Source organism: Micropruina sp. (assembly GCF_047606365.1).
Classification (GTDB): Bacteria; Actinomycetota; Actinomycetes; order Propionibacteriales; family Propionibacteriaceae; genus Micropruina.
Window position 1 is genome coordinate 1 of sequence record NZ_JASGEN010000001.1, and the last position, 44,912, is coordinate 44,912.

Sequence of the window (44,912 nt, forward strand, 5' to 3'; positions counted from 1 at the left end):
CTGGCCGAGCTGATGGAGACGCCGCTGGTGGTCCGCGAGCCCGGATCGGGCACCCGGATCGCGCTGGAGCGCGCCCTCGGCGGACGGCCCACCGCCACGCCCGCGCTGGAGCTGGCCAGCAACGCCGCGGTCCGGGTGGCGGTCATCGCCGGAGCGGCTCCAGCGGTGCTCAGCGAGCACGCGGTGCAGGCCGCGGTGAGCGCCGGCGAACTGCGGGCGGTGATGGTGGACGGCCTGGTCGTCGAGCGTCCGCTGCGGGCGGTCTGGCCGGTGGAACCTCCGTTGTCGGCGCTCGGGCAGCGACTGGTGCAACTCGCGATCGAGTTGGAGCGGGCCCGGAGGACTCCGGCGTCCGGGCCGGCTCTCGACCCTGGCTGGGGAATCTAGAGCGTCCGGAACTGTTCGGCGATCGCCTGCAGCTCGTCGTAGTGCCGACGCCAGCCCTCGGCGTCCAGGTCGGACAGGTTGTCGACGCGCGGCGACAGCCCGGCAGCCCCGTCGATGTATTCGCGAATGATGTCGGCCTGGCCGACGTGCCGCTGGGTCTCGGCGATCACGTGCACCAGTACCTGGTGCAGCGTCACGTCGCCACGTTCGCCCCACCACGGGACGCGACCCGGCGCATCCAGGTCGAGGGCCGCCACTGTCGCCGCGGTGTGCCGGCTGGCGCTGTGATACAGCTCGACGAACTGCTCGCGGGTCTCGTCGGCCGTCGCGTACAGGTCGGCGTTGGCCGGCTGATCCTCGTCGAACCAAGGCAGCGGAATGCCGCACGGCCGTCCCATCACCTCACCGAGATAGCCCAACTCGACGCTGGCCAGGTGTTTCACCAGCCCCAGCAGGTTGGTTCCGGTCGGTGTCATCGGACGCCGCACGTCGTACTCGCTCAGCCCATCCAGCTTCCAGAGCATCGCCTCGCGGCCGCGCTCGAGATAGCTCAACAGCACTTCCTTGGGTTGCATGGGAGCACCTCCTGGTCCCCAGGCTGCCACGTGCCGCCGACAAACTCTCACCGCGCAGGCTTAGAGGTTCCCACCGAGCATGGGTGACCAAAGGAACCGTCCCCGGTGACCGGGAGAACCGTCCCCGGTGACCAAAGGAACCGTCCCCTTGGTCACCGGAAGCCGAAATCGTGTCGTACTGCATTGCAAAACGTTGCCCTGCATCTGTTGTCGAGGGCACCGCGGCTGTCCGTACTCTTTGCGCCATCCGGGACGCCTTGCGCCCCGTCCCCAGTTCAAGGAGGAACACATGAAGATTCTCCGGCTCGCCACAGCCGCGATTGCCGTCTCCGCACTAGGCCTGACCGCCTGTGCGCCGCCGACCGCCGGAGGCGGCGGTCCGACCGCGGACAACACCAGCGGCACCTTGCGCGTCTGGCTGTTCTCGGAGGTCAACCAGGACCCGAAGACCGAGGTCGTCAACGAGGCGATCAAGGAGTTCGAGGCGGCCCACAGCGGCAGCAAGGTCGACGTCCAGTACATCCCGGTGGAGAGCCGGGCCGAGCGGTTCAAGGCAGCGTTCAACGACCCGTCCAGCGCCCCGGACGTTGCCGAGTTCGGCAACACCGACCTGGCCAACTACGTGGCCGCCGGCGGTCTGGGCGACGTCACCGATGTGATCCAGGGCTGGGACGAGGGCAAGGATCTCGACGCCAAGATCCTCGCCACCACCGAGGTGGGCGGTAAGAAGTACGGCATCCCGTGGTTCGTCGGCGTCCGTGCCCTCTACTACCGCACCGACCTGCTCAAGGACGCCGGGCTGAGCGTTCCGACCACCCTGGACGAGGTGGAGAAGGCGGCCCGCACGCTGCGCGAGAAGAACTCCGGCACGCTCGGCATCGCCGTGGGCGGCAAGTCGCAGTTCTCGGCGATGCCCTACCTGTGGGCCTACGGCGGCGAGATCGCCACCGAGAGCGGCGGCAAGTTCACCTCGGCGCTCACCACAGAGGCCTCCCGCAAGGGCGTCACCGCGTACACCAACCTGCTGAAGGCCGACATCTGCCCGCCGCAGACCTGTGCCGAGATGACCGGCGGTGCAGCCGTCACCGCCTTCAACGCCGGTGAGGCCGCGATGACCATCGGTGGCGACTTCAACTACAAGTCGGTGGCCGAGAGCAAGGTCAAGGACAAGTTCGGCGTGGTCGCCCTGCCCGGCACCAAGGCGGGCGAGATCGCCCCGGCATTCGCCGGCGGCAACAACCTGGGCATCTTCAGCAAGACCCAGAACCGGACGCTGTCGGCCGACTTCGTGAAGATCCTGGCCAGCAAGAAGTACCAGGAGAAGATGTTCAAGGCGATGGGCAACCTGCCGACCTTCGGCGACGTCCAGCAGCAGGTGGCGAAGGACAACGCCTACCTGAAGCCGTTCGTCGACACCCTCGCGGCCGGCACCAAGTTCGTCCCGGTCACCGAGCACTGGGCCACCATCGACGCACAGGGCATCTTCACCGGCATGTACCAGAAGGTCGCCTCCGGGCAGGCCACCGTCGAGGTCGCAACCACCGACGCCGCCACGGCGATGGACAAGGTGTTCGGTTCCTGATGACCACCGCAACCCCCACCCTTCCGGTCCAGCAGGGCAAGCGCCCTGCTGGACGGTCGGGGCTGCGTTCCCGTCCGATCGAACCCTGGGTGTATCTGACTCCGGCGTTCCTGGTCATGCTCGGGCTGCTCGGCTACCCGATCTACCAGCTGATCAACATCTCCATGTACGACTACCGGCAGGCCCAGGTGAGCGGCAACGCGCCGCTGGAGTTCCTCGGCCTGGGCAACTACCAGCAGCTGTTCAACGACCCGCAGTTCTGGTCGGTGCTGGCCAACACCGTGGTGTTCGCCGGCGTGCTGGTGGTGGTGACCATCCTGGTCGGCGGTTGTCTGGCGGTGCTGGCAACCAACCTGCGGCCCTGGGTGCGCAACGTCCTGTTCGTGGTGTCGATGGGCGCCTGGGCGACGCCGGCGGTGACCGGTAGCGCCGTCTGGCTGTTCCTGTTCGAGCCGACCGTGGGCCTGGTCAACAAGACCCTGGTCGGCATGGGCCTCAGCCAGTTCGCCGGCTACTCGTGGACCTACGACAAGCTGAGCGCGTTCGGGCTGGTCGCCAGCGAGGTGGTCTGGTGTTCATTCCCATTCGTGATGGTCACCATCTACGCCGGCATCCAGGCGATCCCGACCGAGGTGATCGAGGCGGCCCGGCTCGACGGGGCCACCATGCCGCAGATCGCCCGGCTGATCATGCTGCCGATCCTGCGTCCGATCATGATGATCGTGGTCATCCAGTCGATCATCTGGGACTTCAAGCTGTTCGCCCAGATCTACATCATGACCAACGGCGGCGGCGTCGCGAACCAGAACCAGGTCCTCAACGTGTACGCCTATCAGCAGGCGTTCGCGGCCAGCCTGTACGGGTTGGGCGCCGCCATCGGCGTGATCATGACCATCCTTCTGCTGCTGATCACCCTGATCTACCTGCGGACGATCCGACGCGGAGGGGAGGAACTATGAGCCTCATCGAATCGACCGCTGTGGTGGGTGAGCGCAAGCGGGTCAAGTGGCTGGCCGACACGGTCGGCCTGGTGATCGCCCTGATCGTCGCCTTCCCGCTGTACTGGATGCTGCTGTCGGCGCTGAAGCCGAAGGCCGCGATCGATGCCGGCGATTCCACGCCGTTCACCACCAGCCCGTCGGTGAGTTCGTTCCTGCGGGTGCTCGAGGTGAACGACTTCGCCCGCTACTTCATGAACTCGCTGATCGTCGCCCTGGCCGTGGTGCTGGTCTCAACCATCCTGGCGTTCCTCGCCGCGGTGGCGCTGACCCGCTACCAGTTCAAGCTGCGCACCACCCTGCTGATCACCATCCTGGTGGCGCAGATGGTGCCGATCGAGGCGCTGACCATTCCGATGTTCTTCATGATGCGGCAGGCCGGTCAGGTGATCCCGGCCATCGGCCTGAACCATCTGGGTTCCCTGGTCGTGGTGCATGTCGGTTTCGCGATCCCGTTCGCGGTCTGGATGCTGCGCGGCTTCGTCGCGGCGGTGCCGGTGGAATTGGAGGAGGCGGCCCGGCTGGACGGGGCGTCCGGCTTCACCTTCGTGAGGACCATCCTGTTCCCGCTGGTGGCACCGGGCGTGGTGGCCTGCTCGGTGTTCTCGTTCATCTCCACCTGGAACGACTTCCTGTTCGCCAAGACGTTCATCATCTCGGCACAGGAGAACCAGACGCTGCCGTTGGCGATCCTGACCTTCTTCAAGCCCGACGAGAACGACTGGGGCGCGATCATGGCAGGATCGGTGATCATGACGATCCCCGTGCTGATCTTCTTCATCGCCGTGCAGCGCAAGCTGGTGTCGGGCCTGGCAGGTGCCGTCAAGGGATGAACCACCTGCTCGTACCCGCACCTCTGGAAACGAGTGAACACGGCGGCCCCGGCACCTTGCCCGGGGCCGCCACCTCACTCTGCTACGACCCGCAACTGGCCGGCGCCGCCCGGCTGCTGCGGCAGACCCTGGGCGCGGCCACCGGCTGGGAGCTGCCGACCGCGTCCGGCGACGACGCCGACATCGTGCTGCGCTACGTCGCCGATGTCGCGGACGGGCCGGCCACCGTCCAGCACAACGAGGGTTACCGGCTGGACACCACGTCCGGACGGGTGCAGATCGAGGCGCCCGGCGAACCCGGTGCCTACTACGCCGTCCAGACCCTGCTGCAGCTGCTCGGCGAGCCCGCCTTCCGGCGTGCGCCGGCGTCCGAGCCGAGTTGGACGCTGCCTGCGGTCACCATCACCGACGCGCCGCGCTGTGGCTATCGCGGGGTGATGCTGGACGTGGCCCGGCACTTCATTCCGAAGAACGACCTGCTGGTGATGATCGAGGCGCTGGCGGCGCACAAGCTGAACGTGTTGCACCTGCACCTGACCGACGACCAGGGCTGGCGGATCGAGATCCGCCGCTACCCCGGGCTGACCCGGCGAGGAGCCTGGCGCTCCCGCAGCGCCCGCGGCGATTGGCGGGCCGGGCACTACGACGAGACCCCGCACGGCGGCTTCTACACCCAGGGCGATCTGCGCGAGATCGTGGCCTTCGCCGCCCAGCGGCACGTCACGATCATTCCCGAGATCGACGTGCCGGGCCATAGCCAGTCCGCGATCGCCGCCTACCCCTGGCTGGCGGGGTTGCCCGACGACGCAGCCCCCGACGTCTGGGACCGCTGGGGCGTCAATGACCTGGTCATCGACCCGTCGCCGGAAACCATCGACTTCTACCGCAACGTGCTGGACGAGGTGCTTCAGCTGTTCCCGGCGCCGTGGGTCGGGCTCGGCGGCGACGAGGTGCCGCTGACCCAGTGGGAGGCCAGCCCGGCCGCCCGGCAGCGGGCCGCCGACCTGGGTCTGCCCGACGTGGGCGGGCTGCACTTCTGGTTCCTGGACGCGCTGGCCGACCACCTGCGGGCGCACGGACGGCGTCCGGCGTTCTGGGACGAGGCGGCCGAGGGCGACCTCGATCGCGGCGCACTGATCCACTGCTGGCGGGAGTACTCGCGCGGGCTGGAAGCACTCGCCAAGGGGTTCGACGTGGTGATGTGCCCCGAGCGGCACCTCTACTTCGACTACGCCCAGTCGGATTCGCCCGACGAGCCGATCCCGGTGGGCCGGGTCACCACACTGGAGTCGGTGTACGACTTCGACCCGATCCCCAGTGGACTGGACGACGCCCTGCCGGGCCGGTTGCTGGGTGCCCAGGGCAATCTGTGGACCGAGCACCTGGACAGTCCGCGACGGGTCCAGTACGCGGCCTTTCCAAGGCTGTGCGCATTGGCCGAGAACCTCTGGTCGCCGGCCGAGACCCGCGACTACGCCGATTTCGCCCGCCGCCTGGAGACCGCGCACTTCGCCCGGCTGTCGGCGATGGGGCTGGAGTACCGACCGCTGTCCGGTCCGCTGCCCTGGCAGAAACGCCCCGGGGTGGCCGGCACGCTGCACCTGGTCGAGGGGCCGGCCGGCCTGGTCGCGAGCGACCTGCCATGACTGAGCGGCCGACGAAGACCCGCTCCGGCGTGGCCGAACGCTCACCGGCCGAGCGCAATTCGTCGGCATCGCTGCGCAAGGCACTGCTGTTGCTGCGTGCCGTGGCCCGGCACGGGCTGAACGGGCCATGGCTGACCCTGGCCGAGCTCAGCGAGCTGACCGGGGTGAACAAGAGCACCGTGCTGCGCCTGGTGACCCCGTTGCTGGAGGAGAACCTGCTGGAACGGGACGCCGAATCCGGCCGGTTCCGGCTCGGCTACGGCTGCCTGCACCTCGGTCAGGCATACCTGCGGGAGATCGACCTGCGCACGGTGGCCCGTCCGGAGTTGCGGCAGCTGACCCGGACCACCCAGTTCACCTGTCACCTGGTGGTGCTCAGCGGCACCAACGTGGTCTACGTCGACAAGGTGGAGAACGAGTCGACGGTGCGGATGGCGTCCCGGATCGGCGCGAGCGTACCGGCCTACTGCACGGCGGTCGGCAAGGCGATCCTGGCGCACTCGGCCGAAGAGGTGGTCGCGGCGGTGCTCGCCGAGCCGCTGCTGCCGGTCACCGAACGGACGATCACCGCCCCCGACGACCTGCGCCGCGAACTGCAGGCGATCCGGCGCCGCGGGTACTCGATCGACGATCGCGAGAACGAGCCGGAGGTGCGTTGTGTCGCGGCACCGATCTTCGGCGTCGACGAGCGGGTGGTGGGCGCGATGAGTGTGTCGGCGCTGGCCTCGCGAATGACGCCGGCCAAGGTCCGCGAGATCGGGCCGATGGCGGCCCAGGCCGCACAGCGGGTGTCAGTCCGGATGGGCTCGCTGGCCGGCGTCGGCTCGCCCGAGCCCGACGGCGTGGCCGAGTAGCCGGCACCCGCGCGCGGACGGCGGGTGGCTCGCTGGGCGGTGTCTCGCGGACGCGGCCAGTCGCTGCGGGCACGTCCGCCACTAGCCACAATGGCGGGAGACCGCGCCGGCCGGTCGACCCCTGACAAGACCTGACGAGTGAGGCATTCGATGCAGAAGACGATCGCGATCATCGGCGGCGGTCACAACGCCCTCACCGCGGCGGCCTACCTGGCCCGCGCGGGCGCGTCCGTGACCCTGCTGGAGCGGCTGGACCACGTCGGCGGCGCGGCCCTGTCGGCACCCGCGTTCCCCGGCGTCGACGCCCGGCTGTCCCGCTACGCCTACCTGGTCAGCCTGATGCCGAAGCAGGTGATCGACGACCTGGGCATTCCGTTGCGACTGGCCCGGCGGCGCTACTCGTCCTACACCCCGGTGCCCGGCACCGACCGCGGCCTGTTGATCGACAACGGTGACCTGGCGGCCACCCGCGCTTCGTTCGCGTCGATCGGCGCGGCCGCCGACGTCGACGGTTTCGCGTCCGTCTATGACCGGACGGGGGTCGCAGCGCGTGCCCTGTTCCCCACCCTGACCGACCCGCTGCCCACTCAGGCGCAGGCGAAAGAGCTTGTCGGAGCGGACTGGTCGGCGTTGATCGAGCGGCCGATCGCTGAGCTGATCGAGAGCTCGGTCGCCGACGACCTGGTCCGCGGCGTGATCGCCACCGACGGCCTGATCGGCACCTACGCGTCGATGAACGACGCCTCGCTGGAACAGAACCGCTGCTTCCTCTATCACGTGATCGGCGGCGGCACCGGCGACTGGGACGTCCCGATCGGCGGCATGGGCGTGGTCAGCACCAGTCTGGAGGGGACGGCCCGCGCTGCCGGCGCCAGGATCATCACCGGCGCCGAGGTGACCGCCCTGACTCCGGACGGCGAGGTCACCTGGCGTGAGGGCGACGACGAGCATCGCCTGACGGCGGATCTGGTGCTCTGCGGCGCCGCGCCGTCCGTGCTGTCACGGCTGCTCGGCGAGACTTCCGAGCGGGTCGAGGGAGCGCAGGTGAAGGTCAACATGCTGCTCACCCGGCTGCCCCGGCTCCGTCAGGAGCTGCCGTCGGAGGCGGCGTTCGGCGGCACCTTCCACATCAACGAGTCGATGACCCAGCTCGAGGCGGCATTCTCCGCCGCCGGGGCCGGGCGCATTCCCGATCCGCTGCCGGCCGAGATCTACTGCCATTCGCTGGCCGACCCGAGCATTCTCGGCCCCGAACTGCAGGCCAAGGGCTGGCAGACCCTGACCCTGTTCGGCCTGCACCTACCCGACCGGCTGGTCGATCAGTACGGCAACGACGAGCTACGCGGGTTGCTGCGGACCGCCGTGCTGAGCACCCTGGAATCGGTGCTGGCCGAACCGGTCGAGCCGCTGCTGGCCCACGACGGCAACGGCGAGCTGTGCCTTGAAGTGAAGACCACCCGCGACATCGAGGACGCCCTGGCGATGCCCGGCGGCAACATCTTCCACGGCGGGCTGTCCTGGCCCTGGGCCGACGCTGATGACCCGCTGGACACCCCCGCCCGGCGCTGGGGTGTGGACTCGGGTCACGACGGCATCCTGCTCTGCGGCGCCGGCGCCCGCCGCGGCGGCGGGGTCAGCGGTGTCGGCGGCCACAACGCCGCCAGGGCCGCGATCGAGATGCTCGGGCTGTAGCGGCCCGCCCTGTCGAACCGTCCTGCTCGTCATCCCGGGCTCCGACCCGGGATCTCAAGACCCGGGTCTCGACAAGCTCGACCAACGGCGGCCGTCCTCGGAATGCCTCAACGTCCACCGAACTCGCGGACCTGCTTCACCACGAAGCGTCCGTCGGCGAGCACCTTGATCTCCAGATCGAGCGAGCGTGGCTTGGTGTTGTCCGACGTCACCTGGGAGCAGGGGCCCGGGTAGTAGCCGGGTTTGGCTCGGCAGTAGGCGCGTTCGATCGTCCGCACCAGGTCGACCAGCGCGGTGAGTTGGTCGCTGGCCAGCACCGGCGTCGTCCGCGCCGGCCCGGACGCCGTGGGCTTGGCGAAGCGGGTCACGGTGAAGCTGATCGGCTCGGTGTCGGCGAGGAAGGCGGCGATGGTCAGCTCGCTGTGGGTGTCCGGGTCGGGGTTGGTGACCAGGTTGTTGCCCTGCTGGATCGACAGCGAGTAGCCGTAGACCGCGTCGGTGTTGAGCACCCGGGTGACCACGACGGCGTTGGCCACCACGTCGGCCTCGCTGTCGTAGGCGGGCACCAGCGCCAGCCCCATCGCGACGCTGCGCTGATCGATCCGGGCGAACGAGCGCTCCTCGACGGCCCGCTTGTTCCACAGGCTGGCGTAGACGCCCTTGAGTGCGCAGCCGAGCGCCCGCGGGTCGACCTTCCGCTTGCTCTCGCCTCCGTCGTCTTGTTCCTCTTTCACGATGCAGACCTGGCCGGGGAGGTCCTTGACCTTGGTCTTCACCGAGTAGCTGTCGTGTAGCCCGGCGCCGTCGAAGCCCGGAATGTCCTCGGCGTTGGCCGACGACCGCACCTTCAGCTTCTTCACCCCGAGGCCGTCCACCCGGGCCCGAATCGTCTCCAGCTGTCGTGGCGGAAACTCGGCGGCCAGGAACGCGTCCTGCACGGCGGCGACCAGGTCACGCAGTTCGCGCGGAGCGAGGTCGCCGGCAGCCTCCCGGCCGATCAGAACGTCGAGGGCCTCCCGCAACCCCACATTCGGCGGATGGGCGACCAGGTCGGCGTACCACTGGAACGGCACGCCGAAGCCCTGCGGGGTGAGGTCGTAGCCGAGCCGGGCACTCGGCGTCCCGGCCTGATCGGCGCGTCCGAGCACCTGGCGATGGGCGAGGAACCCCAGGTTGGCTGCTTTGGACCCGTAGCGGGGTGCGGCGGCCAGCGTGCCGGCGGCGCTCCCCTGCCCGATCTCGTCGTAGCTGCGCAGGTCGGTTTCCGGCTCCCAGCCGATCTGCACCACCGGACGATCCAGCCGCTCGGCCAGCTTGGCGGCGACAACCTCGGCGGTGGTCGGCTCGATCGCGAAGTCATCGCCACGGACGACGTAGTGCACCGGGGTGTCGGCGAACGGAGCGAGCCGTGGATGCTGCGGACCGGCGTCGCGGAGCACCGCGTTGGGTGTGTTGCGCTCCTTCGACTTCAGGTTGACGTGCGAGTTGGTGTCCTGGACGGCCCGGGTCAGCACCCCGGCGACCACCGACAGGTCCAGCGGCAACTGGTCGAGCACCACGATGTCGGTGGGCCGCAGCTCGTCCGGGTCGGCGGGGAAGATCCGCAGCCAGCCCCACGCCTCGGCCTGGTTGAGCGGAATGTAGGTGACCGAGCCGAGGATGTCGTCCAGGGTGAGCACCTCGATGCCGGCGCCCGCCAGATCGGACGCCACTCGCGCCGTGGTCTGCTGGGTGCCGGTCTGGACGAAGGCCAGCGCCATGCCGGGCAGGTCGATCTGCCCGGCGATCTCGAGGACGGCGTCGCGCAGGTCCTCCTCGGCGATGACGTCCTGCGGATAGAACTGAATGCCGAGCACGGCTGGCCGGCCGGTCAAGCTGTAGCTGTGCAGGACACCGGCGACGTAGCGCTTCGGGCCTGGAGTGAAATAGGTGAGCCGGTTGAACTCGTCCAGGCCTTCGGGGATCTGGAAGATTTCACGTCCGAACAGGTAGTGGTACTTGGCGGCGTCCGGGGTGCTGCCGTTGCGGGTGAAGTTGCCGTTCACGAAGGCGACGTGTGGAGCATCCGGCTCCCGCCGGTCGACGAAGACCTTCGCCAGGCGTCCGTTCGCGACGAGATCGGCAGCCGGTTGCGAGATGGCCTGGAAGAGTTCCGGTGAGTCGATCCGGGGTAGCGACAACCCCAGCGCCGCGGGCTCGGCAGCGGGCTCCACCGGCGGACCGGCCAACCGGTGCAGTCGTGCCGGCGGCGGCACGACGATCTCGGGTGGCGTAGTCAGGCGAGGCAGGAATCCGTACACGACGCGCTCCTTCGGGGTGTGCAGGTCACCCTAGTCAGCGACTATCGACATCGAGTCGGCACTATTCCGAGCGCGCCCACTTCGGGATCTCGCCGTAGCGCTGCGGTCTGATCAGCCGGCCGGCGGCCGAGTCGGCGATCAACTCGGCAAGCCGCTTCTGCCGGGTGACTTCGGTCTTCGCCTGCATCACCCAGCCGACGCAGACCCGTCGGTAGGACGCCGTCGCCCGCTCGTAGAAGAACGCCACCGCCGCCGGATCGGCTCGCAGGGCCGCCTCGTAGTCATCGGGCAGGGCGAGTTCACCGCCGCGTTCGTAGCTGTAAGGGGCCTGATCGGGACGCCGGCGGTCGAACGCCGCGACGCCCGGTGGCCGCATCTTCCCGGCCGCCGTCAACTCGCCGACCAGGGCGATGTTCACCTGGCTCCAGTTGCTGCCCGGTTTGCGCGGCGTCCAGCGCTGCCGGACGGTGTCCTCGTCCAGCCGATGCATCGAGGAGTCGATCCAGCCCCAGCACAACGCGACCGGGACGGCATCCGGCCAGGTCAGCCCACGATCGGCGGCGTGCTTCTTGAACAGCCCCATCCACAACTCAGTCTCGCGGTCGTGGTTCTCGGCCAGCCAGGCGTCGAAGGCGTCCGGGCCGGAGAAGAACCGGGCCGGACGATCGTCGGTTCCACCGATCCAGGTCGCCATCCCGACATCATGACAGCCGCCTCCGACAAACTTCCGGTACGAGGGGACGGTTCTTTTCGTCCCAATTGGTGACCGTGGGAACCGTCCCCGGTGACCGTCGGAACCGTCCCCGGTGACCGTGGGAACCGTCCCCGGTGACCGTGGGGACGGTTCTTTTGGTCACCCGAGCAGGGTCTCGACAAGCTCGACCAGCGGAGGCCGGGCCGCGACTCAGTTTCGGGTGAGCGCACCGACCAGCCGGGACAGCACGCTCTCGAAGCGTGCCTCGGGGTCGGCGAACATCAGCCGTCCGGCCTGCGCCATCAACGGATGGTCCTCGGCACCGAGCCGGGCGTCGCGTTCGGCAAGGTCGTAGCTGTGCGGATCGGCCTCCCGGGCCTGCCGGACGCCCTGCTCCTCCGCCGTCCAGCCGATAGTGAAGTGCATCACGATCTGCCAGGTGTCCAGGACGTCCTCGAGGCTCCGGCCGGCCTCCACCAGCGCCGCCAGCGGTCGTTCCTGCACCTGGATCAGGCTGACGTCGGTGAGCCGCCGGCCGGCGAACACCGTGGCCCCGTCGCGGTGCGCGAGCATGGTCGAACGCAATGACCGAGCGGCTTCGGTGAGCCCTCGCCCGATGTCCTGATCGGGCTCCTGGAACAGCGGGACGGTCGCCGTGCGCCACATGCTGGTGCCCATCTCGTCGAGCAGATCCGCCTTGTCCGAGACGTGCCAGTACAGCGCCGCCGCCTGGACGCCGAGCCGCCCCGCCACCCGGCGCATGGTGAGTCCGTCGAGGCCGTGCTCATCGAGTACCTCGAACGCCGCCGCCACGATCTGCTCGCGGGTCAATCCGCGTCCGACACCGCCCGCCTTGATCATTGAACAATGTTAAGCGATACTGGCGAGGTAAGCATTTAACATCGTTCAATGGAGGTTGCAATGCGTGCAGCAGTCGTCACCGCTCCCGGTGAGGCCCCGGTCGCCGGCACGTTCGCCGAACCCGAGCTCGCTCCCGGCGCCGAACTCGTCGAGATCGTCGCGGCCGGCATCCATCCGGTAGTCCGCAGCCTGGTCTCCGGACGCCACTACGGCTCGACCGACAGTTGGCCGAAGATCCCCGGGGTGGACGCGGTCGCCCGGCGTTCCGACGGCACCCTGTGCTACACCGGCTTCACCACCGATCCCTACGGCACCTTCGCCGAGCGGGCCGCCGTCCGGCTCACCCTGCCGGTGCCCGACCAGGCCGACCCGGTGGCCCTGGCCGCCGGAATGAACCCAGGAATGTCGTCCTGGCTACCGCTCACCAGCTACCTCACGAACCCCGAGCAGGCGTCCGTGCTGGTGCTGGGCGCCACCGGTAGCGCCGGCCGGCTCGCCGTTCAGAACTGCCGGGCGCTGGGCGTCACGCGGGTACTGGCCGCCGGCCGCAATCCGGACGCCCTGGCGCGGACAGCCGCACTCGGTAACTGCGCCACCGTCTCGCTGGACGCCGACGCGCTCGGCGATGCGGTCGCCGAGTACCAGCCCGATCTGGTGTTGGACTTCCTCTGGGGTCCGGTCGCCGAGGTGGCGCTGACCGCGCTGGGCACCCGCGGACTCGCTAACGTCGCCCACCCGGTGACCTACGTCGAGATCGGCGCAGCAGCCGGTGCCACTGCGTCGGTACCTGCAGCGGTGCTGCGCAGCCGGTCGGTGACCCTGCGCGGCAGCGGGGCCGGTTCGGTCACCCACGACGTGCTGGCCACGGCCGCGGCGAGCTACGCCGAGCTGATCGCCTCGGGCGCCGTCCAGGTCGACGCCGTCGGCTATCCGTTGGACGACATCGCCACTGCCTGGGCGGACACCCGCACCGACCACCGCGCCGTCATCGTGTTCTGAGTCACCTCGTCATCCCGGGCTCCGCCCCGGGATCTCGGGACCGGGCAGTCAAGCCGGTGCCGAGATCCCGGCGTCCGCCGGGATGACGAGAAGGCCGGGATGACGAGAAGCCAACGGCGGAAGACGCCATGATGGTCCGATGATTCGCGCCGTCGTCTTCGATTTGGGGCAGGTGCTCGCCTCACCGCCCGACATCCACTCCCATCCGGCCGGCCTGCTCGGGGTCACCACCGACGACTTCGCCGCCGGCTACTGGGAGGGGCGCCGCGACTACGACGAGGGCGCACCGGACGAGGCCTACTGGGGACCGTTCCTGACCCGGCTCGGATTGCCGGCCTCCACCGACAACGTGGAACTGCTGGCCACCACCGACGCCACGATCTGGACCCGGATCCGGCCCTCGGCCGAGCAGTTGATCGCCGACACCAAGGCGTCCGGACGGCTCACCGGCCTGCTCTCCAACGCACCTCGGGTGCTCGGCGACGCGATCGAGGCGGCACCCTGGCGCCGGCACTTCGACCGGGTCTATGTGTCGGCGTTGATCGGGGTAGCCAAGCCGCGGCGGGAGATCTACGACCATGCCGCCGCCGACCTGGGGGTGGCGGCGTCCGAGATCGCCTTTGTCGACGACCGCCCCGAGAACGTCGAAGGCGCACTGGAGGCCGGATGGCGCGCGCACCTGTGGGTCGACGACGCCGACACCCGGAACTGGCTGATCGACTGCGGCGTGCTCTAACCCCCTCGTTGGTCGAGCTTGTCGAGACCAGAACTTAGGCTTCCGACAAGCTCGACTGGCGGCGGCAGCTACCCCGTCACTTACGGCTCTGCGACGGGAGCGGGGTCGGTGCCGGAACCGACGCGGTCGGCGACCTGCTGGGGGTCGGCCCGTCGACCGCTTCCTTCGGCGGCACGCACAGCGTCGCGGCACGACCGTGGCCGCTGATGAAGATCAGCGGTCGCTGGAGCACGGCGTGGCAGGCCTCGAAGGTCAGCTTGTGGCTACCTGTGGCGGTGAAGATGCCGTTTCCCTGGCAGCCCGCGTAGCGCACCACGACGTCCGACCCGAGCGACGGGACGGAGCCGTCCTGCAGCCGGACCAGGACGGCGGTGTCGCCGACCACCTCGCAGGACGTATCGTCCGGACCGCTGCCCTTGGGTGCCTTCGCGAGCGCTGCCCTCACCTGCCGGGCGTTGTAGTCCAGATCGTCGTCGTTGTCCGCCAGCGCCTTCGAAGCCACCAGTTGCCCGGGCGTGCTCGCGAGGTCGTACTGGCACAGCGTGACCGGCACCGACGCCTTGCCCGCCACCGACGAGTTCACCACCTTGGGATCCAGGGCGCTCCGGGCGGGGCAGCCGTTCGGATCGATCGCGCCAATGGGCCGGACGGACGCGATGATCTGGTCGGCCACCGTGGCGTAGGCATCGGTGTGCACGACCTCGACCACATAGCCGTCCACCTCTTCACTGGTGGTCGCCGTCCAGCCCTGTGGCAGGTCCCAGCCGCGATCGGTGGCGGTCACCTGACGCACTGTCACGAAGGTTTGCAGATCTTTCGCGGGCAGGTTCCGCGGACAGCCGACGGCCCTGACCGGCAACAGCTCGGGGGCAAGCGCCACGAATGGCTCGGAAGGCCGCTGGGGTCGCCCTGCGCACCAGGCCGTCCCCAGGGCGAAGTCGTAACCCCAGCGGTCCGGCACCTGGTAGCTGAGCACCCGGTACGACTCCCAGCGCCACCCGGGCCTGGATGCCAGTGCCGACGCCGTCGGCTCCGCATCGCTGGGTGTGCTCTCGGGCGCGGCGGCCGGCACGGCCGAACTCGGCGAGCTGCCCGAGAACCGGCTGATCGCCAGCGGGATCGCCACGGCCGCGACCAGCACGACCGCGGCCGCCACCGGTAGCCAGCGCGGCAATCCACTCCGGGAGGCCACGGTCTTGGGAAGTTCCAAGGGCTGGAAGTCGGGCTCGTCGGCGTGCTGCTGCAGCGCGTCCCGGAAGGCCCGCTCAGCCCGGTCGCCCCGATCCTCGTCGGGCGTGTTGCGCTCAGTCATCGGTGTCGTCCTCGATCAGTTGGGTGCGCAGCCGGGTCAGGGCCCGGTGCACGTGGGAGCGGGCGGTTGCCTCGGCACAGCCGAGGATCGACGCGATCTCGGCGTACTCCAGGTCGTCGTAGAAGCGCAGCGCGACCGCGGCCCGTTGCAGCGGCGGCAGGCTTTCGCACAGCTGCCAGGCGAGTTCGGCGTCCGTGACGTCGCCGGCATGGTCGGGGGTGACGGCATGCAGTTCGTCGCTCACCTGCTCACGGCCGGTGCGGCGCCAGCGGCTGATGCTCGCGTTGACGATGCTGCGCTTGACGTAGGCGTCCACGTCGCCGGCGCCGCTCACCCGCGTCCATCGTGGATACAGGCCGAGCAGCGCGTCCTGCACCAGGTCGCGTGCGTCCTCGGCGTTGCGGGTGATCAGGTAGGCGAAGCGCTGCAGCGCCACCGACCGGGTGGCGACGTAGTCCTCGAACCGACTCACGGTCACCGGCGCCTCCTGTACAAGCGTCATACCCTGCACACACGCGGCAACGGGGCGCCGCGTTGCAGCACCGGGCATGATCGTTGTCATTCAATCCCACCGCGGGCTACCGAGAGGGGCACCATGCTGCTGACCGAGGACATCCTGCTGCTCGGCACCGACGACACCAGCGGCCGCAAACTGGCCCGCTACACCGACCTGCTGGTGGCCGGCGGACTGCTCAGCGACCTGGCGCTCGCCGGCAACGTCCGCACCACCGAACCGGGTGAGTCGGTGCGGAAGAACCGTGTCGTCGCCGTCCCGGACGCCGCCTGGCCGGCCGATTCCCTGCTCGCCGAGGCACTCACCGTGATCAGCGGCAAACCGAACTGGTACCTGTCCACGCTGGTCGAACGGCTGAGCCGCAAACTGGTCGATCACAAGGCTGTCGACGCGGTCTACGAACGTCTCGCCCAGGCCGAACTGGTCAGCCGGACGCCGCATCGCGTGCTCGGTTTGGTGCCGACCACCCGCTGGGTGAGCGTAGACGGACGCTACGAGGCAACCCTGTACGAACAGCTCGACGCGGTGTTCCTGTTCGGCGCGACACCCGACGCGCACGTGGCGTCCCTGGCCGCGCTGCTGACCGGCTCGGGCCTGGTCACGTCCGTGATCGACCGGGGTCGGGGCGTCGACAAGCGGGCGGTGAAGCGCCGCGGCAAGGAGTTGCTCAAGCAATACTGGCCGGCCCAGGCGATGGAACGCGCCTTCCAGGGCCGGGACGCCGCAGCCGCCGGCTGATCTCGATCGCTCGCCGACCGGTTTCGGTTCGAGGGGGGTTCGACGTGCGGTTAATCAACAGGATCCGCGGCGACGGCCAAGTCTCTCGATCCGTCCCAGTCGGCGAGATGGACGGCCTGGCTACCCAGGCCGCCCACGTCGTTGGTCAGACCGGACGCCAGCCGGTCGTTCCCACATCAGTTGTGAGCGGCAACCTCTTCGTCGGCCGCGTACACCTCGGCCTTGGTCTTCTTGTAGGTGAACCACACCAGAAGGCCGACCACCGGTATGAGTGCCAGTGCGATCCATTGCCCGCTGAAGATCTGGACCAGCCAGAACCGGAGCGGGTTACCACCGTCCAGGAAGCCGGACACCTGGCTCGCGCCGCTCAAGTCGAATTTGACCGCGGTGGCCATATTCGTGATGACCGGCGCGATGGCGGTGGCGATCAACAGGTTGCCGATGAGGATCGGGATACTAATCAGCAGGGCGCGGAACACATTCGCCCGGCAGGCCAGCACGATCATGGAGGCGAAGACGGCCAGGTTGGCCAGGTCGCCCAGTGGCAGCACACCGTTGCCGGGGACGATGAACGCCAGCACCAGCGAGATCGGCACCAGCAGCAGGCCGGTTGCGATGACCGCGGACTCGCCGACCGCGACGGCGATGTCGAGGCCGATGTAGAGATCAGGGCGATCCGGGAAGCGCTTGGACAGCCAGCCCTTGACCGAACTCGACAGCGGCAGCAGGCCCTCCATCAGGATGGCGACCATCTTGGGCAAGATGAACATGACGGCACCCAGGTTGATACCCAGGGTGAGCACCCCTTGGACGTCGTAGCCCGCCGCGATGCCGAGCAGCACTCCGAGAATCGTGCCAATCATCATCGGTTCACCGAACACACCGAGCCTGCGCTGGATCGTTTCCGGCTTGATCGTGATGTTCCTCAGGCCGGGAATCCGATCGATCACCCAGTTGAAGAACAACCCGACGGGGAAGAAGACCGCCGACGACAGGGTGGGCAGCGAGATTCCCTCCAACCCGAAGGTCTTGGACACCATCGGCGCCGACCAGTCGGCGATCTTCAGAATGATGACGGCCACCACTGCGGCACCGAGCAGCCCCAGGAAGAAATTCCCGGTCGCGTAGTAGACCAGGGTTCCGGCCAGTGCGAAGTGCCAGTAGTTCCAGATGTCCACATCGAGCGTCTTCGTCCACCGCAGTGAGATCAGGCCGATGTTGATCACCAGGGTCAACGGGATCACGAAGGGCGCGATCGGCCCGCCCCAGGTGATCGCTGCCAGTGGCGGCCAGCCGAGATCGACGATGGAGAGATCAACGCCGATGCGGTCAACCATCGCCTTCGCGGCCCCCGCAATGTTCTCGGTGAGGATCGAGAAGATCGCGTAGACGCCGACGAAACCGATGCCGACGAGCAGCGCCGATTTCAGCGCTTGAGCCGGCGGCGTCCTGAAGATGAGGCCGACCAGAAAGAGCATGATCGGCAGCATGACAGTCGGCCCGAACCCGAGGAAATACTGGACCGCGTCGTAAAGAGATTGCGTGAAGTCTCCCATTTCTGATCAGCCCTGCATGATTTCCTTGATCTTGGCGAGGAGAGCTTCCTCGCCAACCCCGGTGATCAGCGGGAGACCGCGCAGCGTCGGCACACCCAACTCGTAGGGAATCTTGGTGGTGGCGATCACCAGGTCGGCGCCCTGGGCACGGCTCTGCACCGCAGCGACGTTGGTCTGCTCGGCATCGCATTCGATGCCGTTCTCCTTGAGGAAGCGCGTCACTCGCTCTGCCACCTCGGTGGAGGTGGCGACACCCGTTGCACAAACGAACAGGATCTTCTTCTTGTTGGCCATATCTGTTTCCTTTACTTGTTCTGCGAGTTCTTGCTGAACTCGTCGACGATGGCGGCGTGAATGCTGGGCGCGGACGAATTACTGAGGCCGCCGAGGAATTCCGCGTCCTGAATGAGGCGAATGAGCGAACCCAGCACGTTCATGTGCCCGGTGCCCGGCGCGATGGCCAGCAGGAAGATCACCGATACTGGGGTGACCTCGTCGTCACCGGCCCCCATCACGCCAAAGTCGACGGGACGGCTCAGGACGCCGACCGCCATGGCGCTGGCGTGCACGTGCTCGGGGTCGGTGTGTGGGATGGCGACACCCACCGGCTCGGTGGGCAGGCCCGTTGGGAACGTCGCCTCGCGGGCCATGATGTGTGTCAGGAAGTCGGGGGCCACCAGTTCCGCCTCGATAAGGCGTTGGCTGAGCGGACGGATCGCCTCCATGGAGGTCGCCGCATCAATTGCGATGATCACCTGGCCGGGTTCGAAGATCAGGCTCTGCCCGCCGATCGTGATCATGAGGCCAGCCCCGTCGCGAACCGGCGGGCCTTCGCCCCGGCCTCCGGATTCGCGGCTTCGAGTGCACCGATCCGGCCGCACAATCGTGCTCTGACTACGCCCATGTTTCCTTCTCTCTTTCGATGTCTCGGGCTCCCAACTCCGTCAGGAGTTGGAGGGTCTGCTGATGGGCGTGCCGGTCCGACGGCGCGTCGAGCCCGATGGCCACGAGCCGGCGCAGGACGCTCTCGATCCGGCCCTCGCCGAGGGCAGCGACGCTCGGCGCGATCAGGAAGACCAGCAGGCACACCTCGGCATCGCCCCATTCCGTCGGGTCGCATCGCGTGGCCAGCACCCCGGATGAGCGCGCGGCGTCCCCGACGAGGTGCGGCAGCGCGGTTCCCCGCCCCACGTATGTGGAACCGTCGGCTTCGCGTTCTCGGATGAGGTCGGCGGCCGCCGGGACATCGGTGATCATGCCGACCTCAGCCAGGGCGGTCAGGGAGCGCCCCACCGGGTCACCCGAGCCACGGGTGTCGAAGGTCCACAACTGCTCGCTCATGACGGCACCCAGCCAACCTTCGCCGCGTTGGCGATCAGGATGTCGACATCGAGCGGCGTAAGGAGCGAGTTCACCACGGCCGTCGGGATCGGCAGGCCGTCGAGCGGAATGGTGGAGATCACCAAGTCGATATCCGAGGCCGAGTTGATCCGCGCGACCACGCGCTCCAGGTCGCGGACCCCGACGAGTTCGACGATGTGCCAGTCGGGGAACCTGCGCTCGATCCGGCTGCGCAGGAACAGGGCCGTCCCGCGGCCGGTCGAGCACACCACGACGACCCGGAGCTGCCACCGGGCGCGATCGAGGGCCTGCTGGAAGTAGAGCACCAGGTACGCCGCCTCCGACTCGCTCGAGCGGTTGAGCCCGCGGTCGGCCTCGAGCCCGCCCAGGCTGGCGACCACCAGAGCCAGCAGGTCGGGGAACTGGTGGCGGACGTCGTCCAAGATCGGATTGCGGATCTGGACGCCGTGCGCCGTCCGGAACAGCATGGGCTTGACGTGCAGCACCAGCTTGTCCAGGAGCTTCCGGTCGTCCGTCAACGGGAGCCCCAGGGCCGTCGATACTCTGCCGATCAACTCCGCGGTGAACTGCAGTGCGTCGTCGGCCGGCACGTCCCCCTCGAGGTCCGCGCCCACGGCTTCATCGGGCCTGGAGTCAGATCCCTGGAGGAACGCGTAGACGTGGCTGGCCTCCCAGTGCGGAATCGCCAGGTCGAGTGCGGACTCAAGGTGGCGGAGCAGGTCGACGGCAGCGGCGGCGAGCGCCCGATCGTGCATGGACGCACGCCTCGCCCGCTCGTCCAGCAATGAATCCGCAGGCTCACCATTGTTGCTGGCCTGCCGTATTCGCTCGACCACGATCAGCAGATGGGTGACCAGGTTGATGTAGTAGGGATTCTCGAGATGGAGCGAATAATCCTCCTCGACCGCGCCGACCGCTTCCGCAATTCGATCGAGATCCGATTCGCCGAAGATTCCCTGGCTGCGCAGGAATTCCAATTCGCTGCCCACCTCGTCCGGCATCGCGTCGTCGCGCACGATGAGCGGCACCATGACATCGGCGATGGCGTCGCGAATATCGCTCTCGACCCCGACCAGCCTGGTTCCCTTGCTGTCGGCAGTCAGCGCCAGGCGCTTCTCGGCCGCCAATCGGGCGACGTGGGTCAGGTCTTTCTGGATTGAGGACGTCCCCACGTGGAACGCTTCGGAGAACTCCAGCACGGAGCGTGGCTGGGGAGCGGAGACCAGCAGCATCAGCAGGATCGAACGGCGACGGGCCTCGAGGGAGAGCCCACGACTCCCCTTGCCCTTCGCGATCCGCTCGGCCTCTGCAGTGAAGGCCGCATAGTCGATCCTGATTCCCTTGCCGGGGGCGTTGACCACCACGGGAGCAACGGCGTTGATCGCCGCAATATCGCGATAAATGGTGCGCACGGAAACGCCGAGTCGAGTCGCGAGTTCGCCTGCCGTCACATAATCGCGAGCTGACAGCAGGTGATTCAGCGTGCTCTTTTGGCGCCCGTTCACATCCACGTGATGAAAACCCCCTACTCAATCGAGGCTAGTGATCTCCCAGAGATGAGTGAATGCCAAGTTGTGTCCACAACTACTGACACATTGCGGCTTTCCGATGCCCACGACGCCGCCGCGAAGAGCGGTCATAAAAGGGTTCGTCGGCGCACTCGTTCCTCGGGCGCTCGAACCGCTCCCGTTGTGGCCCGGCGGTGAGCCCGCCAGCGCCTACCAGTCCAGGGCCTGTATCCGCCGCATGGTTCGACGGGCGTCCTCGTACCACTCATCAATGCGGCGACGACGATCTCCGTCGGGCGTCACCGTCCAGGGTTCGCTGGTCTCCCACTCGCTATGCTCGCCCGAGACCAGCGCCTGCGCACCGCGGGAGACCACTTCGGGGAAAGTGGAGACGCTGAGCTCGACATCAAGGACGTCCGCCTTGAGTTGGAGCCAGAGTGCGTTCCGGCTGGCCGGGCCGATCACCTTCACGCCACTCACCGGTAGGCCGAACAGGTCGAGCACCTTGCGGAACTGGATGGCCTGACCGAGGAAGCAGCCAAATACCACGTCCTCGACGCCAGTGTCGGTCGACAGCCCGGCAATCAGGCCACGCGCATCATGGGACTTCTCCGGCGGTGGGCTGCCCCGGAACTGTGGGACCACCACGGGCACAGCGGACGGGTCGATGTCGCCGGCCAGGTATCGCCGGGCAAGGTCATCGGTGAGCGCAGCCAGCGCGTCCGCAGACATGCCGAGCATGCGCTGGAGGCCCTCGAACGCGGCCCCGCCGGTCGGGATCGAGGCGAACAGGGTGAAGTCGTCGCCCCCGCATCCCCTGCCGTTGGCGAGCTTGGTCTGTGCGGTCGCCTCGCCCAACGACGGACGCTCGACCAGTAGCAGCAGACCCTCGGTCGTTCCGGTCGAGTTCAGCAGCTCACCGTGCTGCAGGTCAGCACCCACCCCGCCCACGATGTGGTCGTGCCCGACGACATGCACCTCAACGGTCGCAGGCAGTCCCAGTGCTGCTGCTTGGTGGGCCGCGATCGGACGCCCGTCGGCAGCCGGGTGCAGATCGGGAAAAAGGCTGGTGTCAATGCCCACCAATCCACAGACCTCCGCCGACCAGGCCAATTCGATCAGGTCGAGGGCCATCGTCCGGCTGGCCAGCGAGTGCTCGGCCCAGCGCTCACCGGTCAGCGTGGCGGCCAGGTACTCCGATATGTTGAGCCAACAGGCATCTCCCCCGCTACGCCCGGCGGCCTCAACCGCCCAGGCCGCCTTCGACAGGCCGTAGTTGGGATTCACCGGCAGGCCGGTCACCCGGTAGATCCCGGCCCGCTCGGCCGCCGTCAGCCGGTTGAGCCACGGGGCGCCGCGCTGATCGTGCCACAGGATCATCGGAGATCGCAGGCTGAGATCTGAGGCCACCAGGCCGCCCGACTCCCCGACCCCACAGAACGCCACTTTTGCAAGCGTGCGGCGCTCATCCGCACTCAGACTCCCGAAGAAGGCCGAGATCAACGACGCCAGTGCGTCGAGGTCGTAGACCGGGCCCCAGGCATCCCGGCTGCTCGGCGTCGGCACCGCTTCGGCCCGAACGAGCCGGCCAGCAGCGTCGAACAGGCAGAACTTCACCCGGGTCGTTCCGATGTCGATCGTTGCGGTCGGTTTCACTCATCCTCCTCGAACGGGCATGCCTGATGTGGTGTAAATCGGGTGAAGGAGCCGGCTCAGGCGCCCAGCCGCGGGTTGAAGTGTCGGATGCGCCGCTCGACCACGTCGGCGATCGCCGCGACCGCCTGGGTCGACACCCGAATCAGGGAATGCTCGTTCGGATTGGCCACATAGGCTTCACCGAAGGATCGGATCATCGCGTTGCGCAGGTCGCTGGCGATGTTCACCTTGACCACGTTGAACTCGTGGAAGCGCCCGAACTGCTCGACCGGCAGGCCCGAGCCTCCGTGGATGACCAGAGGCACGGAACTGGCCTCCTTGACCTTGCCCAACAGGTCGAAATCCACCCGGGCGTTCGGTGCATAGCCGTGGACGTTACCCACCGACACGGCGAGCATGTCGCACCCGACGGCTTGGACGAACGCCGGCACCTCGTTGGGGTCGGTCGTGGCGGCGAACTCGGGACCGATCTCATCCTCCTTGCCTCCGATGCTGCCCAGTTCCGCCTCCAGTGCGTACTCGGTCGGGGTCAAGGCGCGAGCCTGCTGGGTCAGAGCAACGTTCTTGTCGAACGGATGCTCCGCGCCGTCGAGCATCACCGAGGTGAAGCCGGCCGCCAACGAGTCCTTCACGTCATCGAGCGTGCGGCCATGGTCGAGGTGCAGCGCGACTGGCACGTCCACGTCCTTGAGCCGCCGGCTCACCATGTCGTGGATGTACTCGAACCCAGACAACGTGATGTTCGTCGGCGCCACCTGCACGAACGTGGGCACGCGGGTGGCCTCGACGGCGCGCACGATACCCATCGTTGTTTCGAGGTTCGTGGTGTTGAACGCCCCCGCCACTAGGCCCTTCGAAAGGCACTCGTCGATAACTCGAAGTCCCGAAACCAGTCCCATTTAGATCGTCCTCTCAGTCGAATGTCGGCGACACGGCGTGGAACACCCACGGCTACAGCGTCATATGACGAGATGGGTCTACGGGCCGCCGGGACGGATGGGCGTCGACATCATCGAGATGCGAACCACACCCGTCTGTACGGATTGTACGTACCAACCGTATAATCGGTACCGCGATCGAGTCAAGCGGTCGACGAGAGAGAAGGGGCGTGGTTTTCGGGCATTCCCAGAGCTGGACCGGCACACCCCGAGGGCACGGGACACATCGATCCGCCCTCAACATCAGCACGTTGAAGAGCGCCGACCCGTCGTCGGATCAGCCAGGCAAAATCCAGATGCCTGGGTTTTGGCACACCAGCCCAAGAGTGCGGGCTTCACCTGTGGTTGGCTACTGTCGCGGAGCGCGAGGGACGGCAGCAATAGCCAGTTCCAACTGCACAACGTCGGTGTTGACATACGTCTCGTAGACGTCGAAGCAGTAGCCATCGCTCGTCCAGGATGTGGATCGAATCCGCACCAGTGGTGTTCCGGGCGCGATCTGCAGCGCCTCTGCGACCTCCGTAGGAGGCAGGACCGCGGACACGAAACGATGCACCCCCTGCAGCCTATAGCCGGCGGCTCTCAACAGGCTCGTCAGAGAACCGGTGCCCGCCAGCGTGTCGGTTGCCTGCGCGACAACCGCACCCACCCGTTGGGGAAAGTAGTTGGTGCTGAAAACCGTAGGCACTCCATCAAGAAAGCGCAGCCGCGTCAGGCTGAAGCCCTCGGCATCGACAGGAAGCCCCAACCCTTGCTGCGCGAAGCTCGGAAGGGTCTCGGGGCCGGAACGGATTACCTGCGTCGATACCGAACGATTCTGATGAGTGAGCGCGTTCTCCAGGAACTCGCTGTCCTGGATCGTCCAGCCGAGCTGAACCTCTTGACTACTGGCGAAGACGCCGCGGTTCGTCACCCGACGAACCATGCCCTGGGCCTCGAGCTGCTGCAACGCCTGGCGCACAGTCGCCCGCGAGAGCCCAAATTCCTGACACAGTGCGTTCTCGCTTGGCAGCCGAGCATTGGGCGCGATCTGGCCCGATTGAAGCCGCTCCTCCAGCGTGCGCGCAAGCTGCTGATAGTAGGGCACCTCCGACTGTCGCTCGATGTGTGCAGACCCGATGGGCTCGGGAGAAGACATCCGGCAAACTCCGTCCACGACAAGCGGCTGTGCTGCCGTTCATGGTAGCGGAAGGGTCGGATGCCCCCTTGGTTCGGGCGACGCCCGGGAAGTGCCACTTGAGTGGGCCTGCGCTGTGGGGCCGAACCGAATCATCGACCCCACAGACTCCTGCAGTGGGACTACCCAAAGTCACTTGGCCAGCTGGAAGGCGGACAGGAAGTGCGCGACGTCTCTGGTCGCCGGGTACAACTCTCGGTAGCGGCCATAGAAGTCGTCGTAGAGCTGCTTGTTGGCCGGGTTGGGTAACACGTGCCCGGCAGCCTCCATCCAGGTGGTGGACTCGTCCGCCGCCCCGATGATCTGGGCTGAGATGAGCGCGTCACCATAGCTGGCGCCGATGGCCAGTTTTGGTAGTACCTGCTCAATACCCAGGACGTCGGAGACGATCTGCGTCCACAGACCTCCGGTGGTGCCACCGCCGACCGCCACGATGCGCTTGTCTTCACCCTCAGCAGCCCGGATAGCTTCCAGCAGATGCCGGGCACCATAGGCCGAGGCCTCCAACAAGGCGCGGTATACGTCACCCCTGCTGGATGTCAGGGTTAGACCCGCAATCACACCGCGCGCCATTGGGTCACTGATTGGAGTTCGTTCCCCTGCGAAGTACGGCAACGCGAGCAGACCGTTGGAACCCGGCCCGGCCTCCACAGCCTGCGCGCTCAATGCACCGAAATCGGAGCCGGTGAAGTCACCGAGCCAGCTAGTCAGCGCACCTGAGGCCGACAAGGCGCCGATCAGAGTGAACGAATCCCGGTATAGGCCGGTGAGCGACCACAACTCCGGGCTAGTCATCACGTGGTCGGCAATCAGGCTGAGTGCCATCGTCGAGCCATACATCAGCACGACGTCGCCTGGATCCTTGACGCCGACGCTAAGCCCCTCGACATATGCATCTGTCCCACCGACGCCTACGGGGATACCTTCGGGCAGACCGCTCAGCGCGGCGCCTTCGGCGGTGATGTAGCCAGCGATCTCATTGGAGTACTTCAGCTCCGGCAAGGCCATGCCTGGAGCGACCAACTCGCACCACTCGGGAATCCAATCCTGCGTCTTCGGCGAGTACATCGGCTCGAACATCGACACCGACTGGTGATCGATCACGTAGGCACCAGTCAACTTGAACGCGATGTAGGTCTGCGCCATGAAGAAGTACTTGGCCTTCTCCCACACCTCGGGCTCGTTGCGCACCGTCCACAGCATCTTGGGGCCGTGCGCCTGTGAGCCCAACAGGTTGCCGCAACGATCAAGGAGCGCCGAGGTCCCGATGCTTGCGGTGAGTTCCTCGACCTCCTTGGTCGCCCGCGTGTCCACGCCGTACAGGATCGCGGGGCGCAAAGGCTCACCATTGGCATCGCAGAACACGCTGCATGGGCCGATTCCTGACGTGGTGATGGCGGCGATCGGTCCGTCCGCCTCGGCTAGGAGGTCGGCGATGATGGCCTTGAAGTCAGCCCACCAGACCTCGTTTGCGTCATGTTCGAAGAACCCGGGCTTCGGCATCGACGTCCGGTGCGGCTTCGTGGACGTGGCGATCACCTCGCCGGAGGCTCTGGCGAGCACCCCTTTCGAGCTTCCGGTGCCGAAGTCGATTCCAATGACCAGCCTGTTGTCTGTCGCCATAGTGGCGTTCCTTCCTGTGAGCTTCTTTGCCCAGGAGCACGGGCCGACGATCGGGGCCCGCTCTGTACGAATCTGAGTGACTAGTGGTGACGAGTGAAAGGGAGGACGAGTGGGATCGTCCTGCGAAGTCGCGGCCTGGGCAGCGCGGGTGGGAAACACCGTGCGGCTGGAACCCCCAACCGGCGGAGCGCGCTGCCGGCCAGTTACCACGACCTCAATCGGGCACCACGGCGATCTTGATACCCGCGCCGGACCCGACGAACTCCACCGCCTCTTCCACCTTTGACAGGCCGAACCGATGGGTGACCATTGCTTTTGTATCGATAGCCCCCTTGACGATGAGGTCGAGAGCGCGAGCTACGTTGTGCCGTCCGGCATTGGACGAACCCACTACCACCACCTCCCGGTAGTGGATCAGGTTGGCGGCGATCGAGGAACGTCCTTCACCAGCCAAACCGGCGAAGACGCACACCCGACCACGCTTGCGCACCAGGCGCAGGCAGTCATCGACCAGCTGCGGGACACCGATACACAACACCGCCACATCCGCGCCCTCGCCGTCGGTCAGGTCCGCGATAACCCCAGCCAGGTCCTCGTTCATCGGGTCGACGGTGTGCGTGGCTCCGAGTACCTCGGCTTGTTGCCGCCGACTGGGCGACGGGTCGGACACGATCACCTGCTGGGCGCCGGACAGCAGGGCCAACTGCAGGTGAAGCAGCCCAATCGCCCCACCGCCGACGACGACCACTGTGTCGCCGAGCTCGACTCGGTAGTTGTCCAGTCCGTTCAGGCAGCACGAGAGCGGTTCCGCCAGCGCTACCTCAGCCGGGTCCAGTTCCCTCGGCGCCTTCAGCACAAGCTCGCCCTCAAGCGCGGCACGCGGAATCAACATGTGATCGGCGAGACCGCCGTCGTAGTGGTGACCAACAACGCGATGCCGATCGCAAAGGTGCTCCTGACCTCGGCGACATTGCCTGCAAAGCCCGCAGAAGATGCTCGCCGACACGATGACTTGATCACCCTCGTCGAACCCGGTCACCCCAGCACCGATAGCGTCCACGTATCCGCTGACTTCATGGCCGAGGATCACCCCGGGTTTGATGCCCTTGTCCTTTTCACCACGGATAGTGCGTAGGTCAGTCCCGCAGATCGTGGTTGCTTCGACTCGAACCCGCAGTTCCCCGGCTGCTGGTTGCGGCGTGGGCACCTCCATCAGCACGGCCCCCACGTCTTTGCCTCGATAGCTGAACCCACGCATCAATTCGCTCCGTTGCCGCGCTGGACCGAATCACGGGTGATCGCTCGCTGGCTTGGCCCCGACAGGCGCTCGCCTCGCTTCGCTTGGCTGCACATGGACACTCCTTCGCTGGAATATTGGTCACGACCGCGGCCGGAACGGCCTTCTGGCGGTCGCACTCGCCACGGCCAAAGTCGAGGTCGTCACGGCATCATACCGCATGGTACGGTCTGTACGTACGATACGTTCTGATCGGTAAGCGTGCTCGACAGTTCGATCGCAGCTGGGCTACCGTCTCGTCCCCGGTGCCTTACAAACCTCGTCCAGCGCGCACCCAGGGAGGAGTCCCATGCCTCTAGTCGCAGGCGTAGATTCATCGACCCAGAGCTGCAAGGTGGCCGTTGTCGACCTAAGCACCGGGGCGGTGATTCGCGAGGGCCGCGCAAGTCACCCACGCGGCACCTGGGTGGATCCCGACCGTTGGTGGGATGCGCTGATGATTGCTGTTGCCGACGCGGGCGGGCTCGATGACGTCGCTGCGATCGCGGTCAGCGGCCACGGCCACAGCACGACCTTCATCGGCCAGGACGGCGGCTCGGTGCGCGATGCCCTGCTGTGGAACGACACCTCGTCCCACCCACAGGTGCGCGAGCTGAACGATGAACTCGGTGCCGACGAATGGATCCGACGGACGGGCTCGCGGCTGACCCTGTCGGACACGATCACCAAAGTGCGCTGGCTACGCAACAACGAACCCGAGAATGCCGCCAGAGTCGCAGCGATCGCGCTCCCCCACGACTGGCTGACCTGGCGGCTGATGGGCGGCGGTCCCGGCAACCCGGACTTCGACCTGCTGACCACCGACCGTTCCGACGCCAGCGGCACGGCCTACTGGTCGCCGGACACGGACGAGTACTGCTGGGACCTGTTCGAGATGGCCTTCGGACGGCGCGTGTCCCTCCCTCGTGTACTGGGGCCGCGGGATCGCGCCGGGGTCACGGCCGCCGGGATCCCGGGCATTCCGGCCGGCGTTCCGGTGGGTGTGGGTAGTGGCGACAACGCGGCCGCAGCCCTTGCGTTGGGACTGGACGCCGGCGATGCCGTGATGTCACTGGGCACCTCCGGCGTCGTCTACGCACACACCAGGAGCCTGATACACGACTACACCGGATACGTGAGCAACTATGCCGACGCCACCGGTGACTTCCTACCTCGAGCCGCGGCGATGAACGCGTCACGCGACATCGACGCAGCTAAGAAGGTACTTGGGTGTTCGTACCGGGCGCTGGACGCGCTAGCCCTGGCAGCCGAGCCCGGCGCGGATGGCCTGACGCTGTTGCCGTACTTCGAAGGAGAGCGGACGCCGGATCTGCCGCATGCACGGGCTTCGCTGCACGGTGCTTCGCTGGAGAACTTCACCAGGGAGAACTTCGCGCGGGCGACGATCGAGGGCATGCTGGCGAGCCAAGTTGTGCTGCTGGACTCGATTCGGGCTTGCCAAGTACCGGTGAACCGACTGGTGTTGATCGGTGGCGCGGCGAAGAGTTCCGCCGTGCAGAAGGTCCTGACCCAGCTGGTGGATGTGCCGGTCTTGGTGCCGAGGCCGGGTGAGTACGTTGCCAAGGGAGCTGGGATGCAAGCCGCAGTGGCGCTCACCGGTGAGTTCCCGGTTTGGCCGCCACGGTCGGAGCAGATCCCGGACAGCCCGGCGGAGCCAGTCATCATGCAACAGCACCGAGCCGCAAAGGACGCCCTCGGGTACTGAAGGAAACGCTGACCGATCATGTCCGGCCGCGGCGCGGAGGGCGGGCGCGCTGCTCATCCCAGGGGTTGCACGTCCTCGCTCGGCATATCATCGATCAGTGCTTCTTGAACCGATCAAGCGGGCGAGCCGGGCCGTGGCCTGCGGCGACCCACTAGCGACTCATGCGTCAGTGGCACTTGCCTTGGCCGGCTCCTCGGCCAGCAACCCGGGTGGTCGGTGACCTCTCCTCAGGTGCGCGATAGCCAACGGCGCCGCGTGTCCCCAAACGCATTCGTCGGTGACGCGGTAGGAAAACCGCGTCACCGACGAATGCGGAAAGGTCAGGCGTCGTGGGCCTCGTGAACCTCCTCCATCGTCTCTCCGTGCGCAACGGCGTCCAGCGCCTCCTTGGGCAGCTTGAGCCCGCTGACGGCGATTCCGGCGATCACGTAGAGCGCGGCGAAGATGATCGTCACCCCACCCGGGCCGACCAGGCCGAGAAAGGCTGCGACGATGCCTGGGCCGACGAAGGTGGCCGCACCAGCACCCAGGTTTAGGACGGCGATCGAGTTGCCCTTCTGATCGGGCGCCATCAGCGACATCAACACTGAGATCGGAGTGAAGCCCGCCAGAGTGATACCGAAGAAGGCCGCACAGGCCACCGCAACCCAGTACTCCTGACTGACGTGCATCGGCACGAAGTAGAACGCGAGCGCGCTGGCCGCGGAGGCGAAGCAGCCGCCCCAGCGCAGGGTACGGTGCCACCCCAGCTTGTCGCTCAGAATGCCGAAGAAGAGATTGGCGAAGATGTTCGCGAAACCGATCGTGAAGACCAACAGCAACCAGCCCGGGGTTCCGAATCCGAGCTGATCGGCAAAGACCATGGGAAGAAAGACCAGAAAACCAAACTGCGGGGCAGTGTTGATGATCCGAATGACGCAGCCAAGCCCGACCCGTGGGCGCTTGAAGGCGATCGCCACGCTGTTCAGGATACTCTGCCCGGTGGTGACGTGCGGGTCAGCGAGGCGCCCGCCACCGTGAGCGTTGCGGAGGCCGGCAAGGGAGACTATGCCGCCAGCGACCACCATCCCCAGCGAAATCCACAACGTCATGTATTTGCCGATGATCGGTTCGGTACCGCTGGCCAGCAGGGATCCCAGGGTGGGTAGTCCGCCGGTGAAGGCGAAGTAGAACCATCCGACCGCCGATCCGAGCCGGTTGGATGGGCTGGCGGCCAGAACCCAGACCAGGAAGCCGTATGCGAACAGCGGATAGCCGAAACCGCGGAGTCCGTAGGCGACCAGAAGCAGGGTGAAGTTCCCGGAGGGGACCGCAACCGCCAGGAAGACAACCTCCATCACGCCCCAGACCCCGAGGCCGATCATCATCACCCGGCGCGGGCCCCACACATCCGACAAGGCGCCGGCGAGCCAGGCACCCAGGGTGACCGTAAGGCCGTAGGCAGTGATGACGACGGCCGCACGAGTCGCGTCCCCAGCCCCGCTCTCCGCCAGGAAGGGAGCGATGAACCCGGACTCGACGCCGTCGCCAATCATGAAGAACAACAGACCGAGGAAGCCCCAGGCCAGGTTGCGGGGGAGACCGATTCGTTCGATGAAGTGCCGGCTTTCGGCCGGCGCACTTGCTGTCATTACTTTCTCCTATTTCTCCTAGTAGAAGTCGGGTGGACGAGACCGAGGCACGCCCGGCTCCGCTCCCTCCCGGGCCGCGACAGGCAGCACACCCCTGGGGAAAGTCGGTGCCACGCTCCGCGGGGGCACCGCACCCAGCACCGCTCTTCGTGGCGAGACGCACTCAATGCGGCCGGGATCGGGTCGCTGGTCGGCGGGCTAGCGACACACCAGCACGCATTCCCAGTCCTCTCTGACCGACGAGCTTTCAGCACTGCCTCGGGGCTAACCCGCTTTCACCGCAGTACTGGCCACGTGGAGCGATAGCGCAAGGGTAGGGCGATGTGACCGTTCTGTCCATACCAGACTGGATAGTCCGGACAATTTAGGCGGCTCGCGACCGCGGTTGCTTGGCGAGAGCACATGCGCCACTCGCGTCGGCATGGCTCGCCACTCTTTGACCCGAGCTATGGGCCGTGTCCTCCAGGGACGCCGCGGCCGCCGGCTGAGTGCCGTCTCATCACTCTGAGTTCCGTCCAACGCTCCCTGAACTATCCCGCTCGCTGAATCCAGCGGCGAGCCCAAATAGTTCGGCGAGCGATTGGCGCGCGGAACCCGAGGTCGGACCGACCCGAGGGGTCAGTCGCATGCGTCCTCAACGGAGACCGCGGGACGCCTTGCAGAGGCCGGCGGGCAGGTTTTGCCCTGCAACAACAGACGGGCCGGATGGAGAACGGTCTCCGCGGCCGGAGTGCCGGGTTCATCGCCCAATAGCTGCCGCAGCATACGCGCGGCTGCTCGGCCCTGCGCACCGACGTCCTGAGCGACAGTGGTGAGATCAACGAACTCGGCCATCTCGGCGTTGTCGATGCCGACCACCGAGACGTCCTGCGGCACCCGGAGACCGGCCCTGCGCAGCGCCCACAGGGCGCCGACCGCGAGCTCGTCGAATTCTGTGAACACCGCCGTTGGTAGATCAGGCCGCGTCAGCAACTCGGTCATCGCACTAGCACCGCCGTCGATCCCGTGCCACCACATGAGCACCGACACCAGGGTGAGCGTCGTCCGGACCAAGCCGTTGATGTCGATGCCGCAGATCCTGGTGATGAACCTGGGCTTCTTCGGCATCCAGGACAGCCTCAGCATGCAACAGGCCACCTGCTTTGTCTATACCGTTACGTATTATCCGTACAGACAGGTCCAAACTGTGCGATTGTTCCCCATCGAGCAGCGCTCTGCGGTTACGGTGCCTCCATGACACTGCTGTACCTGATCCGCCACGGACAGACCGAATGGAGCAAGTCCGGCCAGCACACCTCCTACACCGACATCGACCTCACCGCCGAGGGCGAGGCGCAGGCCAGGGCACTGCGGACGCGGCTCGATCCGAGCGAGTTCGGGCTGGTGCTGACCAGCCCGCGACTACGCGCCCGGCGCACCGCCGAACTCGCCGGTTTCACCGACTACGAGGTGACCGACGACCTGCAGGAGTGGAACTACGGCGACTACGAAGGGATCACATCGGCCGACATCCGTGCCCACCATCACCCCGGCTGGCGGCTCTGGTTCAACGGCGCCCCCAACGGCGAGACCGCCGACCAAGTCCGCGAACGGCTCAGCCGGGTCGTCCGCCGCGTCCGCGAATCAGGCGTCGACAAGGCGATCTGCTTCGGCCACGGGCACGCCTCCCGAGTGCTGGCGCTGTGCTGGCTCGACTTCCCGCTGATCTTCGGTCAGGCCTTCCCGGTCGAGACCGCCAGCCTGTCCATCCTGGGCCGCGAGAAGGAATCCTGGGCGGTCCTGCGCTGGAACAGCTGAGCCGCCCAACGCTCGCCGAACTACTTGGGGAAGCGCCGACCATTCACGTCATCCCGGGCTCCGACCCGGGATCTCAGGCGAGGAGAGATCCCGGATCAAGTCCGGGATGACGACGGCGGGCTTTGATCAGCACATCCCTAAATAGTTCGAGGAGCGGTGGGGGGTGACGGCGTCCGCGGTCAGTGGCCGGCCAGCGTGGCCACCAGGATCGCCTTGATGGTGTGCAGCCGGTTCTCGGCCTGATCGAACACCACCGACGCCGGCGACTCGAAGACCTCCTCGGTCACCTCGAACACCTCGCGGCCGGTCTCGTCCAGGATCTGCTGCGAGACCGTGGTGTCCAGGTCGTGATAGCTGGGCAGGCAGTGCATGAACTTCACGTCCGGGTTCTCGGTGCGCTCCAGCAGTTCGGTGGTCACCCGGTACGGGGTGAGCAGCTCGATCCGATCGGCCCAGACCTGTTTCGGTTCGCCCATCGACACCCAGATGTCGGTGTGCACGAAGTCGACGCCCTTCACCGCCGATACCTCCTCGGTGATGGTCACCCGGGCCCCGGTGGCCGCGCCGATCCGGCGTGCGGTCTCCACCAGTTCCGGGTCGGGCTGCAGCGCCTCCGGCGCGACGATCCGGACGTCCATGCCCATCATCGCGCCGGCGATCAGCAGCGAGCGGCCCTGGTTGAACCGGGCGTCGCCGACGTAGGCGAAGCTGATGTCGCGGTCGTCCAGCCCGGACGACTCACGCATGGTGAACATGTCGCACAGGCTCTGGGTCGGGTGCCATTCGTCGGTCAGGCCGTTCCACACCGGGACGCTGCTGTGTTCGGCGAGGGTCTCGACGATCTGCTGCCGCGAGCCGCGGTACTGGATGCCGTCGTAGAAGCGCGAGAGCACCCGCGCGGTGTCGGCGATCGATTCCTTGTGACCCATGTGGGCACCGGTCTCGTCGAAATAGCTAACGTTGGCGCCCTGGTGGTAGGCGGCCACCTCGAACGACGAACGGGTCCGGGTGGACGGCTTCTCGAAGATCAGTGCGAGGGTCAGGCCGTCCAGCCGCTTGACCTCGCGTCGGGCCTTCCGCGCCTTCTTCAACTCGGCGGTCAGGTCGAGCAACTCCCGCCATTCGGCGGGGGTGTAGTCAAGCTCCTTGAGGAAGTGACGCTGGCGCAGGTTCACGGCGAGCCCATCTGTCGGTCGATTCGATAGGAGAACTCTGCCATGACAGAATCGCCGCCATGGTGATGCGTTTCCTGTTCAGCGCTGCCGCCCTCGCGTTCGCCACCTGGGTGGTGCCGGGGATCCACATGGACAGTGACCAACCGCAGAACAATCTGATCGTGATCATCGGGGTCGCGATCATCTTCGGTCTGGTGAACGCGATCGTGAAGCCACTGTTCAAATTCGCCTCCGCGCCGCTGCTGCTGCTCACCCTGGGCCTGTTCCTGCTGGTGATCAACGCGTTGCTGCTCTGGCTCACCGCCTGGGTGGGTGAGCAGCTGCACATCGGTTGGCATGTCGACGGCTTCTGGTCCGCCTTCTGGGGGGCACTGATCGTGTCGCTGGTGTCGTTCATCCTGAACTCGTCGTTCACCTCCAAGAGCGACGTGAACCGCTGACGTGATCGACGTCATCTTCGTCTGCTGGGGCAACATCTGCCGCTCGCCGATGGCCGAACGAGTGGCCCGCGGCCTAGCCGAACGCGAAGGCCTGGAAGGGGTGCGGTTCACCTCGGCCGGCACGTCCAGCGAAGAGCTCGGCGAACCCATCGACCCGCGGGCGCAGCGCGTCCTGGCCCAGGCCGGCTACTCCACGGGTGGCCACCGCGCCCACCAGATCACCGCCGCCGAGATCCGCGACGCCGACCTGGTGGTCGCCATGGAAGACCTGCATCTGTCGCGGATGCGCCGACTCGTCCCGGACGCCGACAACCTCGCCCTGCTCACCGACTTCGATCCGGACGCCGCACCCGGCTCGGGCGTCCCTGATCCCTGGTACGGCTCGGCGGACGGTTTCCGCGGCACCCTGGCCGCCGTCGAGGCCGCGATGCCGGGCGTCCTGGAGCGAGTCCGAGAGCTCGTCGGATAGCATCGGGCCGGTCGCCACACCCCACGGCGGCCCAACATGGCAGGCTGAACCCTATGCACATCCTCGTTGTCGACGACGATCAGGCCGTCCGGGACTCATTGGCCCGCTCGCTGCAGTACTCGGGCTACGAGGTAACCGCGGCGGGCGACGGTCTGGAGGCGCTGGCTCGGCTCTCCGCGCTGCGTCCGGACGCCGTGATCATGGACGTCATGATGCCCCGGCTGGACGGCCTGGAGACCACCCGGATGCTGCGTTCCACGGGAAACGACGTGCCGATCCTGGTGCTCACCGCCCGTGATGCGGTCAACGACCGGGTCGACGGCCTGGACGCCGGCGCCGACGACTACATGGCGAAGCCGTTCGCACTGGACGAGCTGCTGGCCCGGCTGCGTGCCCTCACCCGGCGGTCCAAGCCGGCCGAGCAGGAGCACGCCGACAGCGAAGTGCTGACCTTCGCCGACCTGTCCCTCGATCCGCAGACCCGCGAGGTGCAGCGCGCCGGACGCCGGATCAGCCTGACCCGCACCGAGTTCGCCCTGCTGCAAACCTTCCTGGAGCATCCGCGCAAGGTGCTCGAGCGCGGCTGGCTGCTCAACGAGGTCTGGGGCTTCGACTTCCCCACCACCGCCAACTCGCTCGAGGTCTACATCGGCTATCTGCGACGCAAGACCGAGGGGGAGGGTGAAAGCCGGCTGATCCACACCGTCCGCGGCATCGGGTACGTGCTGCGCGAGACTCCCCCGTGACAACAGGTTGGTTGAACCGGTTGCTCGCCGCCCGAGACTGGCCGCTGCGGGACCGGCTCGCCGTCCTGGTGGCGCTCGCCGTGGCGACCGCCGTCGCGCTCACCGGTGTGGCCGCGTGGCTGATCACTCGGGTGACCGTCTACAACCAGCTCGACAGTGAGCTGGTCGACGTCGCGGCGGTGACCGCGAACTGGGTGGCGGTCGACATCGAGGGCATGGGCGGCCTGGACACCAACGCCCTGAAGGCGGCCAACGTCACGGTCATGCTGGTCCGCGCCGACAACCGGGTGAGCACCCTGCCGGGCGCCACGGTGAGTCTGGTTCCCGGCGTCGAAGAACTCTCGGTGGCGCGCCGCCAGCAGGGTTCGTCGGCACGCACCGGTGAGGCGTCCAACGGTCAGCCGTACCGGATCGTCGCGGTGCCGCTGAAGGCCGGCACCGAGAATTACGCGCTGGTGCTGGGGCGTCCGCTGGAGGCCACCAACAACATCATGGCGACGCTGGGCTGGTCGCTGGCCATCTTCGGTTTCCTCGGCGTGGGGGTCTCCAGCGCCATCGGCTTCGTCATCGCCCGCTCGGCGATCCGGCCGATCCGACGACTGAACGAGGCCGTCACCCACGTCACCGATACCAATGAACTGACCCCGATCGGGATCGAGGGCGGCGGCGAACTCGCCGATCTGGGCCGCTCGTTCAACACCATGCTCGGCACCCTGCAGTCGTCGCGGGAACGGCAACGGCGGCTGATCGCGGACGCCGGCCACGAGCTGCGCACCCCGCTCACCTCGCTGCGCACCAATGTGGAGCTGCTGGTCGCCGACGAGCGCAGCCGGATGCTGCCCGAGGGTGCCCGGGCGGACATCCTGCGCGACATCGCCGCCCAGCTGGGCGAGTTCACCACCCTGGTCGGCGACCTCGTCCAGCTCAGCCGTGACGACGTGGTACAGCCGCACCCCGAGCCGATCGACCTGCGCGACGTGGTGCGCAGCGCGATCGCCCGGGCGAAGCGGCGCGGGCCGTCACTGACCTTCGACGTCGAACTCAACCCGCTGTATCTGATCGGCGAACCGGACACCCTGGAGCGGGCGATCACCAATCTGCTCGACAACGCGGTCAAATTCTCGCCCCAGGGCGGCACCATCCACGTGCTGCTGGAGGGCGACCGGCTGCGGATCTCCGATCAGGGTCCCGGGATCGCCGAAGAGGACCTGCCGCACGTGTTCGACCGGTTCTGGCGCTCGCCCACCGCCCGGAACACCCCCGGTTCGGGCCTGGGCCTGTCCATCGTGGCGCAGACCATCAAGGCGCACGGCGGCTGGGTGAAGGCGGGCCGCTCAGCCGAGGGCGGCGCCGAGTTCATCGTCCGGCTGCCGGGGAGCGCCACGCCCCCCGAAGACGAAACGGACGAGGAGCCGACCGCGCTGCTGCCCAAACTGAGTTCTTCGTAGCGGGCTGCGGGCCTGGTCGGGCATGCTCGTCCGACGATCGACCTCAGGGCGCCTTGGGCAGCGCCGTCGCGTTGTGTGAGATGCGTCGGTTCTCGCAGTTGTTCGAGACGTAGTCCCAGCCGACGGCGTTGATCCGTCCCGCGAACCCTTCATGCCGCCGCAACCAGCGACGCAGCCGGGCGGTGTTCCTGGTCATTGGTCTGCGCTGTCCGGACGGCGCGGGGCGCCGAAGGTGAAGGTGCGGACGGTGACCGCCGGCGAGCTCTCGGGCTCTGCCTTCGCGGTCTTCTCGGTCGGATCCGGCCGGCCACCCGGCGCCACCGGACGGACGCTCTCGCCCAGCGCCGCACGCACCGCGTCCCCGACGAGGCTGCCGGAGGGACGGTACTTGCGGGTCTCGGCCATGGGTCGGATTCTACTGCGAGGCCGGTCAGGGAGCGTCGAACTCCGTGGGTCGAGCTTGTCGAGACCTCGGGCGACGCGAATGACCAGCGCTTTCCTAGAAGTCGAAACCGACTCCGGTGAGTTCTGTGGAGCGTTCCCACAGGCGTGGGCCGACCTCGGGGTCGAGAGCCGGGGCGGGCAGTGCCACCACCCCCGCCGGTCCCGCCGAGCCACGATGCTCCAGCGGACCGTAGTAGTCGCCCGGACGTGGCACCGTGGCGGCCAGCAATACCGGCTGCGCACCATCGGCAGGCGTCTGAATGGCGCCGGTGAGGCGGCCGATCACGCTGACGAAAGCGGGCGGGCCGCCATTGGCGAAGATCGCGGTGTCACACCAACCCGGGTGGGCCGGTACCGCGAGGACGTCGACGTGCGCCCCGGCGGCACGTCGGCGAAGCTCGGTCGCGAAGACGACCGCAGCAAGCTTGGAGTCACAGTAGGAGCGGACGGTGGAACCGGTCGGACGGCCGAAGTCGGCCTCGATCCGGCCACGTTCGGACATGGTCGAGCCGAGGGTCACCACCCGGGCGCCGCCCGATTCCTTCAGCACCGGGAACAGCCGGGCGGTCAATGCCCAGGCGCCGAGGTGGTTCACCCCGATCTGGAGGTCGAAGCCGTCCTCGGTGAGCGCCGAGGGATCGCTGCTGCCCAGGCCCGCGTTGTTCACCAGCAGGTGGACGGGGTGGGCGCCGATCCGCTTCGCCGCCTCGGCGATGCTGGTCAGTGAGCCGAGCTCCACCAACTCCACCCTCAGATCGGCGTCCGGATGGTGCCGCCGGATCAAGCCCGCGGCGTCCTCACCACGCTGCCGACTACGGACGGCGAGCACGACCGTGGCACCCGCACCAGCCAATGCAGTGGCGGTGGCGAGCCCGATGCCGGCACTCGCACCCGTGACGACGGCGCGGCGTCCGGTGAGATCGGGCAGCGGCAACGGAGCTAGCCGGTCGCGGATCTTCCCGAGCCCCATCTGGCTCACTCCCCCGTTCGGGCGCCCAACGTCAGGTACGCCATCGAACCGCGTCGGCGCACCGGGACACCGAACAGGTCGGCGAGTTCGTCCGCCGTCCTCGGCGTGGCCATCTCGCCGAGGCGATGCAGGAAACGGATGTAGCGCGTCCCGACCGGCGTCGCCGCAACCAGCGAGCTCACGAACAGCCGGCCGCCGGGTCGAAGTTGGGCGCGCAGGCCGTCCACGAACGGCACGATGTCGTCGACCAGGTGCAGAAAGCCCAGGCAGAGCACCGTCTCGAAGCCGCCCGGCGGAAACGGCAACGCGAAAGCGTCCGCCTGAACGAAGCGGGTGTCGGGCCGCAAACGTCCGTCAACGGTCAGCCGGCGCGTGGCCAGGTCGAGCATGCCCTTGGATCGGTCGGTGAGCACCACCGGCCGCGCACTCGCCAGGTAGGCGCCTGCCGTTGCGGTCGCGGTGCCGGCCGCCACGTCGAGCAGCGGGCCTTCCCCGGAGTCGACCGCCTCGCGTGCGAAGGCGGCGTAGTCGGCGGGGTCCGTCCCCCAGGCCAGACGGTTGTACAGCCGGGAACTCACCATCGCGTCATAGGTGGCCGCGCCCCGGTCATAGACCGATTCGGGAGCGTCCCAACCCACCTCGAGAACCGCTTCCATCGAACTCATCGCATCCCTCCCCCGCGTCGCGCGCCAGCCTATGCCGCAGATCATGTCTCTGGGGTGCGAAGTCAGCCTCAGTCGCTAATGCTTCGTCATCGCAACGGTCACTGCACTCCGCCTGCCAACTCACGCTCGATCTGCTCGATGGTCGGCAGGCTGGTCTGCAATTGCTCAGGCAACGCCTCTGCAAGTTGAAACTCCGAGACCCCCAGGGGGCGAGCATTGTCACGAAGTGCATACTCGGCCACTACCTCGTTCTTGGTCTTGCAGAGGAGCAGGCCGATCGTCGCAGCGTCATCCTCATGCTTGACCTGTGCATCGACAGCCGTCATATAGAACCCGAGTTGGCCAACATGCTCAGGCCTGAACTTTCCGGCCTTGATCTCGATGACGACGTAGGCACGGATTCTCAGGTGGTAGAAGAGCAAGTCGATGAAGAATTCGTCGCCGCCGACCTCCAAGTGCACCTGCCTCCCGACGTAGGCGAAGCCAGCACCCAACTCGATGAGGAAGTCGGCAACGTGGTCCACCAGGGCCTGCTCGATTTCACGCTCCCTCGCACCCGCATCGAGCCCGAGGAAGTCCAGCTTGTACGGGTCCTTCAATGTCTCGTGCGCAAGGTCGGAGTGCACCGACGGCAGCGTGCGGGCGAAGTTGGTGATCGCTTTGCCTTGCCGCTCAAGGGTCCGGGCCTCAACGTGCATCACCAAGGTGTTCCGCGACCAGCCGTGCTTGACCGTGGCCGCCGCGTAGGCGAGTCGTGTGCTGGTGTCCTTGAGCTTGGTCAGCAGGACAATGTTGTGACCCCACGGGATTTGTCCAACAGGCTGTTGGACGATTGCGCCATCCGGCCACGCCTCCGCGAAAGCCCGCATGTACATGAGGTTGGCCCGCGAGAACCCACCCAGACCCGGGAACGCCTCCCGGAGGTCATGTGAGAGCCGGTCGACGACTTTGGCGCCCCATCCTTGCTCGGCCTGCCGGTCGAGGATGTCGCGGCCGATCTGCCAGTAGAGCCCGATGAGTTCGATGTTGACCGCCAGGGCCGCGCGTTGCTGGGCAGCCTGGATCCGATCCTTCAGGTCCGTCAGCCAGTCGGCATACCCCTCGGGCGGATCGGTGAGCGCGGGCACCTTGTCAGTCACGAGCGCACTCTCTCAGCCGGGACCGACATTCCCGGGCTCTATACCAGCTCAGGGGCTCGACCTGAACAGGCCTAGAGACACGCGAAGCCGCGGAACACTTGTCCATCGGTGGCACGGGATGGACCGCAACGAGCCGTCATATTTCCCTCCGACCTGCCGATTCGCCGAAATTTGTCGACGTCCGTCCGGGCGAGTACTTCGTGACACGATTGGCGCAATGACCGATCTGCCCGGAACCGCCAATTGTCCCTGCGGCGGCGGACGTTACGCCGAATGCTGCGCGCCGTACCTGCGCCGCGAGGAGTGGCCGCCCACCGCGGAGGCGCTGATGCGGTCCCGCTACACCGCGTTCACGCTCGCCGATGCCGAATACCTGCTGCGGACGTGGCATCCACGCACCCGTCCGGACACCCTGGAGTTGGACGACCGCCAGTGGACCGGCCTTGACGTCGTCGACCAGGTGGACGGCGGTCCCGACGACATGATGGGCATCGTCGGCTTCGTCGCTCACTTCCGCCTCGATGGACACACCGGCGCGCTCACCGAACGGTCGGCGTTCGTCCGGCGCGGCAGCCGCTGGGTCTACCTGGCCGCAACCCCGGACACCGAGTAGCCCGCCGGCGACTCGGCCAACCCGGGCTCACGGACGCCGCGGAAGGTCAGCCACAAACCGAGCGCCAGCTCCCACAGCGCGATCGGCAGAGCACCGACAGCACCCCACGCCGACACCTGGTCGAACCAGCCGAACAGCGTTCCACAAGCGCTGACGGTCAGCAGCGGAGCGCCGACCAAACCCACCAGCGGAATCACCCGAGGCACCAGCCGGGCCTGCAGCAGCGCCGAACCCAGCAGTGCCGCGTTGACTGCGGGCAGCAGGCCCGGCCCGATCAGGAACGCCCAGTCATGCAGTGCGACCAGCGCCGCCCGCGCCGAGGCGTCCGAACCGACGGATGACACGGCCAGCATGCCGGCCACGCCGAGCAGCACCAGCCCGGCCTCGAGCGTGCGCGAGCCCAGGAAGCCGAGCGCCAGCGGCTCGGAGCTTCGGCGGACGATCGGGAACAACGCCACCGCAGTTCCCAGGCAGGCCAGGGCCAGCACGATCTCCAGCCCGGACGCCGCCCGCAGCGCCGTCGGATCAGCACCGGGCGCGCCGTCCAGGTAAGGCTGCTTGAGCACCAACGCGGGTATCGAGGTGACGAAGGTGACCAGGTAGCACAACCCGGCCACAAGGCTGAGGCGACGATCGGCGGACATCCGAACCTCCTAGGTGTACGGCGTACACCACAGGCTAGGCGTACGATGTACACCATGTCAACGGAGTCTGCGCCACGCCTCCCCCTCGACCGGGGCCGGGTGCTCGCCGCGGCCGTCCGGCTGGCTGACCAGAAGGGCCTCGACGGCCTCAGCATGCGCAGCCTGGCCGCCGAACTCGGCGTGGTTCCGATGGCCCTGTACAAGCACGTGGCAAGCAAGGACGCCCTGGTGGCCGGCATGATCGACACGGTCGTCGCCGGCTATCCCGTCCCCGAAACGGGTCTGGACTGGCGCGAATCGGCCCGGTTCCGAATCCTCGGCGCCCGCGACGCATTGGTGCTGCACCCGTGGCTGCGGTCCGCGATCGAGGCCAGCCGGCACCGGACCCCGACCGTGCTCGCCCACATGGACGCCGTCGCCGGCGACCTACTGGGCGGCGGCCTGTCGGCCGATCTCACCCATCACGCCATGCACGCCCTGGGGCACCGCATCTGGGGATTCAGCCCGGAAGCCTTCGACGATGCCGCCACCAGCACCCCGGAGAACTCCGCGGAACTGGAACGGGTGGCGCGGGAACGTTTCCCGCACATCGTCGCGATCACCCTCGACTCGCTGGAACGCACAGGTGGCGCCGGCTGCGACAGCCACTACGAGTTCGCCTTCACCCTGGACCTGCTGCTGGACGCCTTCGCCCGGCTGCATGCCTCCGGTTGGGCCTCGCCTCGGACGGCGGGACCGTCCTCGAGGTGAGATCGGACACCGCTGGTCGAGCTTGTCTCAATGTCATCCCGGACTCGATCCGGGATCTCATCCAGAGGGTTCGGCGGCCGCTCTCCCACCTTGAGATCCCGGGTCGGAGCCCGGGATGACGTGAATGATCAGCGCCTCCTTAGGTTTCGACAAGCTCAACCAGCGGTATGCAGCGACACATTCAACGAGCGTGAGCTGTCGATCAACGCGGCTTCTAACCGTCCGCTGAACTTTTCCTTAGCGCCCGTGAAGGTGCTTGGTGCTGCCTGCTACGTTGAGCGCGGGCCGTGCGGGGACTAGTTCGGGGGCCGCCCTGTCCGATGTCGTCGCCGCCTGCGGTCCGCCTGATCTCACCCCCTCCCGGACAGGACAGGAGCCGGATCAATGACTGATCCGACCGATGCCGCGCGCCCGCTCGCCGCAGCTGCTCGCCGGCCCCGATTCCCACGCTGGTCACGTCACCTGGGTGCGGTTGTTCTCGCCGGTGCCCTGAGTGTGGGCCTGGTCAGCGCGGCACCCCCCGCCCAGGCAGCCAGCCCCGCCTTCTGCAGCGACGGCAGCCAGCCCTACGTTCCGGTGAGTGAGGCCCGTGGCTGGGCCGCCGGGCGCACCGTCAGCGGTAAGACCGTGGTACGCGGCACCGACCCCGAAGCATTCACCGGAAGCTACATCGGCTTCATCGAGGGCTACTTCGGCAAGGGCAAGGACCTGCTGCTGTTCAAGCTCAGCAGTCCGACCATCGACGGCACCAACGGGCTCAAGGCGGCCGGCATCTGGGCCGGCATGTCCGGTTCGCCGGTCTACGACGGCAACGGACGGCTGATCGGCGCAGTCTCGTACGCGCTGAGCCCCGACAACCTCCCGGTTGCGGGGGTGACCCCGGCCGAGTACATGAAGACGATCGGCACGACGGTGGTCAGCCAGCCGAAGAGCGCACGGGTCAGCGCGGCCAGCCTCAAGGTCACGGCAGCAGGCACCCGGGTCGCCGGGAAGTCGCTGGCCGGCGGTCAGCTGACCCAGGTGAAGACGGTCAATATCGCTGGGCCCGCCGGGACTGCCCAGAACGCCTTCACCAACCGCACCCTCGCCCGGACGCCGCGCACGGCCGGCGCCGCCTCCCTGCTGCGTAGCGGCACGTTCGCCGCCGCACCGCAGCAGTCCGCGACGGCGAAGCCGTTGGTCGTGGGTGGCAACATCACGGCGACCATGGTCAGCGGCGACATGGTGATCGGCTCCATCGGCACCGTGACGGCGATCTGTGGCAAGACAGTGTGGGCGTTCGGCCATCCGCTGAACCTCGAGGGGAAGACCTCGATGCTGATCTCGAACGCCTCGGTCGCGATGGTCGTCCCGGACGGCACCGGCGTGCAGGGTTCCTATAAGGAGACCTCCCAGCTCTTCGCCCCGGTCGGCGTGCTCACGCAGGACCGCACCGCGGGCATCCGCGGAACCATCGGCGCCCTCACCGGGTTCCCGCTCACCGTGAAGGTGCAGAACCCCAAGGGCGTACAGGTCGACAAGTACGTCGCCACCGTGGCCTACCCGGACGCCGCCGCCGCGGCCACCGCCGGACTCGTGGGCACGGCGGCGATGGAACAGCTGGATCAGTACAGCTCGGGCACCGGCAAGGTCAGCTGGACGATCAGTTACAAGCGGGCCAACGGCAAGACCGGCACGCTGAGCAACTCCCAGGTCGTCGACGACCGGTACTACTTCCCCGACGAGATCGGGACGCCGCCCGCCGACGACGTCTGGGCGATCAGCCAGCAGGTTCACGAGAAGGTGACCGTCACCGGCGTGACCGTCACCCTCAAACTGCTCTCTTCGGACGCCGTCAACTACCGGGTGTCGAAGGTGCAGCGGCTGAGCGGCAAGACCTGGGTCAACCTGTCCGGCAGCAAGCTCAAGGCGGGCACCAAGTACTCGCTGCGCCCGGTGTACCAGGTCGTCCGCAACGATCGGGTCGACGGCACCACGGCCGGCGCGAAGTTCCGCGTCACCCTGCCGGCGTCCGCCCGCACCAAGGGTTCGGTGCAGCTGATCGGGGCGACCAGCTTCGATCCGTGTCAGGCCGATGAGAACGGCGAGACCGAGTGTGACGAGTGGGACGACGAGTTCAGCGACCCGACCAACAGCTTCGACGAACTGATCGCGCTGCTCCGCACCGAACAGTCGGACGCGACCCTGATCGGCAAACTGAGCTACAAGGTGAAGAAGGGCTCCAGGAGCCGCACCTTCACCCTCACCGGGCCGGGCTCGTTGAGCGGCAGCACGACGGCCGGCTTCACGATCAAGAAGTAGTAGCTGACCGCCGCCGGTCGAGTTGCACCGCCGGTCGCGCTTCACCGCCGGTCGAGCTTCACCGCCGGTCGAGCTTGTCGAGACCCCTGGGATGGATCTCGACAAGCTCGATCAACGGTGTTTAGCCGACCATGAAC

Annotated in this window: 44 protein-coding genes; 19 read left to right on the top strand and 25 right to left on the bottom strand. The window is 67.3% G+C overall.

Translation table 11 applies throughout. The features are described from left to right. On the top strand, positions 1-387 hold a 387-nt coding region (locus QM624_RS00005), incomplete at its 5' end, for a LysR substrate-binding domain-containing protein (protein ID WP_415088012.1). On the opposite strand, the gene QM624_RS00010 is transcribed toward QM624_RS00005, so the two are convergent. After that, positions 384-962 carry a DinB family protein gene (locus QM624_RS00010; protein WP_415088014.1) on the bottom strand — a complete coding sequence of 193 codons (579 nt, stop codon included), beginning with the start codon at positions 960-962 and terminating at the stop codon, positions 384-386. The two genes, QM624_RS00005 and QM624_RS00010, sit on opposite strands and share 4 nt — an antisense overlap. 289 nt (positions 963-1,251) lie before the next feature. Here QM624_RS00010 and QM624_RS00015 point away from each other — a divergent pair, with 289 nt between their 5' ends. The 6 genes from QM624_RS00015 (at position 1,252) to QM624_RS00040 (ending at position 8,567) form a co-directional block, all read left to right on the top strand. Further along, a complete protein-coding gene (locus QM624_RS00015) occupies positions 1,252-2,544 on the top strand; it encodes an extracellular solute-binding protein (protein WP_415088015.1) in 1,293 nt (430 codons plus the stop codon). Then, complete coding sequence (locus QM624_RS00020) at positions 2,544-3,503, top strand: carbohydrate ABC transporter permease (RefSeq protein ID WP_415088016.1); 960 nt, start codon at positions 2,544-2,546, stop codon at positions 3,501-3,503. Before QM624_RS00015 ends, QM624_RS00020 begins: the two co-directional genes overlap by 1 nt. Next, on the top strand, positions 3,500-4,375 hold the full coding sequence (locus QM624_RS00025) for a carbohydrate ABC transporter permease (protein WP_415088017.1): 876 nt from the start codon (positions 3,500-3,502) through the stop codon (positions 4,373-4,375). The genes QM624_RS00020 and QM624_RS00025 overlap by 4 nt, the downstream gene beginning before the upstream one ends. Further along, positions 4,372-6,021: a beta-N-acetylhexosaminidase gene (locus QM624_RS00030; protein WP_415088018.1), complete on the top strand. Its 1,650-nt coding sequence runs from the start codon at positions 4,372-4,374 to the stop codon at positions 6,019-6,021. Before QM624_RS00025 ends, QM624_RS00030 begins: the two co-directional genes overlap by 4 nt. Further along, a complete protein-coding gene (locus QM624_RS00035; RefSeq protein ID WP_415088019.1) occupies positions 6,018-6,875 on the top strand; it encodes an IclR family transcriptional regulator in 858 nt (285 codons plus the stop codon). The genes QM624_RS00030 and QM624_RS00035 overlap by 4 nt, the downstream gene beginning before the upstream one ends. Positions 6,876-7,025: 150 nt before the next feature. Continuing rightward, on the top strand, positions 7,026-8,567 hold the full coding sequence (locus QM624_RS00040; protein ID WP_415088020.1) for a phytoene desaturase family protein: 1,542 nt from the start codon (positions 7,026-7,028) through the stop codon (positions 8,565-8,567). Between the two features lie 107 nt (positions 8,568-8,674). Here QM624_RS00040 and QM624_RS00045 read toward each other — a convergent pair whose 3' ends face one another. From QM624_RS00045 to QM624_RS00055, 3 genes are all read right to left on the bottom strand, one after another. Continuing rightward, positions 8,675-10,867, bottom strand: coding sequence for a PEP/pyruvate-binding domain-containing protein (locus QM624_RS00045; RefSeq protein WP_415088021.1), 2,193 nt, complete (start codon positions 10,865-10,867; stop codon positions 8,675-8,677). A gap of 61 nt (positions 10,868-10,928) precedes the next feature. Continuing rightward, a complete protein-coding gene (locus tag QM624_RS00050) occupies positions 10,929-11,561 on the bottom strand; it encodes a YdeI/OmpD-associated family protein (protein ID WP_415088022.1) in 633 nt (210 codons plus the stop codon). A gap of 210 nt (positions 11,562-11,771) precedes the next feature. Further along, the gene (locus tag QM624_RS00055; RefSeq protein WP_415088023.1) at positions 11,772-12,422 is read right to left on the bottom strand and encodes a TetR/AcrR family transcriptional regulator C-terminal domain-containing protein; all 651 of its coding nucleotides are present in this window, start codon (positions 12,420-12,422) and stop codon (positions 11,772-11,774) included. A gap of 60 nt (positions 12,423-12,482) precedes the next feature. Between QM624_RS00055 and QM624_RS00060 the strand changes: the two genes are divergently transcribed. Next, the gene (locus QM624_RS00060) at positions 12,483-13,421 is read left to right on the top strand and encodes a zinc-binding alcohol dehydrogenase family protein (RefSeq protein ID WP_415088024.1); all 939 of its coding nucleotides are present in this window, start codon (positions 12,483-12,485) and stop codon (positions 13,419-13,421) included. A gap of 139 nt (positions 13,422-13,560) precedes the next feature. Next, a complete protein-coding gene (locus tag QM624_RS00065) occupies positions 13,561-14,157 on the top strand; it encodes an HAD family hydrolase (RefSeq protein WP_415088025.1) in 597 nt (198 codons plus the stop codon). 76 nt (positions 14,158-14,233) lie between these two features. Here the strand turns inward: QM624_RS00065 and QM624_RS00070 are convergent, their stop codons facing one another. Both QM624_RS00070 and QM624_RS00075 read right to left on the bottom strand, forming a co-directional pair. Beyond that, positions 14,234-15,469, bottom strand: coding sequence for a hypothetical protein (locus QM624_RS00070; protein ID WP_415088026.1), 1,236 nt, complete (start codon positions 15,467-15,469; stop codon positions 14,234-14,236). Continuing rightward, complete coding sequence (locus QM624_RS00075) at positions 15,462-15,947, bottom strand: SigE family RNA polymerase sigma factor (protein WP_415088028.1); 486 nt, start codon at positions 15,945-15,947, stop codon at positions 15,462-15,464. The genes QM624_RS00070 and QM624_RS00075 overlap by 8 nt, the downstream gene beginning before the upstream one ends. A gap of 117 nt (positions 15,948-16,064) precedes the next feature. On the opposite strand from QM624_RS00075, the gene QM624_RS00080 reads away from it, so the two are divergent. Continuing rightward, positions 16,065-16,721, top strand: a complete 657-nt coding sequence (locus QM624_RS00080) for a GOLPH3/VPS74 family protein (RefSeq protein WP_415088029.1) — start codon at positions 16,065-16,067, stop codon at positions 16,719-16,721. Positions 16,722-16,897: 176 nt separating this feature from the next. On the opposite strand, the gene QM624_RS00085 is transcribed toward QM624_RS00080, so the two are convergent. The 10 genes from QM624_RS00085 to QM624_RS00130 form a co-directional block, all read right to left on the bottom strand. Further along, positions 16,898-18,277 (bottom strand): PTS galactitol transporter subunit IIC, encoded by a 1,380-nt coding sequence (locus QM624_RS00085; RefSeq protein WP_415088030.1) that lies wholly within the window; start codon positions 18,275-18,277, stop codon positions 16,898-16,900. Positions 18,278-18,283: 6 nt separating this feature from the next. Continuing rightward, complete coding sequence (locus tag QM624_RS00090; RefSeq protein ID WP_415088031.1) at positions 18,284-18,571, bottom strand: PTS sugar transporter subunit IIB; 288 nt, start codon at positions 18,569-18,571, stop codon at positions 18,284-18,286. Between the two features lie 11 nt (positions 18,572-18,582). Then, positions 18,583-19,077, bottom strand: a complete 495-nt coding sequence (locus QM624_RS00095; RefSeq protein WP_415088033.1) for a PTS sugar transporter subunit IIA — start codon at positions 19,075-19,077, stop codon at positions 18,583-18,585. 94 nt (positions 19,078-19,171) lie between these two features. After that, complete coding sequence (locus QM624_RS00100) at positions 19,172-19,618, bottom strand: PTS sugar transporter subunit IIA (RefSeq protein ID WP_415088034.1); 447 nt, start codon at positions 19,616-19,618, stop codon at positions 19,172-19,174. Continuing rightward, on the bottom strand, positions 19,615-21,150 hold the full coding sequence (locus QM624_RS00105; protein WP_415088035.1) for a BglG family transcription antiterminator: 1,536 nt from the start codon (positions 21,148-21,150) through the stop codon (positions 19,615-19,617). Before QM624_RS00105 ends, QM624_RS00100 begins: the two co-directional genes overlap by 4 nt. Before the next feature lie 207 nt (positions 21,151-21,357). Further along, positions 21,358-22,803, bottom strand: coding sequence for an FGGY-family carbohydrate kinase (locus QM624_RS00110; protein ID WP_415088036.1), 1,446 nt, complete (start codon positions 22,801-22,803; stop codon positions 21,358-21,360). Positions 22,804-22,859: 56 nt separating this feature from the next. After that, complete coding sequence (locus tag QM624_RS00115; protein ID WP_415088037.1) at positions 22,860-23,702, bottom strand: class II fructose-bisphosphate aldolase; 843 nt, start codon at positions 23,700-23,702, stop codon at positions 22,860-22,862. Between the two features lie 388 nt (positions 23,703-24,090). Continuing rightward, positions 24,091-24,879 (bottom strand): GntR family transcriptional regulator, encoded by a 789-nt coding sequence (locus QM624_RS00120; RefSeq protein WP_415088038.1) that lies wholly within the window; start codon positions 24,877-24,879, stop codon positions 24,091-24,093. Between the two features lie 171 nt (positions 24,880-25,050). Further along, complete coding sequence (locus QM624_RS00125; RefSeq protein ID WP_415088039.1) at positions 25,051-26,541, bottom strand: FGGY-family carbohydrate kinase; 1,491 nt, start codon at positions 26,539-26,541, stop codon at positions 25,051-25,053. Between the two features lie 214 nt (positions 26,542-26,755). Continuing rightward, complete coding sequence (locus tag QM624_RS00130; RefSeq protein WP_415088040.1) at positions 26,756-27,799, bottom strand: zinc-binding dehydrogenase; 1,044 nt, start codon at positions 27,797-27,799, stop codon at positions 26,756-26,758. A gap of 328 nt (positions 27,800-28,127) precedes the next feature. Between QM624_RS00130 and QM624_RS00135 the strand changes: the two genes are divergently transcribed. Beyond that, positions 28,128-29,543 carry an FGGY family carbohydrate kinase gene (locus tag QM624_RS00135; protein ID WP_415088041.1) on the top strand — a complete coding sequence of 472 codons (1,416 nt, stop codon included), beginning with the start codon at positions 28,128-28,130 and terminating at the stop codon, positions 29,541-29,543. A 320-nt stretch (positions 29,544-29,863) separates the two neighbouring features. Here QM624_RS00135 and QM624_RS00140 read toward each other — a convergent pair whose 3' ends face one another. Both QM624_RS00140 and QM624_RS00145 read right to left on the bottom strand, forming a co-directional pair. After that, a complete protein-coding gene (locus QM624_RS00140) occupies positions 29,864-31,174 on the bottom strand; it encodes an MFS transporter (RefSeq protein WP_415088042.1) in 1,311 nt (436 codons plus the stop codon). A gap of 618 nt (positions 31,175-31,792) precedes the next feature. Next, complete coding sequence (locus tag QM624_RS00145) at positions 31,793-32,281, bottom strand: substrate-binding domain-containing protein (protein ID WP_415088043.1); 489 nt, start codon at positions 32,279-32,281, stop codon at positions 31,793-31,795. Between the two features lie 126 nt (positions 32,282-32,407). Between QM624_RS00145 and QM624_RS00150 the strand changes: the two genes are divergently transcribed. Then, positions 32,408-32,971 (top strand): histidine phosphatase family protein, encoded by a 564-nt coding sequence (locus tag QM624_RS00150; RefSeq protein WP_415088044.1) that lies wholly within the window; start codon positions 32,408-32,410, stop codon positions 32,969-32,971. A gap of 179 nt (positions 32,972-33,150) precedes the next feature. Here QM624_RS00150 and argF read toward each other — a convergent pair whose 3' ends face one another. Beyond that, the gene (argF, locus tag QM624_RS00155) at positions 33,151-34,146 is read right to left on the bottom strand and encodes an ornithine carbamoyltransferase (RefSeq protein ID WP_415088045.1); all 996 of its coding nucleotides are present in this window, start codon (positions 34,144-34,146) and stop codon (positions 33,151-33,153) included. Between the two features lie 59 nt (positions 34,147-34,205). Between argF and QM624_RS00160 the strand changes: the two genes are divergently transcribed. The 4 genes from QM624_RS00160 to QM624_RS00175 are packed head-to-tail and all read left to right on the top strand — an operon-like array spanning position 34,206 to position 37,249. Further along, positions 34,206-34,586 carry a phage holin family protein gene (locus tag QM624_RS00160; RefSeq protein ID WP_298129696.1) on the top strand — a complete coding sequence of 127 codons (381 nt, stop codon included), beginning with the start codon at positions 34,206-34,208 and terminating at the stop codon, positions 34,584-34,586. 1 nt (position 34,587) lies between these two features. Next, positions 34,588-35,055: a low molecular weight protein-tyrosine-phosphatase gene (locus QM624_RS00165; protein WP_415088046.1), complete on the top strand. Its 468-nt coding sequence runs from the start codon at positions 34,588-34,590 to the stop codon at positions 35,053-35,055. A gap of 53 nt (positions 35,056-35,108) precedes the next feature. Then, positions 35,109-35,801 (top strand): response regulator transcription factor, encoded by a 693-nt coding sequence (locus QM624_RS00170; protein ID WP_298129692.1) that lies wholly within the window; start codon positions 35,109-35,111, stop codon positions 35,799-35,801. Then, complete coding sequence (locus QM624_RS00175; protein ID WP_415088047.1) at positions 35,798-37,249, top strand: ATP-binding protein; 1,452 nt, start codon at positions 35,798-35,800, stop codon at positions 37,247-37,249. The genes QM624_RS00170 and QM624_RS00175 overlap by 4 nt, the downstream gene beginning before the upstream one ends. Positions 37,250-37,292: 43 nt before the next feature. Here QM624_RS00175 and QM624_RS00180 read toward each other — a convergent pair whose 3' ends face one another. The 5 genes from QM624_RS00180 to QM624_RS00200 form a co-directional block, all read right to left on the bottom strand. Then, a complete protein-coding gene (locus QM624_RS00180) occupies positions 37,293-37,445 on the bottom strand; it encodes a hypothetical protein (RefSeq protein WP_415088048.1) in 153 nt (50 codons plus the stop codon). Next, positions 37,442-37,654, bottom strand: a complete 213-nt coding sequence (locus tag QM624_RS00185) for a hypothetical protein (RefSeq protein WP_415088049.1) — start codon at positions 37,652-37,654, stop codon at positions 37,442-37,444. The genes QM624_RS00180 and QM624_RS00185 overlap by 4 nt, the downstream gene beginning before the upstream one ends. Positions 37,655-37,748: 94 nt before the next feature. Continuing rightward, complete coding sequence (locus QM624_RS00190; protein WP_415088050.1) at positions 37,749-38,663, bottom strand: SDR family NAD(P)-dependent oxidoreductase; 915 nt, start codon at positions 38,661-38,663, stop codon at positions 37,749-37,751. Between the two features lie 5 nt (positions 38,664-38,668). After that, complete coding sequence (locus QM624_RS00195) at positions 38,669-39,328, bottom strand: class I SAM-dependent methyltransferase (RefSeq protein WP_415088051.1); 660 nt, start codon at positions 39,326-39,328, stop codon at positions 38,669-38,671. 98 nt (positions 39,329-39,426) lie between these two features. After that, positions 39,427-40,467 carry a PDDEXK nuclease domain-containing protein gene (locus QM624_RS00200; RefSeq protein ID WP_415088052.1) on the bottom strand — a complete coding sequence of 347 codons (1,041 nt, stop codon included), beginning with the start codon at positions 40,465-40,467 and terminating at the stop codon, positions 39,427-39,429. 217 nt (positions 40,468-40,684) lie between these two features. Between QM624_RS00200 and QM624_RS00205 the strand changes: the two genes are divergently transcribed. Next, entirely contained in the window at positions 40,685-41,080 is a 396-nt protein-coding gene (locus QM624_RS00205; RefSeq protein ID WP_415088053.1) for a YchJ family protein, read from the top strand. On the opposite strand, the gene QM624_RS00210 is transcribed toward QM624_RS00205, so the two are convergent. Then, complete coding sequence (locus QM624_RS00210; RefSeq protein WP_415088054.1) at positions 41,050-41,724, bottom strand: DUF4386 domain-containing protein; 675 nt, start codon at positions 41,722-41,724, stop codon at positions 41,050-41,052. The genes QM624_RS00205 and QM624_RS00210 overlap by 31 nt on opposite strands. Before the next feature lie 54 nt (positions 41,725-41,778). Here QM624_RS00210 and QM624_RS00215 point away from each other — a divergent pair, with 54 nt between their 5' ends. Both QM624_RS00215 and QM624_RS00220 read left to right on the top strand, forming a co-directional pair. After that, complete coding sequence (locus tag QM624_RS00215; protein WP_415088055.1) at positions 41,779-42,474, top strand: TetR/AcrR family transcriptional regulator; 696 nt, start codon at positions 41,779-41,781, stop codon at positions 42,472-42,474. Positions 42,475-42,858: 384 nt separating this feature from the next. After that, positions 42,859-44,775, top strand: a complete 1,917-nt coding sequence (locus QM624_RS00220) for a hypothetical protein (protein WP_415088056.1) — start codon at positions 42,859-42,861, stop codon at positions 44,773-44,775. Positions 44,776-44,912 lie beyond the last annotated feature (137 nt).

Excerpts from the sequence above, each read along its gene's own strand:
- QM624_RS00215 (WP_415088055.1), top strand. The coding sequence starts at position 41,779 with ATGTCAACGGAGTCTGCGCCACGCCTCCCCCTCGACCGGGGCCGGGTG.
- QM624_RS00160 (WP_298129696.1), top strand. The coding sequence starts at position 34,206 with ATGGTGATGCGTTTCCTGTTCAGCGCTGCCGCCCTCGCGTTCGCCACC.
- QM624_RS00125 (WP_415088039.1), bottom strand. The coding sequence starts at position 26,541 with ATGGCGACAGACAACAGGCTGGTCATTGGAATCGACTTCGGCACCGGA.
- QM624_RS00150 (WP_415088044.1), top strand. The coding sequence starts at position 32,408 with ATGACACTGCTGTACCTGATCCGCCACGGACAGACCGAATGGAGCAAG.
- QM624_RS00020 (WP_415088016.1), top strand. The coding sequence starts at position 2,544 with ATGACCACCGCAACCCCCACCCTTCCGGTCCAGCAGGGCAAGCGCCCT.
- QM624_RS00145 (WP_415088043.1), bottom strand. The coding sequence starts at position 32,281 with ATGCCGAAGAAGCCCAGGTTCATCACCAGGATCTGCGGCATCGACATC.
- QM624_RS00195 (WP_415088051.1), bottom strand. The coding sequence starts at position 39,328 with ATGAGTTCGATGGAAGCGGTTCTCGAGGTGGGTTGGGACGCTCCCGAA.
- QM624_RS00115 (WP_415088037.1), bottom strand. The coding sequence starts at position 23,702 with ATGGGACTGGTTTCGGGACTTCGAGTTATCGACGAGTGCCTTTCGAAG.
- QM624_RS00085 (WP_415088030.1), bottom strand. The coding sequence starts at position 18,277 with ATGGGAGACTTCACGCAATCTCTTTACGACGCGGTCCAGTATTTCCTC.
- QM624_RS00220 (WP_415088056.1), top strand. The coding sequence starts at position 42,859 with ATGACTGATCCGACCGATGCCGCGCGCCCGCTCGCCGCAGCTGCTCGC.
- QM624_RS00060 (WP_415088024.1), top strand. The coding sequence starts at position 12,483 with ATGCGTGCAGCAGTCGTCACCGCTCCCGGTGAGGCCCCGGTCGCCGGC.
- QM624_RS00190 (WP_415088050.1), bottom strand. The coding sequence starts at position 38,663 with ATGGGGCTCGGGAAGATCCGCGACCGGCTAGCTCCGTTGCCGCTGCCC.
- QM624_RS00025 (WP_415088017.1), top strand. The coding sequence starts at position 3,500 with ATGAGCCTCATCGAATCGACCGCTGTGGTGGGTGAGCGCAAGCGGGTC.
- QM624_RS00040 (WP_415088020.1), top strand. The coding sequence starts at position 7,026 with ATGCAGAAGACGATCGCGATCATCGGCGGCGGTCACAACGCCCTCACC.
- QM624_RS00030 (WP_415088018.1), top strand. The coding sequence starts at position 4,372 with ATGAACCACCTGCTCGTACCCGCACCTCTGGAAACGAGTGAACACGGC.
- QM624_RS00120 (WP_415088038.1), bottom strand. The coding sequence starts at position 24,879 with ATGTCTTCTCCCGAGCCCATCGGGTCTGCACACATCGAGCGACAGTCG.
- QM624_RS00135 (WP_415088041.1), top strand. The coding sequence starts at position 28,128 with ATGCCTCTAGTCGCAGGCGTAGATTCATCGACCCAGAGCTGCAAGGTG.
- QM624_RS00130 (WP_415088040.1), bottom strand. The coding sequence starts at position 27,799 with ATGCGTGGGTTCAGCTATCGAGGCAAAGACGTGGGGGCCGTGCTGATG.
- QM624_RS00180 (WP_415088048.1), bottom strand. The coding sequence starts at position 37,445 with ATGACCAGGAACACCGCCCGGCTGCGTCGCTGGTTGCGGCGGCATGAA.
- QM624_RS00015 (WP_415088015.1), top strand. The coding sequence starts at position 1,252 with ATGAAGATTCTCCGGCTCGCCACAGCCGCGATTGCCGTCTCCGCACTA.
- QM624_RS00010 (WP_415088014.1), bottom strand. The coding sequence starts at position 962 with ATGCAACCCAAGGAAGTGCTGTTGAGCTATCTCGAGCGCGGCCGCGAG.
- QM624_RS00100 (WP_415088034.1), bottom strand. The coding sequence starts at position 19,618 with ATGAGCGAGCAGTTGTGGACCTTCGACACCCGTGGCTCGGGTGACCCG.
- QM624_RS00055 (WP_415088023.1), bottom strand. The coding sequence starts at position 12,422 with ATGATCAAGGCGGGCGGTGTCGGACGCGGATTGACCCGCGAGCAGATC.
- QM624_RS00205 (WP_415088053.1), top strand. The coding sequence starts at position 40,685 with ATGACCGATCTGCCCGGAACCGCCAATTGTCCCTGCGGCGGCGGACGT.
- QM624_RS00050 (WP_415088022.1), bottom strand. The coding sequence starts at position 11,561 with ATGGCGACCTGGATCGGTGGAACCGACGATCGTCCGGCCCGGTTCTTC.
- QM624_RS00170 (WP_298129692.1), top strand. The coding sequence starts at position 35,109 with ATGCACATCCTCGTTGTCGACGACGATCAGGCCGTCCGGGACTCATTG.
- QM624_RS00095 (WP_415088033.1), bottom strand. The coding sequence starts at position 19,077 with ATGATCACGATCGGCGGGCAGAGCCTGATCTTCGAACCCGGCCAGGTG.
- QM624_RS00065 (WP_415088025.1), top strand. The coding sequence starts at position 13,561 with ATGATTCGCGCCGTCGTCTTCGATTTGGGGCAGGTGCTCGCCTCACCG.
- QM624_RS00210 (WP_415088054.1), bottom strand. The coding sequence starts at position 41,724 with ATGTCCGCCGATCGTCGCCTCAGCCTTGTGGCCGGGTTGTGCTACCTG.
- QM624_RS00070 (WP_415088026.1), bottom strand. The coding sequence starts at position 15,469 with ATGACTGAGCGCAACACGCCCGACGAGGATCGGGGCGACCGGGCTGAG.
- QM624_RS00140 (WP_415088042.1), bottom strand. The coding sequence starts at position 31,174 with ATGACAGCAAGTGCGCCGGCCGAAAGCCGGCACTTCATCGAACGAATC.
- QM624_RS00080 (WP_415088029.1), top strand. The coding sequence starts at position 16,065 with ATGCTGCTGACCGAGGACATCCTGCTGCTCGGCACCGACGACACCAGC.
- QM624_RS00185 (WP_415088049.1), bottom strand. The coding sequence starts at position 37,654 with ATGGCCGAGACCCGCAAGTACCGTCCCTCCGGCAGCCTCGTCGGGGAC.
- QM624_RS00035 (WP_415088019.1), top strand. The coding sequence starts at position 6,018 with ATGACTGAGCGGCCGACGAAGACCCGCTCCGGCGTGGCCGAACGCTCA.
- QM624_RS00090 (WP_415088031.1), bottom strand. The coding sequence starts at position 18,571 with ATGGCCAACAAGAAGAAGATCCTGTTCGTTTGTGCAACGGGTGTCGCC.